This is a genomic window from Ureaplasma ceti, assembly GCF_040369755.1.
GTDB lineage: Bacteria > Bacillota_I > Bacilli_A > Mycoplasmatales > Mycoplasmoidaceae > Ureaplasma > Ureaplasma ceti.
In genome coordinates this window covers 57,672-109,548 of sequence record NZ_BAABQM010000004.1, presented here as the reverse complement: position 1 = coordinate 109,548, position 51,877 = coordinate 57,672, and the positions used below count along the sequence as shown (strand labels likewise).

At 32.8% G+C, this 51,877-nt stretch carries 31 protein-coding genes (1 of these 31 running past the window's edge); 21 read left to right on the top strand and 10 right to left on the bottom strand.

Annotation, left to right across the window (positions count from 1 at the left end; genetic code table 4):
* Positions 1-148: 148 nt before the first annotated feature.
* The 7 genes from ABWU82_RS03305 to dnaN form a co-directional block, all read right to left on the bottom strand.
* On the bottom strand, positions 149-2,404 hold the full coding sequence (locus tag ABWU82_RS03305) for a heavy metal translocating P-type ATPase (RefSeq protein ID WP_353290082.1): 2,256 nt from the start codon (positions 2,402-2,404) through the stop codon (positions 149-151).
* A gap of 49 nt (positions 2,405-2,453) precedes the next feature.
* Positions 2,454-2,669 carry a heavy-metal-associated domain-containing protein gene (locus tag ABWU82_RS03300; RefSeq protein WP_353290081.1) on the bottom strand — a complete coding sequence of 72 codons (216 nt, stop codon included), beginning with the start codon at positions 2,667-2,669 and terminating at the stop codon, positions 2,454-2,456.
* A 183-nt stretch (positions 2,670-2,852) separates the two neighbouring features.
* A complete protein-coding gene (locus ABWU82_RS03295; protein WP_353290080.1) occupies positions 2,853-3,344 on the bottom strand; it encodes a hypothetical protein in 492 nt (163 codons plus the stop codon).
* Between the two features lie 16 nt (positions 3,345-3,360).
* Positions 3,361-5,931 (bottom strand): DNA topoisomerase (ATP-hydrolyzing) subunit A, encoded by a 2,571-nt coding sequence (gene gyrA / locus ABWU82_RS03290; protein ID WP_353290079.1) that lies wholly within the window; start codon positions 5,929-5,931, stop codon positions 3,361-3,363.
* A 17-nt stretch (positions 5,932-5,948) separates the two neighbouring features.
* Positions 5,949-7,916, bottom strand: coding sequence for a DNA topoisomerase (ATP-hydrolyzing) subunit B (gene gyrB / locus ABWU82_RS03285; RefSeq protein ID WP_353290078.1), 1,968 nt, complete (start codon positions 7,914-7,916; stop codon positions 5,949-5,951).
* Between the two features lie 4 nt (positions 7,917-7,920).
* Positions 7,921-8,145, bottom strand: a complete 225-nt coding sequence (locus ABWU82_RS03280) for an RNA-binding S4 domain-containing protein (protein ID WP_353290077.1) — start codon at positions 8,143-8,145, stop codon at positions 7,921-7,923.
* Between the two features lie 159 nt (positions 8,146-8,304).
* A complete protein-coding gene (dnaN, locus tag ABWU82_RS03275) occupies positions 8,305-9,459 on the bottom strand; it encodes a DNA polymerase III subunit beta (RefSeq protein ID WP_353290076.1) in 1,155 nt (384 codons plus the stop codon).
* 165 nt (positions 9,460-9,624) lie between these two features.
* Here dnaN and pth point away from each other — a divergent pair, with 165 nt between their 5' ends.
* The 6 genes from pth to whiA all read left to right on the top strand — a co-directional run bounded on the left by pth (position 9,625) and on the right by whiA (position 15,644).
* Positions 9,625-10,203: an aminoacyl-tRNA hydrolase gene (pth, locus tag ABWU82_RS03270; RefSeq protein WP_353290075.1), complete on the top strand. Its 579-nt coding sequence runs from the start codon at positions 9,625-9,627 to the stop codon at positions 10,201-10,203.
* A 10-nt stretch (positions 10,204-10,213) separates the two neighbouring features.
* Positions 10,214-11,137, top strand: coding sequence for a tRNA lysidine(34) synthetase TilS (tilS, locus tag ABWU82_RS03265; RefSeq protein ID WP_353290074.1), 924 nt, complete (start codon positions 10,214-10,216; stop codon positions 11,135-11,137).
* A complete protein-coding gene (gene hprK, locus ABWU82_RS03260; RefSeq protein ID WP_353290073.1) occupies positions 11,121-12,065 on the top strand; it encodes an HPr(Ser) kinase/phosphatase in 945 nt (314 codons plus the stop codon). Before tilS ends, hprK begins: the two co-directional genes overlap by 17 nt.
* 6 nt (positions 12,066-12,071) lie before the next feature.
* On the top strand, positions 12,072-13,265 hold the full coding sequence (gene lgt / locus ABWU82_RS03255) for a prolipoprotein diacylglyceryl transferase (protein WP_353290072.1): 1,194 nt from the start codon (positions 12,072-12,074) through the stop codon (positions 13,263-13,265).
* Between the two features lie 460 nt (positions 13,266-13,725).
* The gene (locus ABWU82_RS03250) at positions 13,726-14,664 is read left to right on the top strand and encodes an NAD(P)/FAD-dependent oxidoreductase (protein ID WP_353290071.1); all 939 of its coding nucleotides are present in this window, start codon (positions 13,726-13,728) and stop codon (positions 14,662-14,664) included.
* Complete coding sequence (whiA, locus tag ABWU82_RS03245; RefSeq protein WP_353290070.1) at positions 14,655-15,644, top strand: DNA-binding protein WhiA; 990 nt, start codon at positions 14,655-14,657, stop codon at positions 15,642-15,644. Before ABWU82_RS03250 ends, whiA begins: the two co-directional genes overlap by 10 nt.
* Here the strand turns inward: whiA and ABWU82_RS03240 are convergent.
* Both ABWU82_RS03240 and ABWU82_RS03235 read right to left on the bottom strand, forming a co-directional pair.
* The gene (locus tag ABWU82_RS03240) at positions 15,641-16,612 is read right to left on the bottom strand and encodes an RluA family pseudouridine synthase (protein ID WP_353290069.1); all 972 of its coding nucleotides are present in this window, start codon (positions 16,610-16,612) and stop codon (positions 15,641-15,643) included. The genes whiA and ABWU82_RS03240 overlap by 4 nt on opposite strands.
* The gene (locus ABWU82_RS03235) at positions 16,594-17,733 is read right to left on the bottom strand and encodes a 3'-5' exonuclease (protein WP_353290068.1); all 1,140 of its coding nucleotides are present in this window, start codon (positions 17,731-17,733) and stop codon (positions 16,594-16,596) included. Before ABWU82_RS03235 ends, ABWU82_RS03240 begins: the two co-directional genes overlap by 19 nt.
* A gap of 244 nt (positions 17,734-17,977) precedes the next feature.
* Between ABWU82_RS03235 and rplK the strand changes: the two genes are divergently transcribed.
* From rplK to ABWU82_RS03165, 14 genes are all read left to right on the top strand, one after another.
* Positions 17,978-18,442, top strand: coding sequence for a 50S ribosomal protein L11 (rplK, locus tag ABWU82_RS03230; RefSeq protein ID WP_353290067.1), 465 nt, complete (start codon positions 17,978-17,980; stop codon positions 18,440-18,442).
* Positions 18,442-19,131, top strand: a complete 690-nt coding sequence (gene rplA / locus ABWU82_RS03225) for a 50S ribosomal protein L1 (RefSeq protein WP_353290066.1) — start codon at positions 18,442-18,444, stop codon at positions 19,129-19,131. Before rplK ends, rplA begins: the two co-directional genes overlap by 1 nt.
* 136 nt (positions 19,132-19,267) lie before the next feature.
* On the top strand, positions 19,268-23,695 hold the full coding sequence (locus ABWU82_RS03220) for an ABC transporter permease (RefSeq protein WP_353290065.1): 4,428 nt from the start codon (positions 19,268-19,270) through the stop codon (positions 23,693-23,695).
* Positions 23,696-23,712: 17 nt separating this feature from the next.
* A complete protein-coding gene (locus ABWU82_RS03215; protein WP_353290064.1) occupies positions 23,713-24,849 on the top strand; it encodes a hypothetical protein in 1,137 nt (378 codons plus the stop codon).
* A 34-nt stretch (positions 24,850-24,883) separates the two neighbouring features.
* Positions 24,884-28,339: a hypothetical protein gene (locus tag ABWU82_RS03210; protein WP_353290063.1), complete on the top strand. Its 3,456-nt coding sequence runs from the start codon at positions 24,884-24,886 to the stop codon at positions 28,337-28,339.
* Between the two features lie 93 nt (positions 28,340-28,432).
* On the top strand, positions 28,433-28,783 hold the full coding sequence (locus tag ABWU82_RS03205; protein ID WP_353290062.1) for a hypothetical protein: 351 nt from the start codon (positions 28,433-28,435) through the stop codon (positions 28,781-28,783).
* Complete coding sequence (locus tag ABWU82_RS03200) at positions 28,770-29,084, top strand: hypothetical protein (protein ID WP_353290061.1); 315 nt, start codon at positions 28,770-28,772, stop codon at positions 29,082-29,084. The genes ABWU82_RS03205 and ABWU82_RS03200 overlap by 14 nt, the downstream gene beginning before the upstream one ends.
* A complete protein-coding gene (uvrA, locus tag ABWU82_RS03195) occupies positions 29,068-31,920 on the top strand; it encodes an excinuclease ABC subunit UvrA (RefSeq protein ID WP_420017879.1) in 2,853 nt (950 codons plus the stop codon). Before ABWU82_RS03200 ends, uvrA begins: the two co-directional genes overlap by 17 nt.
* 2 nt (positions 31,921-31,922) lie before the next feature.
* Positions 31,923-32,261 (top strand): hypothetical protein, encoded by a 339-nt coding sequence (locus tag ABWU82_RS03190; protein WP_353290059.1) that lies wholly within the window; start codon positions 31,923-31,925, stop codon positions 32,259-32,261.
* Positions 32,249-32,719 (top strand): 2-C-methyl-D-erythritol 2,4-cyclodiphosphate synthase, encoded by a 471-nt coding sequence (gene ispF, locus ABWU82_RS03185; RefSeq protein ID WP_353290058.1) that lies wholly within the window; start codon positions 32,249-32,251, stop codon positions 32,717-32,719. Before ABWU82_RS03190 ends, ispF begins: the two co-directional genes overlap by 13 nt.
* A gap of 59 nt (positions 32,720-32,778) precedes the next feature.
* Positions 32,779-33,360 (top strand): hypoxanthine phosphoribosyltransferase, encoded by a 582-nt coding sequence (gene hpt / locus ABWU82_RS03180; RefSeq protein ID WP_353290057.1) that lies wholly within the window; start codon positions 32,779-32,781, stop codon positions 33,358-33,360.
* 12 nt (positions 33,361-33,372) lie between these two features.
* Positions 33,373-35,772: an ATP-dependent zinc metalloprotease FtsH gene (gene ftsH / locus ABWU82_RS03175; RefSeq protein WP_353290056.1), complete on the top strand. Its 2,400-nt coding sequence runs from the start codon at positions 33,373-33,375 to the stop codon at positions 35,770-35,772.
* A 222-nt stretch (positions 35,773-35,994) separates the two neighbouring features.
* A complete protein-coding gene (locus tag ABWU82_RS03170; RefSeq protein WP_353290055.1) occupies positions 35,995-42,660 on the top strand; it encodes a coiled-coil domain-containing protein in 6,666 nt (2,221 codons plus the stop codon).
* A gap of 22 nt (positions 42,661-42,682) precedes the next feature.
* A complete protein-coding gene (locus ABWU82_RS03165) occupies positions 42,683-49,294 on the top strand; it encodes a coiled-coil domain-containing protein (RefSeq protein WP_353290054.1) in 6,612 nt (2,203 codons plus the stop codon).
* A 123-nt stretch (positions 49,295-49,417) separates the two neighbouring features.
* Here ABWU82_RS03165 and ABWU82_RS03160 read toward each other — a convergent pair whose 3' ends face one another.
* Positions 49,418-50,881 (bottom strand): MFS transporter, encoded by a 1,464-nt coding sequence (locus ABWU82_RS03160; protein WP_353290053.1) that lies wholly within the window; start codon positions 50,879-50,881, stop codon positions 49,418-49,420.
* A gap of 315 nt (positions 50,882-51,196) precedes the next feature.
* Between ABWU82_RS03160 and serS the strand changes: the two genes are divergently transcribed.
* Positions 51,197-51,877, top strand: partial view of a serine--tRNA ligase gene (gene serS, locus ABWU82_RS03155; protein ID WP_353290052.1) — the 5' portion only. The gene runs 600 nt beyond the window's last position; the window shows 681 of its 1,281 coding nt (coding positions 1-681); it begins with the start codon at positions 51,197-51,199; its stop codon lies off the right edge, out of view.

Genomic DNA, 51,877 nt, shown 5'->3' with positions numbered 1-51,877 from the left:
AAATTTTTTAGTATTAGTTTCAAATAATTGAAAATAATAAAGTCATTCACTTCATTTTAGGTGTCTAGACATATAAAAAGACACTCCTTTCTTTTTAAGGAGTGTCCCATTTTTATTTCCCTCTGTAGAACTCCGAGGGTTATTTTTTTTATAGATATGGGTCGATGTTAGTGTGTAACTCTAATTCTTTCATTTCTTTTTTAGAAATGAATCTGTATTTTCTTAATTTGAAGAATAAAGTGTTAGATAACACTGAAATATCACTCGCCGCCATAATAAAGACAGCAATGAAAGCAGGAATAAAACCTACAATCGTTAATGGTAAAGTGATTAAGTTGTAAACAAAAGTTCAAATTAAGTTAAATAGAATCATCTTTCTAGTGATTTTGGTTAACGTTACCGTTTTTAGAATACTCATAACTTCTTTATTCAAGATTAACACGTCAGAGACCGCATTAGCGATACTGTTTTCTTTGTTAATCGCAATTGATAAATCAGATTGTTTTAGAGCTTCTAAATCGTTGATTCCATCACCAACATAGGCTACACTTTTACCCTTTTGTTGGATAGATTCGATAATACCTTGTTTTTCTGATGGTTTTACATCGTAATAATAGTGTTCAATACCTAATTGGTCTGCCACGTATTTTACAGCGATTTCGTTGTCACCACTAATCATATAAACATCGATGTTTCTATGTTTTAAGATTTTAATAACATCAAAGGCCTCTGGTCTAATTTGGTCTTCAAAAACAATAAGATTAACTACTTTTTTGTTGATTGAGAAGCAAGTAATACTTTGCATAACATTAATTTCTTTTTGTTTATTAAAGTTATCAATGTATTCTTGGATTTCTGGTTCCATTTCATATCCTTCACTTAAAACAAATTTTAAGGAAGTCATTTGGTAAAGTGTTTCTGTTCCGCTTTCTTCTGTTTTTACCTCTAAACCAACGCCAGGAATTTCTGTTACGTTAGTTAATTCTGGTAAAAGCATATCTGGATATTTTTCGTCAATATGGTCATTAAAAGCTTTGGCTAAGGGGTGAATTGATAACTTTTCTAATGATTGCATCATTGATAAGTTTTCAAGATCACCTAAAATGTTTGATACTGTGAATTTACCTTCAGTTAAAGTACCAGTTTTATCAAATGCAATAGCATCAATTTTTTTCACTTTTTCGTAAGCTTCAGCTCTGTTAATAATAATTCCGTTTCTAGCGGCTTTAGATGCTCCCACTAAGGTTGCTAATGGCACAGCTAAACCTAAAGCACAAGGACAAGCTACACAAAGTACACTCACGCCATAGAAGACAGCAAGTGATCAGTGTTTTGCTGAATGTAATTGTTCAGCTTTAGTCATTTCGTGACCAGCACCTGGTAAAGAACTATTATTTAATCATTCAGTAAATGAATGGTGGACGTTATCCATTACGCCAGGAATGGCTCATAAAATAAACGCTAAGATCGCAAGAGCAATAACAAACGGTACCAATCATAAAGCGACTGTATCGGCAATTTTTTGGTAACGCGGTTTTTGACCCGCAATTTTTTTCACATTATTTACAATGGTATTTAATACGGTATTTCTACCTACCACTGTAGCTTTAATAATTACGGTGTTAGTTAAGTTGTTAGTTGAACCAATAACACCGTCGTTTTCTCTTTTTTCGATTGGTTTTGATTCGCCGGTTAGCATTGATTCATCAGCTTCAGTACTACCACTCACAATAATACCGTCTACTGGGAATCTGCCACCTTTTTTCACCATTAAAAGATCTCCGACTTTAATTTCTTTTGTACTTACTTCAAAAGTTTTTTTAGAAACTTCATCATATCTTAAAGCTTCTTCTACTTGTAAGCTAGAAATAGCTTCCAAGTCGTCGTTAGTTCTCATTTTCATGTTTTCAGTGATTGTGTCACCGAATTTAATGATAGTTACAATCATTCCGGCTGACGCAAAGAATGAAATGGTATGAATGTCTAGGTTTGCACCTGGATGGTTTTGGTTTCAAGCGAAATTAACTGTATTTAAAATTAAAGGATAGAAACTGTACAAGTAAGCAATTAGTGAAGAAACCATCACTAAAGTAGCCATACCTGGACGGTGTCACTTGAAGATTTCTTTAATTCCTCTTTTATAGTAACTTAAACCACAAGTTCAAATTACTACTGAAATTAAACACATCATAAATCATTGGAATCAAATTGGGTCACCAATCGCGTGACCGTTATGCGTTTTTGCGAACATTAACACAATGTGCGCAATTAATAATGGAATCACAATCAGCAAAGAAAAGATCAAAATGTTTAAGTTGATAAACGATGATCTTTCCTTTTTAGTTAATGTTTTAAAGTTTTTGAAATTAGATCAATAGCTAGTTTTTTTATGTTGCCTAGTCATCTAATTTCCTATTATTTTTTTAATTATTTATAAAAATTGTTAATTTAAATTAGTCTTCTAAAACTTCGAAGCCGAAGCCTGCAGCTTTTAAAGCTTTTTCAATGTCGGCTACTGATGAAGTAGTTTCATCGAAGCCAACTGTAACTGTTTTTTCAACGATATCAACGTTAGCGTTGTTAAAACCTCTTTTAGAAAGTTCTTTTAACACTGTGTTAGCACATGAAGTGCATTCTAATTCGTCAACTGAAAATACAACTGTTTTCATATAAATAATCTCCTTATAGATTTCCTTATTATTGTAGCACCTTTACAAAATAAATGTTGTGATTTACAGTTTTTATTATTTTTAAATTATTTATGTGGATAAGTGTGTTTTGTTTTTTATTATTTGAAAGAAAAAACAGTCGTTGAATTTTAATTCAACGACTGTACGTAATTTTTTATTTTGTTAATGATTTTTTGAATTAGCTTTCATATCTGAAATCACTTTTTTAAGTGTAGGGATTAAAGTGTCTGGGTAACAACACAATACCCGTGATTTTCAGCTGTTAACTTGGTCTGCAGCAATTTCGTTAGCCACAAACAAAAAGATTGCTTGTTTATCTTTTTGTACGACTCTAAAGGCGTGTTTCGCATCTACGTCATAATTCATCAAACCATTTTTCTTTTCTACTAATAAAGCTTTTTTTCTCGCGTTTAGTTCATATTTAAATTGGTTCACTTTAAAGTTAATAAAAATGTGGTAAACCTTATCGTCAATATTTACAAACAGACACAATTCGCATTTTACGTTAAGAGGTTGACCTTCGTAATGAATTGTGGCATTATCGCCATCAATTCAGTTTCTATAAAGCACTAAACCCTTAGTTTTGGATTTATCCAACCATTCGTTGATTAAGCCGAGACAAGTATTTTGAACATCTTTTTTAAGAAGGGCCATAAGAGGATGTTACGCTTTAATTTTCTTCTTCTAATCCGTGTGAAGGTTCAGAATTTGAAGTAGCTGTGTTAGATTCACTGTCATCTACTTCTTCTTCATCGGATGACTTAAATGTTGCGGCAAATTGAACTTTTTCTTCAGTGTCTAAATCCATTAATTTAACACCAGAAGTAGTTCTGCCGATAATTGAAATACTTGAAGCTTTTAGTCTAATGATGTTGCCGGTATTAGCAATTAATAAAATTTGGTCGTCTAATTCGACTAATTTTACGCTAGCTAATTGGCCAGTTTTATCATTAATTTTTAATGTAGAAATACCTTTGGCTCCACGTTTAGTAAGTCTGTATTCGTCTTTATGAGTTAACTTACCAACCCCATTTTCGCCAATAGATAATACGTAGTTTCCTTCAGAAGAAACGCCAGTACCAATTACGTATTCTGCATCAGTTAAGTTAATACCCTTAACCCCTCTTGCAGATCTTCCTAACGGTCTGATAGTATCTTCGTGGAATCTTACTAAGTTTGCGTTGTTTGATGAAATAAAGATTTCATCGTTACCATCAGTAATATGTGTTGCAAACAATTTATCATCATCATTTAGAGTAATAGCAATTTTACCATTAGCTCTAATTGATTCAAATTCAGAAAGAGCAACTCTCTTAACAATACCTTTTACAGTAACAAAGAATAAGTATTTGTTTTTGTAATCTTCTGGATTGTTAATTGTGATTAAGTTGAAAATTCTTTCATCTTTTTCAATGTTTAAGAAGTTGTTTGCTGGAACACCTTTAGATTGTCTTGATCCCATAGGGATTTTGTAACCTCTAATTCTGTGTACTCTACCATCTGTTGCAAAGAACAAGATGTCAGCGTGAGTGTTTGAGATAACAATTTTTTGAATACTGTCATCTTCGTGAGTTTTAGCGGCTAAGATTCCAGTACCGCCACGGTGTTGCACTCTATAAGTGTCAATTGGCATTCTCTTGAATCAGCCGTTTTTAGACATTGTAATCACGATGTCTTCTACTGGAATTAAGTCTTCGTCATCAATATTAGCAGAAGCACCTTCTAAGATTTCAGTTCTTCTATCATCACCGAAGTGTTCAGAGAAGTATTGTAATTTTTCAATAATAATTTCGTTACGCTTATCTGCTGAGTGAATAATTACTTTCAATTCTTCAATTAAAGCCACTAATTTGTCTAATTCGTCTTTTAATTTTTGGTATTCTAAACCACTTAAGACTCTTAGACGCATTTCTAAAATGGCTTTGGCTTGAATTTCGTCAATACCAAATCTAGCGATTAATTTTTGACTTGCATCTTCTACATCACGAGATTCTTTGATGATTTTAATTGTTTCGTCAATATCACTAATAGCGATGATTAAACCACGTAAAATGTGAGCTCTGTCTTCAGCTTTTTTCAATTCAAATTGAGCTTTTCTTGCAATTACTTCGTGTTGGTGTTCTAAGTAAAGGTCAATCATTTCTCTTAAATTTAAGATTCTTGGTTTGCCTTTTACTAGCGCTAAGTTATTAACTGAGAAGTTAACTTGTAATTGCGTAGATTTACATAATCTGTTGAAGATGATTTCTGGAATTACATCACGTTTTAATTCGATAACAATTCTGATACCTTCACGGTTAGATTCATCTCTTAAGTCAGTGATGTCTTTGATTTCGTCTTGTTTAACTAAGTCTACAATTCTTTCGATTAAACTTGTTTTGTTTACATTGTAAGGAATTTCAGTTACGACTAAGTTGGTTTTTCCGTTAGCTAATTCTTCAATATGGAATTTAGAACGGATTGTTACACTACCCTTACCAGTGTTAAAGTAATCTCTAATACCTGAGATACCCATAATTTGTGCACTGGTTGGGAAGTCAGGACCCTTAATGTGTTCTTCCATTAATTCATCAATTGTGATGTTTGGGTTTTCAATTACTGCTTGAATAGCGCTGCAAATTTCACGTAAGTTGTGAGTTGGCATACTTGTAGCCATCCCTACAGCAATCCCGTTAGTACCGTTTGCTAATAAGTTAGGGAATGCAGATGGCAATACAGCAGGTTCTTTTTCTGAACCATCATAGTTATCTACAAAGTCAACTGTATCTTTATCAATTGAATCTAAAATACCGTCTGAAATTTTTGATAATCTGGCTTCAGTATAACGCATTGCGGCAGCTGAGTCACCATCAATAGAACCAAAGTTACCATGACCATCAATTAGTAAATAACGCATACTAAAATCTTGTGCCATTCTAACCATAGCTTCATATACTGATAAGTCACCATGTGGGTGGTACTTACCAATAACTTCACCGACTAATCTGGCTGATTTTTTATATGGTTTATCAGAGAACATACCTAAACCGTAAGCAGCGTATAAAATCCGTCTGTGAACGGGTTTAAAACCGTCTCTAACATCAGGTAAGGCTCTAGATACGATTACGGACATAGCATAGTCCATAAAAGATTTTTCTAATTCTTTAGTAATTTGTAAATTAACGACTTTAGATTTCGCTAATTGTTCGTGAATTTGTTCGCTAGTCAAACGACCTTTTGAACTTTTCTTTAAACTAGACATATTCTTATTTCGCCTCCTTATGCATCGATGTTTTTAACGCTTTCAGCGTGTTCTTCGATAAATTGTTTACGAGGTGCAACTTCATCACCCATAAATAACGTGAACGCTTGGTCAGCAGCGATTGCATCATCAATTGTTACTTTTAAAAGAATCCGGTTAGTTGGGTCCATTGTTGTTTCTCATAATTGTTCAGGGTTCATTTCCCCAAGACCTTTATATCTTTGAATGTTAAATCTACCACTTGGTACTTCTAATTTGAATTGTTCTAATTCTTCATCAGAGTAAGCATATCTTACAGATTTACCAGCTGTGAATTTGTATAAAGGTGGTTGTGCGATGTACACATGGCCATCAGCAATTAAGTTCTTCATGTATCTGAAGAAGAATGTTAATAACAAGATTCTAATGTGAGCCCCGTCGACATCGGCATCGGTCATAATGATAATCTTGCTGTATCTTAATTTTTCGCTATTGTAATCGTTTAATGTACCAGTTCCAATTGCAGTAATCATGTAAGCGATTTCATCACTACTAAAGACTCTAGTAGAGTTAGCTTTTTCTACGTTTAAAATCTTACCTTTTAACGGTAAAATTGCTTGGAATTCTCTTTCTCTACCAGTTTTAGCAGAACCGCCGGCTGAATCCCCTTCGACTAGGTATAATTCAGTAACACTAGCGTCTCTTGAAGAACAGTCTGCTAATTTTCCTGGTAATGAGTTAGATTCGAACGGAGATTTTCTTCTCGTTGCTTCTCTTGCTTCTTGAGAACGTTTTCTCGCTTCAGCGGCTGAGAAGGTTTTTAACACTATTGTTTTAGCAATGTCTGGGTTTTCTAATAAGAATTTTTCAAACATTTCTGTTACAACAGCGTTAACATACTTTCTCACTTCGCTGTTACCCAATTTTTTCTTTGTTTGACCTTCATATTGAGGGTTTGGGTGTTTAATAGAAATGATGGCAGTTAAACCTTCTAAAATGTCATCTTTTGCCACTTTTTCTTTGTTTGGATCTTTGATTAATTTTTTATCAGCAGCGTAGTTGTTGATAATTCTAACTAACGCTTGTACAAAACCTTCTTCGTGAGTACCACCTTCTGAAGTATTAATGTTGTTACAGAATGTGTGTAATGAAGAGTTGTATGATTTGTTGTATTGGAATGCAAATTCACAACGGATTAAGTATTCTACTTTTTCTGCACCGTGTTTTGCAGAACCGCCGACAGCTGAAACCATTTCAGTTTTGTCACCATAAATAACTTCTTCAAATAATGGTTCTTTGTTAGAGTTTAAATCTCTTGCGTATTCTCTTAAACCACCTTCAAAGTGTCATTCTAATTTGCGGTTAGTTAATTCTGATGCAAAACGAATTTTAATACCCTTGTTTAGGTATGCTAATTCTTTTAATCTAGATGTAATTTTTTCTTCATCTCATGGTGATTCTTCCATAATTGAAAAATCAGGGTAGAACTGAATTTTAGTTCCGTTTTTCTTGTCTGATTTACCAATAATTTTTAAATCTTCTAACGGAATTCCACCATCTCTGAATTCAATGTAGTATTCTTGGTGTTCTTTAGACACTCAAACTTTGAATCATTCACTTAAGGCGTTTACAACTGAGGCCCCAACCCCGTGTAACCCACCAGAAACTTTATACGATTCGTTATCAAATTTACCACCGGCGTGTAAAACAGTTAAAACAGTTTCTACAGTCGATTTACCGGTCTCACTGTGGATGTCTACCGGAATCCCTCTTCCGTCGTCTTCCACTAAAATTGAACCGTCTTTTTTAATTGTTAAAGATACCCCAGTAGCGTAGCCAGCCATAGCTTCATCAATCGAGTTATCTACAATTTCTCAAATCATGTGGTGTAAACCATCAGGTCCTGTTGAACCAATGTACATACCAGGACGTGTTCTTACGGGTTCTAACCCCTTAAGAACTTTAATGCTGTTACTGTCATATTCGTGTTGTTTGTTTTCAGACATGGTTTTATTCTCCTTTGTCTTGTTCTATAACATAGTCGCCCACACCTTGGATGGTAATGGTCATTGTAGGATAAAGTTTTCTACCCCGACGATTATCTTCTACTCCGTCCACTAAAACGGTGCTATTTTCTAAAAACATTTTAGCCTCGCAACCATTAGTGATAATTCCGGCAAATTTTAACATTTGTCCTAAAGTGATGTATTTAGTTGTAATAAAAATTTTTTGCATTTTAATGGACCTTTTGAATCTCTAACTATTTATATATATATTAATATATTATAAACATCAATAAAACGTTTTAAACACCACAAACACGAAAGAAAGCACAAATTAAGGGGATTTCTCCTTAATTTGTGCTTTTGTTTCTAAAAATGGGGTTAATTCGCTTTAATTTGTTCTTAAAGGTAAAACTAGTTCTTTAAATTGTTGATCTGTTTCGGCATAAACGATTACTGGTTTGGTGTTAGATTCAAACTCTAACACTACTTCCTCTGCCTCAATCGTTTTTAATAAATTGATTAAAAAAACAGTGTTTAAAGAAATTTTTAAACCGCTTCCTTCAAAATGATTTACCTTTACGTTTTCTTGAGAGGCACCTAGTTCGTATGAAACAAAGTCTACGGCAATGCCGTTTTCATGAATATTTAAAGTTACCATCGGGTTTTTTTCGTTAGACACAAAGAATTGACCACGTTCTAAACTAGAAATAAATTCATTTCTGTCAACCTTAACCACAGTGTTTTTAGCAATATTAAAGGCGTTATATACACTGGTTGGGTAAGCACCTTCAATTGTTTTATTTTGCAATAACATATTATCAATTTTGATGATAATGTTGCTGCAATGACTTTGTTTATCTAAATATAAAGTCATGTGATCAGCTTCGCTATCCGACTTCATCAAGTCAATTAAGATTTTGATGATATTTGTGTCTAGTACAAACTTAAACATACTTGAAATGTTCACTGGTTCACATAAATATGACAATTTATAAGAGTCGGTTGCTACTGTAGATAAAAATCCAGGTTTAGTTTCTGTATCAAATAGAACACCATTTAAAATTTTGGCTTGTTCACCTGAGTTTAAAGCTGCTCAAGCAACTTTTTGACTAATTTTATGAATTGTGGCGTAAGAAATTTGGAATTCTTCAAAATTTTTGTAATCAAAATTAGTGTTAGGGAAAGAATTTTCGTCAACAGTATTAATTTGTGCGTTAAACGATTCAGTTTTAATGTTTAAAGCTGATTCTTCGAATTTATTAAGAATAATAGTTTTTTCTTTTAGCTTACTAATAATATTCAAAAGCAATTTGGGTCTAATTAAAATGTCGCCTTCTTCTTCAATCTCGATTTTAGAGTTATCTAAGTTGTATAACCCTGAAGCTAAATAGTTAGAACAAATCGCAATTGAACCGGATTTACGGATTTTTAAATAAAGAAAACTCAAAATGGGATTGAAAGAACTTCCTTTGTTTTCACTAGTAATACGATCTCCAAATTTTAATAATTTAAAAAGTTCATTTTTTTCTATTTTAAATTTCATAATATTTCCTTTATTTTTGTTTTATATTTTTATTATTATTATAAGAACACGTAAATGTTAATAATAACAACGATATTTAATGTATTAATTATACAAGTATAATTAAAAAAAACAAATAATCTCGAATTTCGTGTGGATATTTAAAAAAAAGGTGTGGATTAAAATATGGATAAATTTTTAATTGTTGGATTAGGCAATCCAGAAAAGAAATACGACAATACAAAACATCAAATGGGCTTCATGACAATAGACGTCATATTGAAAAATTTAGGTTTAGAACTAGATCAAAACAAATTTAATGGGGCTTTTACAAGCTTTAAGGACGGAAATAGTACCGTTTTTGTGGCAAAACCACTAACTTACATGAATTTATCAGGAGAATTTATCGCTCCATTCATGAAATATAACAATATTCCTTTAGAAAATCTATTAGTCATCTACGATGACATGGATACAAAGGTTGGATCACTAAAAATTAAACCAAAAGGATCATCTGGTGGGCAAAATGGGATGAAAAATATCATTAATTTACTAAAAAGTGAAAATGTTCGCAGAATTAAGATCGGAATTGGTCGCCCAGGCGTGGATAAACCTGCAGAAGACAAGAAAGATTTCGTACTTTCTAAACTTTCTCCAAGAGATGCAGAGCTAATTTATCCAGTTATCAACAAAGCTGCACAATTAGCATTAAGTTTCCCACGTGTAGAATTTGAAAAGTTGATGAATTTAGCAAATACTAAGTAGGAAAGTGGAAATGTCTATTTTTAATAAGAAAAAATACATTGCTGCGATCAGTGGAGGGCCAGATTCAATGGCACTTCTCCACATGTACAGAAGACATATTAAGGCGGTTTGTACTGTAAAGTACAATAAACGCCCTGATTGTCAACATGATGTGGATATTGTGGAAAACTTTTGCAAGAAACATAAAATTAAGTTTGAATTGCTAAATGTGACCGAAGAAATGTATGAAAATGTGGATAACAATAACTTTGAAGCTAAGGCAAGAGTGATTAGATATAACTTTTTTTTGGAAATTTGTGCAAAATATAACGCTAAAGAGTTATTAGTGGCACATCATTTGGATGATTTTATGGAAACGGCCTATGCACAAAAGAAAAAAGGCTCATTAGCCTTGTTTTATGGGATTCAAGAAAGATCAGAATACAAAGGAATCACCGTTTATCGTCCACTTATCAACATGTACAGAAAAGCAACCTTACAAAGATACTGCGACGACTACAATTTAGAATACGCAATTGATTCAACCAACAATAGTGATTTATATGAAAGAAATCGGATTAGAAAAATTATTCAACTCTGAGATAGAGAAAAAATTCACGATTTCTTAAAAGAAATAGATTCATATAATAAAAACAATAGAAAAATTTATAAGCAAAAACAAGAAACCTTCAAAATGTGAGAAGTTTCTGAGTTTGAAGTAAAACTGTTTAAAACTTTTGACAGTCGCATGCAATATTATTTGATTTATGACTGACTGATGCAAAACAGTTTATACAGACCAACTCATAACAAGATCCACGGTATTATTGAATTTATCTTAGGAATGAACGGAAAAGTCTTTAGATTAACCGATAATTTGGGGTTATTAAAGAAAAATGGTCATCTTGTTTTAGAAGAAAACAACAAGGAAAACACACATGGCAGTCTTCAATAAACTATATGCAAAACAAATTGTAGAAAAATTTGATCTAGAAGTTTTAGCTAACGGCGACCAATTGTGCAAAAGGGAAATTAAATTTCCCGACATTGGTCGGGCTGGGTTTGAACTAACTGGTGAAAAGGTGTTCGACGACTTCTGAAATATTATTTATTTAGGCGTTAAAGAGTTGAGATATTTAAGAAAATTTTCTCAATCTATCGTGCGGGAAAAAATTGAAAAAATTTTAAAAATGAAACCCCCAATGATTATCTTGGGAAAGGGTTTTAAGTACGATAAATTGGTGACAGAACTTGCCCAAAAAACACAAGTTCCTGTAGCTAAATCTGTAATGTCTTTACAAGAATTAAACTTTACAATTTCAACGTGAATGACAGAACAATTAGCTCCTCACTCAATGTATCATGGATGTTTGCTAAACGTCTTTGGGGTCGGCACTTTAATCATCGGAGCGTCCGGAATTGGTAAATCAGAAATTACAGTTGAACTTGTTAAAAGGGGTCACATTTTTATCGCCGATGACGCGGTAATGATTACTCGTGTTGGGCCAAAAATTTTCGGCAGAGCCGAAGATAGTGTTAAAGACTTTATTGAAATTCGTGGGCTAGGAATTTTATCTTTCTCAAGAACCTTTGGAATCGAAAAAATTATTAACTCAACGAGAATTAGAGTAGTCTGTGAATTGATTGATGCTAACAATCCAGAAAACAAAAATATTATGTTTGAAAGATTGGGCCAAGAAGCTAAATTTATGGACATTGAAGGGGTAAAAATCCCATACTACAAGATTCCTGTTCTACAAGGTAGAAACACCTCTGATTTAGTGGAAACTGCCATCACAGATTGAAAGTTAAAAAAACAAGGTTATAATTCTGCTAATGAATTTATTCGTCAATTACAAACTTTGAAAGAGAAAGAGGATTAAAAATTGTTGGGACAATGATATCCAGATTTAGTTGGTAGCAACGATTCCTTTTCAATTGCTTTTAGAGTAGCTGGCTTAGATATTAGATGGTATGCCATCTTATCAATGTTAGGTTACTTAACAGCGATTGCGGTTTACATGCTGTCAATTTGAAAACGGTACAAAATCAGCGTAGACGTTGGTTTTTACTACATTTTTGTAGCTATTCCTGTTATTTTATTTGGTGCTCGGTTCTGATCGGGCTGTATTGGTGACTTACAATGGCCAGATTTCTTTAAATTTGGCACTGGAGGGCTCGCCATCCAAGGAGGGGTTGTCTTTGGAATTATTGGGGCGTTAATTTATTTCCCTATTATTCTTCACTTCCCTAAATTCCACAAACGTGTTGTAGAAAACGGTCACGTTTACATCCAAAGACCGTCTATGTGATTGTATGCGGATGCGATTGTTCCCACTATTCTATTGGGACAAGCAATTGGTCGTTGAGGAAACTTCTTCAATGGAGAACTATTTGGACACCCTGTGTCTGCTAGTGAATTATCTTGACTAAAAGCAATCATGCCAGGTGTCTTTGAACACATGTTCTCAAGAAATGGTGCAACTATTCCGCTAGACCATGAATACTGACATACAGCTTTCGATTCAGGTTTAACTGCTGTTAACCCTAAAACTGGTGTTGTAGAACATATTGCCGTAGTAGGTACTTTCTATCAACCGTTATTCTTGTATGAATCATTCATGAATATTATGGCCTTCGTCTTAATTTACGGCCTGGTAGCTGAAATTAAGAGCGCTAGAGCTGGAGTACCGACCGGTCTATACTTTATTTTCTACGGAATTATTAGATATATTACCGAATCACAAAGAAACCAAGACTTCACATTCTTGGGCACTTATATCCTAAATGGTATCTTGCTATCCGTTGGTATTATAATCTTCTGCTTCGTTCAATTTGTGTCATTCAGATTACGTAAGTACTACGTAATGTTCTACATTAAAGCTCACTTCAATTACTGATTTAAATTAAAATCAGCTAAACGTAGATTGGCTTACGTAAAGAAGAATAATCCAAAAATGTCACAAGCTAAAATTAACCAATGAATTGAAGATAACATGCCAACAAAAGAAAACTTAGGTTATGTTCAACCACCTAAAATGGTGAGAGAACCAGGTGACATGAACTACTTCGCTGGTAGATAATTTAGCGTTATTAACTTGAAAAAACATAAGATTCTTTTATAATAATAGTACCCTTGTTTTGGGTACTATTTTTTGTCACTCTACACTAAAGTTAGAGTGACAAAAAATAGTTATTCTTGTTTTTATTACTTGCTCGAGCCAGGCCCAATTCTGGCTCGAGCTTTTGTTTTCATAACTAAAACTCAAAAATAAAAAAACAAAAAAAGCAAAAACTTACGTTTTTGCTTTTCTTTGTACGCAATATTCTGGTTGATTTTTAACTTTCGGTGTTATTTATTAATTGTTTTTGGAAAAAACGAGAAAAGAAAGTTATTACAACCTATAAAAAATTATAACTGAATTAAATTAATTAATTAATTTAATATATAAAGAAACGTAGGAACCGCTTTTGCGGCGGTTAATATTTATATTTTCAATATAAAATATACTTAATATCAAAACAAAAATATAGGAGAAGATTATGGATTTTTTAAAATATGATCTTGCAATTGTTGGAGCAGGTCCCGCAGGATTAACTGCAGCCATTTATGCAAGAAGAGCGAATGCGTCTGTAGTGTTCGTGGATAAGGCAGCTCCGGGCGGTAAAGTGGTAACTACTGCTGTAGTAGAAAACTATCCTGGTTTTGAATCAATTTCAGGTCCGGATTTAGCTTTAAAATTCTTTGAACAAGCTCAAAAATTAAAAGCTAAATTTATCTTTAGTGAAGTAGTGGAAATTGATAGTAACACTGATGAATATAAATATGTTTATTTAGCAAACGGCAAGGTAATTCAAGCGAAGGCTGTTATCATTGCAACCGGCATGGTAAATAGAAAAATTGGTGCTGCCAATGAAGATAGATTATTCGACCATGGTATCAGTTACTGTGCAATTTGTGATGGAGCTTTATTTAGAGATAAACCAGTAGCGGTAATTGGTAGCGGCCGTAGTGCTGTAGAAGAATCAATTTACTTAAGCGATATCGCTTCTCATGTTACAGTTATTTCTAACAAAAAAGAATTCAAAGCTGACCAACCGCAAATTGAATTGATGATGTCTAAGGCTAACATTGATGTCATTATGGACTCAGACACATTGTCATTTAATGGTCAAGATAAACTAGAAAGCATTACCTTAAAAAATAAAACTACTGGTGAAGAATCCAACTTAAATGTGGATGGAGCTTTTATTTTTATTGGCTTCTTACCTATTTCTCCAAGCGTAAACAAAGAATCATTCTTAGACCCAGAATTAAAGTTTTTAAAAGTGGATTCAGCAATGAAAACTAATATCAAAGGAATCTTTGCTGCAGGTGATATTACTTCTAAAAATATTAGACAAATTTCTACAGCAATTAACGACGGTACAATTGCGGCGTTATCTGCATGTGAATACATTACTCATAATAAATGAAACTAGATGAACAAAATTTAATCACATTTAGCGAAACAGTTAAAAACGAAATTAGTAAAAGTGAAGATATTACCGAAGTAGAAAAGGAATATCTCACTTTTTCCATGTTAAGAAATACTGGCGACTATTTATTGTTTGAAGATATTTATGAATTAAGAACTCGGTACGTATCTGTTATCAAGTTATTAAAAAGTGTTTTAACGAACGAAAAATATAATTGCAAGATAACCCTCTTTAAAAGCAACAAAAAGACTTTAAAAGATAATAAAACCGACTATATCTTAAGAATTGAACCGAAAGATATTAACCAATTTAACGAATTGTTAGATTTTAATGAATTATTAACAGAGTTAAATGATTTTGAACAACAAAAAACCAACTCTCACGAGTTGGAATTAGAGTTAGATTCAGAAAAAATGAAAGGCTTTTTAATGGGGGCCTTCTTATCTAGCGGTAGTATTAACAACCCACAAAAGGGACAATATCACTTTGAAATTCGTACCAGCTCAGAAGCTTACAAAAATTTATTGTGCCGGATCTTCAATGTTTATAATTTGGAACCGAAAACATTATTTAGAAGAAACCGTTACATTGTTTATTTCAAAAAATCTGCTCAAATCTCCGATATTTTAAAAATTTTAAAATCACAAAACGCTATGTTCCACTTTGAAGATGTTATTATTGGCCATGATTTCACAAATAATATGCAAAGATTGGTTAATTTGGATGTGTGCAATATGAACAAATCAAGTAAAGCGGGTGCACAACAATCCACAATGTGTAAAGTGATTCTTACAAGTTTCCACTTTTCCACATTGAAAGAACGTGAAAAGTTATATTGTAAACTAAGAGCTCAAAACCCCAACCTTTCTATGGTGGAAATGTGTGAAGAAATGAATAAAAGACTTCCCGAAGGTGAAGAAATCACCAAGGGAAGCTTATCGCATATTGTCAAAAAGATTAAAGATATTTATGCCAAGATTTAGTTTAAACTATTGATTTTCTTAATAAATCAAATATTAGACTTCTTTAATTCGAAAGTTTTACTGTTTAAGTAAGCTAAACAGTCATTTTTATCTTTAATATTAAATTTTAATTTATAAGACACTAAACATTGGTATTTGAAACGGTAGTCTCTATCGCTTGATTTACTAATGTATTTTTTTTCACCTACAAGTGGGAATCCTAATCATTGGAAAGAGGCTCTAATTTGGTGTTTACGACCAGTAATTAAGTTAATATCCACTAAACTATACTTATTTTTAACGATACCTACAGTTTTAAACTTAGTGATTGATTCTTTATATTCTGGTAATTTAGAATCGGAAACTTTTACAATCCCAGTTTCATCATCTTTGATATAAAGTTTTAGAGTTTGCGATCCACCTTCTTCTAAAACGCCGTGTACGAGTCCTAAATAATTCTTAGAAACTTCTTGGTTTTTAAAGCAATTTTGTAAAGATTGTAAGGCTTCGAAATTTTTTGCTGAAACAATCAAACCAGAAGTGTTTCTGTCTAAGCGGTGACCTAAAGCGGGCGCAAAGGAATTTTCGTGGTTAGGGTTTCATTCGCCCTTATTCATTAAGTATTTCTTAATTCTGTTAATTAGTGTATCGGCGTTTTGTTTATCGTTATCTTCGTGAACCACTAAACCTAAAGGTTTATTCACTACGATGACGTTGGCATCTTCATAAACAATGTCTAATTCATCCTTAGAATTATTGAAGTCAGTATTAACCACTTTTTCTAAGAATTCATCGTTAATGTAAAGCTCTAAAACGTCTTTGGCCACCACTTTGTAAGCGATGTCAGTGATTCTTTTATTATTCACTTTTACACGTTTATTTCTAATAGCTTTATACAAAACGGCTTTCGTTAATTTCGGAAAGCTTTTCAGTAAAAAGTTGTCTAATCTTTGATTAGCATCGTTAGTATTTATGGTAATTTTTTTCATGTTCTAAATCCTGTAAATTTTGCTTGGATACGTGAGTCTTCTTGCATCAAATACTTGTTGTAAAAATCAATGCAACTTAAGCTTTCGTCATCAGTTCTTTTTTTCAACTTAATCACATAGTTTAATGTGATGTAAGTTAGGTGGTAATAAACACCGCAAGCATCGTAAATATTCTCTAATAAGTGGCTAATATTTTTTCTGCTTACATTATCAAAAAAGAATGCTCTGTTTTGACAATTAGTTACTAATTTATTTAAAAAACGTTCGGCTCTAGGTTGGTAGAAATCTTCATAAGTACTTTCAGATAAATCAAAACTTTGTGTGAATTTATACACATTAGTTTCTGACTGTCTTGGGTTTCAAATTTCGTATTCCATATTTTTAATATAAGAAGTACGCACAACCTCTTTAGTAATTCGGTTTTTTAAGTCAAAGTAGCCCAATTCTAGTTTCTTGATAATCACTGGATTAAACTGTTCGTTAGGGTGATTTTTGCAAGGGTTGTTCAATTCTTTAGAGGTAAAAATCTTATGTTTTGGGTATAAATCACGGGGTAATAAATTAGTGATTTTGCAGTACTTAGACACCTCTTCTTCTGGTAATTCTAAAACTTTGTAATATACGTCTCTTAACATCAATGCATCGTACAAAGCGTCGTGCTGACAGGTACTATCAGGATTTTGTACGGTTAAAGTGTATAAGTTTTTTAAAGAAATTTCAGTGCCAGAATACTCTTTTAAAAAGTGTTGTAAATCAAACCATTCGTTAGGTAATTCTCTGTTTAGACGTTCGAATTCTTTTTGCAATTGAATTTTGTCAAAAGAACCGAAACTAATTAAAACAGCTCCCTCTAAAAAGGGCATTAAGTCATCGACTTTGTCTTTGAATAAAGGCATGTGGCTTAATTCGTCATCGTCTAGTTTGAGTAGGTTAATAATTTCGTTAGTTAAGGGTTGTTGAGGATTAAATCTGACATTAAAAGTTGAAATAGTTTCTCTGTCTGCACTAATTCTGTAACCACTTAACTGGATGATTCTTTTATCATCAGGTAAATCAGTGGCTTCAATGTCTAAAAAGGTTAAATCTTGACCTTGTAATTTATCTAACTGTTCGCTTCTCATAATGCCTCTCTTTTAGTCAAACAAAGTGCTATTTATTGATTATAAAGTGTTTTAAAAAAGACTCGTAATGTATTTATTTTAAGAATCAATTTGATAATTTGTTATAATTTAGCACGTGTATAGTAAACTTATACTCTAAAAACTTTATTAGCATGTGGTAGAGAAGTTACTCTCGCGTTCAATAAAACAGATATAAGAACTTACCACGTAGTGAATACATTTCAAAGAAAGCAAGGTATTGCATGTGGCTCCTAAAGCAAAAACAAAAGAAATTACTAGAATTGCAAAGCTAAACCTTATCGGTGGCCAAGCTAAGCCAGGTCCAGCATTAGCATCTGTTGGTATCAACATGGCTGAATTTACAAAACAATTCAACGACGCAACTAAAGATAGAATGGGAAAAGTTATTCCAACTATCATTACTGCATTCAAAGACAAGAGTTTTACATACGTTACAAAAACAACTCCTGTAACAATTTTATTAAAAGAAGCAGCTAAGATTAAATCTGGCGCTAAAGACCAAACTAAACAAAAAGTAGCTAAAATTTCTCGTGAACAAGCATTAGAAATTGCTAGATACAAATTACCAGATACAAACGCTTACGATGAAGAAGCTGTTTTAAGAATGATCGCTGGTACTGCAAAACAAATGGGTATCGAAATCGAAGGCGTAAACCCATTATCACGTCAAAACAGAGGTAACAACTAATGGCTAAATTAACTAAAAAAATGACAACATCTAGTCAATTAGTTGACAAGAACAAACACTACGACTTAGCAGAAGCTGTAGAAATAGCTCAAAAAGCATCAATCTCTTCATTCGACGGTTCAATCGACGTTGCTATCAAATTAAACTTAGATACAACTAAAGTTGAACAACAATTACGTGGTTCTATTTCATTACCAAACGGTAACGGTAAAAAAGTTAGAATCTTAGCAATCGACGACAGCATTACAGCTGAACAAGCTAAAGAAGCTGGCGCTGACATCTTCGGTGGATCAGACATTATTCAAGACGTTGAAAAAATGATCGGTCAAATCGACTTAATCATTACAACTCCAAAAATGATGCCTCAATTAGCAAGATACGGTAAAGTATTAGGTCCTCGTGGTTTAATGCCTAACCCTAAAACTGGTACTGTAACAACTGATATGATCAAAACAATCTCAGAATTCAAAAAAGGTCGTACAGAATACAGAACTGACACATACGGAAACATCCACATGTGTGTAGGTAAAGTTTCAACTCCAGCTAACTTAATCGTTGAAAACATTGAAGCTTTATTACAATTAATCAAATCAAGAAGACCATCAACTGTTAAAGGTGCATACATCCAAAACATTAGTGTATCTCCAACAATGGGTGCTGGTGTAAAAGTTATCATTAGCAACAACTAATTAGAACTTTTCAACAACAATCAATAGTAAATGCGGTTTAAAAAGCGCTCTCTCCGAGCGATTTCTAGACCGCTTTTCTTCTCTAAAATTTTCTTTGTTATAATAAATATATTTATTTATAAATATAGTAATCAAAATGGAAAAATTTAACCAACTTAAACTTTTAATATTAAATGCCTTTAGAATCTTGTGAAAATCAAGAGTTTTATTGGTGCAGTTAATGTTGTTACTGCTTATTGCTGTAACTGTTTTGGTCACAATTGTTTTATCTAATGACTCTTTACAAGCCTCTAGAAGTAATATCTTGAACAAAGGTAATCTAGCAGACTTTACAGTGTCAATTCCAGCTAATGTGGTTACTAAAAGTATTAACGAAGCTAACTCTAAAGATAACAGTAGTAAAACTTATCTACCTGGAACTTCTCCAGCTGATATTCAGTTACAAAACGAGTTATCTAAATTAGGATTACAGTACTCTATTTCTAAAACTGTTAACTTATCTGACATGTTAACGAGAAAGTCATTCATTCTTTCAAACAATGAACAGCCTTCTTCAATTAACCCAACAGTAGTTAATAACTTGGTTTTACAAAATGGTAGTAGTGAAATACCAACTATGGTATATACGAATGCGAATATGCCAGTGATGATGAGTGGGTTCAAATACTTTGAATCAATTCAAATTAGTAATCCGAACGTATCCGGATATCAAAAAAACATTTTTAATTACAAAGTCTACATGGAACAACAACCATGAAACTTTGCCAAAGCAATTTTAAATGCGGTTTGAAATCTAGATACTGCATCTACTGAAAAATTCATTAAGACAATCGCACCTTTAGCCGAAGTGCCAAAGAATGAAACTGTCTTTAATGAAAACTACAATTTATGACAAGTGGATGCTGCAGGAAACCCAACAAATAAATTTAATACAAACTCATATTGATACAAGTGAAGAAGCTTAATGGGGATTAACGGCTTCACTTATAACGGTTATGGTTTTACTTTAGACTTAAAGGAAAACATTCCGCTACTAGGTGATAACGCTCAATTGCCATTTACAGCCGATGTATACGATCCTACATCATACTTCGCAATTGCTTCTTCAAACTTTATGAGAGCAAACGCTGGGACTAAAGATTTCATTCCTAAAGAAACTTTAGAACAAGCTTTGAAGTTACCATTTAAAACTTATTTAAATGTGGACTCTTCAACTAACCCAACGACAGCACACACGGTTTATAATCCTGTTACAAAAACTGAACAAGTTTATCCTGACTTCTTAACATGATTATCTGAATTACCAGATAAATACAAAATTAAAGTCAACTCACTAAATTACGTCTTGATTGGGGCTGGTATGGCACCAAACATTATGTATCCGGTACTAAATGCTAACCAATTATTGGTTAACAGTACTGATAGTGGAGTCTTGTTTGTTAATAACGCTGGTTTTGCTAGAGCAACTTTTGGGACATCAAATAAACCAGAATTGTATTACTCAGTGAGATATCCTCCTGATTTCAACGGTAAATATGGTTTATTCGAAACTAGACATAAATTGTTTGAAGCTGTTCAACAATTTACAATTAAGAACTATGGTGAAAATACTGCTTTCTTAATTAACGATCCAAAGCAACCAAACTACGTAATTTATTTAAGAGCCAACTTCTTAGATAACTTAAAAAATATCATTTTAATCATTACATTAGTAATTGCTTTAATCATTGCTTTATTATCACTATTCTTCATTTCAACTTTACTACGTTCTATTATTAAGCAAAGTAAAGTAACCTTCGGGGTAGGGTTAGCTAACGGTATTTCTAAAGCTGAATTAGCAACTTCATTCTTCCCGTTCGCTTTAGTGCCTGCTATTTTCTGTGGGGCATTAGGATACTTAATTGGTTACTTCTTAATGAAACCAATGAACAGTGTTTACTTAAACTACTGAACCGTATCCATTCCACACTTAGACATGCAATGGTGATTATTCTTTATCATTCCATTAATTGTCTTTGTCATTCTTTATGTATTAATTCTTTTAGTAATTTTCTGAACTTTAAGAAAGAATACGCAAGAAATTCTAAACTCATCATCTGAATTTAGAATGAACGCGTTAATTATTTACACTAAGAAATTAACTTCTAAGTTAAGTGCTTTAAGTTCATTTAGATGAACATTCATGATGGGTAACATCACGAGATTTATTGTTTTAACCGGAATTGTCTTTGCGTTCATTTCGTTATCAACAATTACCGTTGGTAGTTTATATGAATTCCAAAACTCTCTAAGTTACACAAACAGAAACAGACAATATACATTTGCATTTAACTTGTATTCACCAACAATTAATGATGGATACTACTCTGCAATGCCATTCACACAATTAGGTATTGCTCAAGAAGGTATGTACAACAACTATACAACCTTCAGTTCAACTGATGGTAACTATGATGCGCCAAACGCACCAGGTAACACCTTCAACTATAGTGGTCAAGCTTATGCTAATGCCTTGGCTTACCCATACGCAAAGAATAAATACTTTACAAGTTTATTCTTGCCATCAAATAAAGTAGCTACTGAATTAGACCATAACATTCAATTCTTCAACAATAAAGTATTTACTAAGTTAGACTTAGATGTTACTTTAGATGTTGCTGGTGCGATGATTAACCCTTGAAACGTAGCTCAACAAATTGCTCCACAATCAGTCATTTCGTTAGCTGATACTTACTTACAAAATCAAGTACAACAAAACTATGACTTCTACTACTGACTACAACAACAAAACGACCTTGCGTTAAGTGGTGGTCACAGTGAAAAGATTCCGGGAGTTAATAGTCCATTCAACGGACAAAAAATCTACTACTCAACATATTTACCAGGTGTTAACTCACAACCATTCACTTTAAACGGTTCACCAATTACTGCAGACTTCAACAATGCACCAAACCAATCTGAATGAATCTTCATCAGACAAAAGAACCCGTTAACAGAAAAAGAAGAATGAATTATCAACCAAAAACACGCAATCTTAGAAGCACCTTCATACCAAGCGACTCCTAAGGCTACTCGTTTATTTGTTGAAATGTTAACTAACGTGAATAACCCATTATTCCAATACTGATACAAATATGTCAATCCAAATAACCCATTAAGAGGTAAGGCTGATCAACCAATCAGAAACTACAGTTACTTAATGGTTCAAGGTGCGGTTCCGTTAGAACCAAATGATGAAACTTATACTTACATTAAAGCCACAGTGGATAAAAAGAATGGTGTGAAGATTCAACCATTTGCGGCCACAATTAACGGTATTAAGCCAGACTCTGACTTCTTAACTTTATACAACAGTAAGAACCAAGACTTGAAATACTTATTAAACTCAACTTTACCAGAAGAAAATGGTAAACCAGTTTATCCTTTAATCGTGAACGAAGTTGTGGAAAGAAAGTATAAATTATACGTTGGTAGCGAAATTCAAATCTTACCAAACAACACATACGATAGATTCAATTTAGAAAATATCGGCGAACCAGCTTACGCTGGTGCAGAAACTACTTTCAAAGTAGTTGGAATTACTGATTCTAAATCAGAAGAACAATTCTACACATCTCAAAGTATTGCAAACAAAGTGTTAGGATACCAAAACTTCAGTACTGATGCAACACCAGTTCAATGAAGAGGTCCAAAACACCCAGGTAGAGGTTATGTACCGTTTAATGGTATCTTTACAAAACAAGAAATCCCTGAATTTGCAATGAACTTCGGTGGGGTTTATGCTCCTAGTGGTATGAGCACTGCAAAAGGTGCTTGAAACACAAATATTGGTACTAAACCTGGCCAAGTAAACGGTGGGGAACAAGCTTACTTAGTTTGAAACAACTTAAAAGAAATGAACACAATCACTTCAATTAACGAAATGGTTGATCGTCAAGATGGCAACAAACTGGTACCAATCCCTGCAAATAAACAAAATCCATTCTACGTAGATAATGCTGAATCTAACGCGCTATATAAAGCAATGTCACCAGACTTAATTGGTAATGCCGTTAGACACATTGTTAAAGTATTTGGTAATACTTCACCAATCGTAACGCAATTACAAAGTGTTGATACACCATTAATTAGCAACACGATCGGTCCAACAATTGATAATACTTTAGCGAATATTGAAAAAGTTATTACAGCTTGTTTAATCCCAACATTAATCATTATTATTGCTTTATTAGCTTCAATGATTGTTGTGGAAGCTAAGAGATTGATTTCATTGATGAAAGTTCTAGGTTACTCAGACTTAAAGAACACCTTCTCATTCTTATTCGTATATCTAATTGTTTTATTCTTAGGAACTGCATTAGCAATTCCATTTACATACGGTATGTTAGCGGCCGTGACTGCAATTGCCTTCTCAGCCTTTAACATCATCATTGCTCCAGTAGCGCCAGTATGAATTTACTTTGCTGCATTCGGAGCAGTTGCTTCAATCTTTGTTGGTTTATTCATTTATGTTTGAAACCAATTGAAGAAAATTAATTTATCTCAAGAAATTTCAGTGAGATAAGTCAAAGGAGAATTATCTTGAAAAAGAAGTTTTGAAAGTATGTTATTCCATTAGGATTCTTGGCAGCTGTCACTGTGGTGGCAGCTCCTTTGACTTTAACTTCTTGTAGTTCACCTTTTAAACATTATGCACAAAACGTAATTGCTCAGAACGCAAAAGTTTATAATGTGAGTCTAAAAGAACCGTTAATAGTTTTCGGACAGCAAACCTTTGCAGAATGGCAAGCGATTAAAGAGAGTGACCCTGCTTTAATCATTAATACCATTAAAGCTTATAAAATCCCAGCCGTGTTAAAAACTGGTTTCCAAATTAATGATCACACTAGAATTACTAATTTAGAATCTGAATTCATGGCAAACACTGCGATTTTTGTAAACATGGTTGTAACTTTAACTAACTCTAATAAAGACAGCATGGAACAATTAAAATTAACGATCCCTCAAGTTCCAGTGGCTAATTTATCTGGGAATTTAATCAACCCTCCTGAATTAGGCACTCCAGTGACTGTAAATAAGAAAAAAGCTTTAGAAATTAACTTAGATCAAGTAAATATGCCTACGATTATGAATTCATTACCCCAAGATATTAGTAACGTAGAATGAACTACCGCAATTAACTTGGCAACCCCTCAAACAGTTAATAATAAACCGAACACAGTGCCATATATCCCAGCCTTTTTATATAAAGTGGTAAATGTAACTTTACCGCCGAAAGGTTCGGATATCATCACTATTACTTACTCACCTAACGAACAATACAAGAGTAGCATTGAACAACAAGTGGGTAATGTTTGAAATAAATATTGTGACATCATTGTCAAAATTAAAGAGTCGCCATATTTAAACAAAACTTTAAAAACTGATTTCACATTAACGAAAGCAGAAACTGATAAAGTGTTTGGTGCAATCTCACCAATTCAATTAAAAGCTATGAATCCGGTAGCAGTTTACAACAAACTAAAAGCCTATGTAGCTGAACAAGATGATGTACAACCATTGAGAAATTGTCTTGATAGTAAGACAAACACAATTTACAACTATTGATCTAACATCAATGTTATTCAAAATGGGGTCAGAATTACTTTTACAAGCAATCCTGACGATAGCCAATCGGCTATTTATAACTATGTATTTAATGTTGAATTTAATAAATAATTTAAAACACGGATTAAAGAGGTAAGACACAATTATGAAGAAGAAAAAGTGAATTAAACCATTTGCGATTGGAGCAAGTTTACTTGCGGTTACTGGAGCGGTTGCTCCTTTAGCTGTTATGTTATCTTCTTGTTCTTCAACCGCAACGGTTCAAGATTATTCTTACCAGCCTGAAACTAAAGTTTTATCTTTAAACTCTACATTGTTATTCCCTGATGAAAACGTGTTTTATGGTTATCAACAAATTAAATTTGATACAAAAGCACAATTTACAAACGGCAAAACGCCTTTTAATTTAATTACCGCTATTAATAAAGCCTTACCAGATAATAAGTTTTTCAATGCTTATTCAGTTCCTGAATATGACAAAGTAAACTTCCCTAACGGTAATACTCTAACTATTCCTGTAGTAACGAGCGATGCTACTAAAAACATCCCGGTGAACCAAATTGTGATTCACTTCCCTAAGGTAAAAAATGTTCAGTACGTACAACCTATTTTAGTACAAGCGTCGAAGTTCTTCCAAGGCATTTCTATGTCTGAAGTAAGTACTTATTCTGCTCAACAAATTATTGCATCTTTAGGTCAAAGTATTATTCCGGTGGGAACAGTAATTGACGAAAACGATAAGCAAATTATTAACAACAGTAAAAATCAAGAATTAGTGTATAAAATCTTTATTCCTAATTCAGGAATTTCTTACTTGATCTTAAATTTCAACCCAATTATTGTTCCTGAAGTAGAACCTCAATTTAACATTGCCAACTTAAAAATTCAAAATGATTGAAAGAAGATTATTAACTGATCACCAGAGTTACCTTCAATGATTTCATATAAAACCATTGATAATTCAACTAACTCAGTGAATATGCTGCTAAAACCAGTTTTAGCAACTTACAACGACGCTATTCACGGTGAAAACGTTATTAATAAGTTCAACCAAGTATACTTTGGTAATGGCACTACTTACAATAAACATTTAAATTTAGATAACTTAAATCTAGATGTGGATTATTTCTTGAAGACTTACACATCGAGTGTAGTAACTTCTTGAGCTGGTCAAAACATCTTAAATTCTCAAGTATACACTGGTAGCAACTTAACGGTTAACGACCAAAACCAAATTAACGGTAATATAGTTTGACAATTACAAAACTTATCAGGCAGTACACAAACTTTTACGTTGCCTAATAACTTAGCTTCATTAACTATCCAACCTAAACAAACGGTATCGTTAGTGATTGGGTTCCATAACTCAGAAGTATCGCCTTATTTAGTACAAAATAAAAACGCTAATAATCAAGCTTACTTGACTACAGCTTTTAGTAATTTAAGTATTAATGTTATGGTGAATGATATTACGCAATACGCAAATAATTGAGTACAACCATTAAACTTATTTGAATATTCATACGCGTTAAAAACATTGGTTAATAATGTTGTGGCGGGTACAACTTATTTACAAGCCGCTCCAATCTTAAATAATGCAATGAATAATTTAACGGCAACAAATTTAAATCAAATCGTTGCTGATTCTTTACAAGTTAAGTTGGATAAGATGAACATCTTTACAAGAGGGGTTCAAGGAATTGCCACTTCTTGAGCAAATAATCCAACTATTGCAGATTGATTACAATCATTAAGTCCATATTTATATGATATTTTGATTGTGTTAACTGATAATAAACCGCTATCAGCGTTAATTTCTAATATTTTCTCACCAAGACCGGTTTCTAACTTTATCTTCTTTAACTGAAAAAATTTAGTAGATTTATTAAACGAAATTCATGTTCCTGGATTTGAAAAACAAATTGAATCCTTTAGTAAATTAATTCAACAAATCGGCGAATCTAATAAAACTTTACCAGAAATGGAAAAATGAGTAAAAAACGTTGGGGCATTGTATTCAACATTAGAAAAATTATTCTCAACAAACGAAAGTTTGGCATGAGTAATTCCGATGTTAAAACACGCAATGTTTACTTTACAAACTAACCCTTCAATCATTGATTTTGTGTTTGAAAACTTACCAGTTATCTTACAAACGTTTAGTAAACCAGAATTTGGTAATAAGCAAGTAAGAGATATCTTCATCGCTATTGGTAAATGAGTTACAGAATTAATTAAATACGCCGATAAAGTGAATGGTACTGATTCTAAACCAACTCCTGAGCCTCCAACACCGCCAGGTGAAGTTTCTTCACAAATGGGACTAAATAAAGTGTTTATGAACATTAGAACGTTAGATCCAGCGTTGGATGCTAACCAATCTAATTATGTATCTTTATTCACTTATTTATCTCAAGCCATACCTGGCAAGGCTAGTCAAATTTTAAAAATGATTGGTAGTGTATTTGATGCTATTAGTTACAGTGGTTTATCTGCTGCTAGTATCAAACAATTAGTGGACTCTTTCTTTAATGTGGAAGTAGGTACTCAAAAAACTACTTTAGCCGATATGTTAACTGATAACATTATTGCAACCGTTAATAAAGATAACTTCACTTATAACAAAGGTAATAAGTCAGTTACATTAGACCAATCTTGAAGATTAGCTTTCAAACAAACAGTTAGTTGAAACTTTATGCCTTTAGTAAACTTCTTAAACAGTATTAGAATTGCTACAGATAAAATCATCGGTTTCAACGGCAAGCCATTAGATTTAAATAATTTAGTTGGTCCCAACGGTAAGAAAATTAACTTATCCCCAGAAGTTCAATCAATTATTAAAGTGGCTTTAAAAACCATTAATCAAGGTGGGTTGGGTAATGTGTTAGCTCCAGCCAAATTAGTCGTGAGCCCTTTCAACTCAGTAAACTTAACTTATACGGCAAATAATTCACAAGTTTATCCGTATGTTAACGCTAACGGACAAGTTCAATATAGATATTTAGTTAATAAATTCATGTCTGTAGATTCAAGCCACATCTTAAAAGATTCAGTTGGTAACAACGTCTTTGTCTTAGGTGACTTATGGAAGAACATGATTAAAGTGATTATGGCTAACATTTCAACAAGTAATAACTTTAATTACAGTGAATGAATTTATTCTCAGCCAATCGCGACAACAATTAAAAACTTTGTTTCAAATGGATCATTATGAAACGTCACAATTGAAGAAAATAGCATGAAAAAGAAGTTTAAAACTTATTTAGAAGCAATGATTAAAAGCAATGTGACTTGAACAGCTAAGGGTCCAAATGGCGAAAAAACTATGACTTACACTCAACCGAAAGACTTAGACCACGAAATTAACCAATATTTCAAATTTGGTTCAGCCTTCCACAACTCTAACTATCCGTTCATCAACTACTCAACCGATTTATCATCGGTGTTGTTAACAATTAGAGGCACAGACGTGTACTTATACAAATTTAGTATTAATTTCTCAGTACCAACACTATACACAAATAGTTGAGGTATTTGTAAATTAACTAATAACTTAAGCTGAATTATTCCGGTACCAACCGGTAAAATCAGTTTTAAATAATTGAAAAAGTATGTCCCCCATTTTTTGGAGGGCATACTTTTCTTTTTGGTTCAGTTTATAAAGTAAAATAAACAGTATTAAGGAGATTAAAATATGCCGACTTGACTTATTGGACTAATCGCAACCGTTTGTGTTCTAGCGATTATTGCATTCTTATACATGATTATTGCGTTTAGAAAAATCAACATTGTGTCTAAAAAATTAGATTACTTAGTAGAAGACTTAACGTATAAATCAGAAAAACTAAACTCAATGGTAGAAGCTATTGTAAAAATTTCCAGTTACGTAGACGTAGCTGAAACGCTTCTGAAAAAGAATTCAGAGGCTATTTCGTCATTTATTAAACGTAATAAAAAAGATGTAGATATCTACAAAAACCAATTAAATAAAAGTTTAGAAAATTATATGGAAGAAAAAGATAGCAAACGTCATGAAAACAGTTAACCGTTTATGGGTGGCCTTGGGTTTAGGCTATATTGTTTTGCACAGTCTGTCGACAGAAGATTTTAATCAATTTGAGAAAATTATCTTAACGAAAATTTATCAATTAAGTCCTAACCTATTTAATGTTTTGGACCGGGTAAATGAACTGCTAAATGCAGATTTTAACGACTCGCAAAAAAACAAAAACGAACTTATTCAGAACAAAATTGATAAAGTTCAAGAAGAAATTAATAATTTTAAAACAAACGAACTAGCAGAAATCTTTTTAGAAGAATTAAAGAAAGGTGAAAAACATGGCTAAGTTTGATAACGAAATTGTAATTAAAGGTGCACGGGAAAATAACTTAAAAGGCATCGATATTAATATTCCTAAAAATAAATTAGTAGTAATTACTGGATTATCTGGTTCTGGAAAGTCTTCATTAGCTTTTGATACGATTTACGCTGAAGGTCAAAGAAGATACTTAGAATCTTTATCTAGTTATGCAAGACAATTCTTAGGTGGTAACGAAAAACCAGATGTGGATTCCATTGAAGGGCTATCACCAAGTATTGCCATTGACCAAAAATCTACTTCTAACAATCCCAGATCAACAGTGGGAACTATTACAGAAATCTATGACTATTTAAGAGTCTTATATGCAAGAATTGGGACGCCTTACTGTATTCATGGACACGGGGTGATTAAAACTCAAACCATTAAACAAATCGTTGACTTTATTGTGGGATTAGAAGATGGCACTAAACTTATCTTATTGGCCCCTGTGGTTGAAAACGAAAAAGGTACTCACGCTGATTTATTAGAAAAGTTGAAAAAAGAGGGTTTCTTAAGAGTCAGAATCGATGATGAAGTTTATAGTTTAGATGATGAAATCGAACTTGAAAAAAATAAACGTCACAACATCGATGTGATGATTGACAGAATTGTATTAAGACCAGACCAACAAACTAGATCAAGATTAAACGATTCTGTAGAAACTGCTTTAAAACGTAGCGGCGGACGGATTATTGTTCACTACAACGATGAAGACCATTTATTTAACGAAAACTATTCATGTGATATTTGCGGCTTTAGTTTACCAGAACTAGAACCAAGATTATTCTCATTTAACAGCCCGTTAGGCGCTTGTGGACATTGTAAGGGTTTAGGATTTACTTATGAACCTGATGAAAACAAAATGGTACCAAACAAGAATTTATCAATTAATGATGGAGCCATTGACTTCTTTAAGAATACAGTGAATACCACTAATTTAGATTGACAAAGATTTGAATCTTTAATCTTGCATTACAAGATTCCTACTGATGTACCGTTCAAAGATTTATCTGAAGAACATAGAGATATCTTAATGCACGGTAGTCATACTCCAATCGAAGTTGTAATGGTTTCTGCTAACGGTAGAAAATATGAACAATACGAAATGGTAGAAGGGGTTTTAGATTTAGTTAAAAGACGTCACGAAGAAACCACTAGTGACATGGCGAGAGAATATTACTCTAAATACATGTCAGAAAAGAAATGTAAACATTGTCGTGGTCAAAGATTAAATGAAACCGCTTTATCGGTAAAATTGGGCGACAAGAGCATTATTGATTTAACCGAAATGGATATTCAAGATGCCATCGATTATTTATTAATGTTGGAATTAACTGAAGAACAAAAGGTTATTTCAAAGTTAATTATGAAAGAAATTGTAGACCGTTTACAATTCTTGGTTAATGTTGGGTTAGATTACTTAACTTTATCAAGAAGTGCAATGACATTATCTGGTGGAGAAGCTCAACGGATTAGATTAGCAACCCAAATTGGTTCACACTTAACTGGAGTGTTATACGTTTTAGATGAACCTTCAATCGGTTTGCACCAAAGAGATAACGAAAAACTTATCAAAACTTTAAAAGAAATTCGTGATTTAGGTAACTCTTTAATCGTTGTAGAGCATGATGAAGACACAATGGCAGAATCCGATTGACTTGTAGATATCGGACCTGGAGCAGGTGTTTATGGTGGTAATGTAATTGCTGAAGGAACGCCAGAACAAGTGAAAAATGATCCTAATTCGTTAACGGGACAATATTTATCAGGCAAGATGCGGATTGATATTCCTAAAACTCGTCGTGGTGGTAACGGTAAAAAAATTATTTTAAAAGGTGCTTCAGGAAATAATTTAAAAAATGTGAATGTTGAATTCCCATTAGGCAAAATGATTGCAGTTACTGGGGTTTCAGGATCTGGTAAATCTACTTTAGTTTTAGATACTTTATCAAAAGGAATCACTAACTTAAACTTTAACCAGTTCCAAGAACATGCACCTTACAAGAATTTGGTAGGAGCTAACCATATTGATAAATTGGTAGAAGTATCTCAAGATCCAATTGGTCGAACACCAAGAAGTAATCCGGCTACTTATGTAGGTGTCTTTGATGATATTAGAGACGTCTTTGCGAATGTGCCAGAAGCAAAAGAAAAAGGTTACCAAAAAGGTAGATTCTCATTTAACGTGAAAGGCGGTAGATGTGAAAAGTGTCAAGGTGACGGTACTATCAAAATTGATATGCAGTTCTTGCCAAGTGTTTACATTAAATGTGAAGAATGTGGTGGCCGTAGATATAACGAAGAAACTTTAGCTGTGAAGTTTAAAGGTAAATCAATTTACGACGTGTTATCAATGTCGATTGAAGAAGCAACAGAATTCTTTAAAAATGTTCCAGCTATTCATAGAAAACTAAGTTTATTAATGGAAGTGGGCTTAGGCTACTTATCATTAGGAACACCATCAAACGTCTTATCCGGTGGTGAAGCGCAAAGAATTAAACTAGCTAAATTCTTACAAAGAAGACCAACAGGTAAAGCTTTATATATTTTAGATGAACCAACAACAGGTTTACACGTACATGACGTAGCGAAATTAATTGAAGTATTAAACAAAATCGTCAATAACGGAGACACTGTTATTGTTATTGAACATAACTTAGACTTAATTAAAGTGTGTGACCACATTATTGATTTAGGTCCTGAAGGTGGTAATAGAGGTGGTACCATTTTAGTCACTGGTACTCCTGAACAAGTCGCTATGTCTAAGAAGTTCTCGTACACAGGACAATATTTAGCGAAATTATTTAAAAGAGGATATTAAAAATGAAAGTAATTCAAGGTGAACATTACATTAATTTATATACTGGTGCTTGACAAGTATTAAAAAAAATTATTCCTGATGCTAAATATTTAGTGGTTGGTACAAACTGTTTAAGTTTAACAGCAGGCATCGCTTTCAACTGTTTAAGAGAAGAAAAAATGAATATTAAAATCGTGTACTACGATGAATACGGCATTACTAACCAGTGAGAAGATAACACAATTTATTTAGTGGTTACACAAAGTGTCAATAATCTTAAAGAAGAATGGTTAAAGAATGATATGGTACTATTCTTTGAATATTCTGGACAAGAAAGTAACATCTTAACATGTTCAAAATAGGTAACTCAATTGATAACCATAATCTAGTGCCAGAAACTACGCAACAAAAGTTAGGTGGTATTATTTTTGAAACCCAATATAAAGTGGTAGCTCACTCTGACGGAGATGTAATTTTACACGCTGTAGCCGAAAGCATTTTAGGCGCTTTAGGTCTAGGAGATTTAGGTGAACATTTTAGTGATACAGATGTAAAAAATAAGAATTTAGATTCTGAAATTATTCTAGAGAAAGCACTTTCACTAATGGATGAGCGTGGTTATATGGTGAGTAATTTAGACTTAACTGTAGTTTGTGATTTGATTATGTTTAAAGACAAAAAGAGTTTAATCAAAGCCTATTTACAAACCAAATTACAAACCGAAAACATTAACGTTAAAGCTACTCGGTTTGAAGATAAAACTCTATTGAAGATTACATGCTTTTGTGGGGTCTTACTTAACAAAAAGACGATATATTAATATAATTAATAAACTATATATACAAAAAAATGCAGATTTAAAAGGAAGAAGGAGCTAATATGGCTAACGTAATTGATCCAAGAATTAAAGAAGTGTTATTCACTGAAGAACAACTTGAAGAAGGAATCCAAAAAGCAGCGGATTACTTAAATAAAGAATACGCAGGTAAAACACCTGTTGTAGTTGGGATTTTAAAAGGATGTATTCCATTCATCGGAAAAATCTTAACTAAGTTAACATTCGACTTAGAAATCGATTTCATGGCAGCAAGTTCATTCAAAGGTGGAACAAAATCTACTGGTATTATTGAACTAGCTTTAGACTTAAGAACTGACATTGAAGGTAGAGATGTTTTAATCTTAGAAGATATCATTGATACTGCAAAAACATTAAAAATGATTGTAGAAATGTTAAAAGCAAGAAACCCTAAATCAATTAAGATTGTGACATTATTAGACAAAAAAGAAGGTCGTCAAGTGGATTTAGAAGCTGACTACTACTGTTTTGAAATTCCAATGTGTTTCATCGTTGGTTTCGGTTTTGACTACAAAGAAATTTTAAGAAACTTACCATACATCGGAATTCTTGACGAAAAAGTGTATATGGGAGATTCTAACGACCCTAAAGAAAGAAAAAAATAGGAGATTATAAATTTGAAAAGATTTACATTTAGATCATGAATCTATAACCTCTTTGATAAACATGATTCTAGAAAGAAAAGTGATGAATTAGCCCAACCAAAAGGAGAAGTTAACACTTCAGCTAATGCGTCTAGTAAAAAAGATGACAGCAAAAAGAAAACGCTGTGAAAAAAACTGGGAATTTGAGCGTTAATCGTTTCGATTCTTGGTGCTATCATTGCAATTATTGCTGTTTATGCAACTAGAAAAACCGAAATTAAACTAACTGATCCGACAGTCTCATATACCCTAGATAGCAAGGCAAAAACTGCACCTGGCCAACTACCACTGGTTTCAGCTGGTAATATAACTACTAAACCGATCACAATTAGTTCTGGTGTATTAGATTTTACAGACAGAGTAACTGGGGAACAATATAGTGTTGATTTGAGTGCCACAAACCCTAATGGGGCTTTATTAGCAGCTTACTATAGAGGCACAAGCAACCAAATTAGCTTAAAATTACAACCTAAAGCTGGTTTACCGATTGTGGTAAACGTTGACAGAACAGTGTTACCGTCTGACAATAGTTTAATGGTGTACCACATTGGTCAAAGCAGAATCATTGTTCAAATGACTGACAAAGGTCCAATCATTACATCTACAAACATTGAAAATGCTAGTGTATCAGCTCTAAACGAACAATTATCTCCACTTATCCACATTTTAACTTCTGCATATAACAATGCAACTTATGCGCCTGCTGGATTTAATTGATGAGCATTATTCTCAACATTAGTGCCAATTATTATCTTGATCTTAATTTTCTGAATGTCTAACAGCATGATGAAAAAACAAATGGGTGGTCAAGATTCAATCTTTGGTATGGGTAAAACCAACTTAAAACCAACTAAGACTAAAGTGAGATTCTCAGACGTAGCCGGAATTGATGAAGTAGAAACTGAATTAAGAGAAATCGTAGACTACGTTAAAAATCCTAAAAAATATGCCGCTATGGGGGCGAGAGCGCCTAAGGGTATTATGTTGTACGGTCCTCCCGGAACTGGTAAAACATTAATTTCTAAAGCTGTAGCTGGTGAAGCGAACTGTTCATTCTATGCTATTTCTGGTTCAGCTTTTGAAGATATGTTAGTCGGGGTTGGGGCAAAGAGAGTAAAAGATTTATTCAGCAAAGCTAGAAAAGATGCCCCATCAATTATCTTTATTGATGAAATTGACTCGGTAGCTTCAAAGCGTGGTAAAAATGACATTATTGGTGGCGGTGGCGGCGTAGCTGACCAAACTATTAACCAATTATTGACTGAAATGGATGGATTTAGCACTGACTCTGGTGTTGTGGTTATTGCTGCAACAAACAGATTAGAAGCTTTAGACGAAGCCATTTTAAGACCGGGTCGTTTTGATAGACAAATTCAAGTAACTTTACCAGATATTAAAGGCCGTGAAGCTATTCTAAAGATTCACGCAAGAAACAAAAACTTATCAAGTAAAGTTAATTTAAGAGATATCGCTAGAAGAACTGCTGGTTTCAGTGGGGCGCAATTAGAAAACGTTATGAACGAAGCTGCTTTATTAGCAGTTAGAAACAACCAAACAGTGATTACAACTAACGATTTAGACGAAGGTATTGATAGAACTATTGGTGGACCAGCGAGAAAAGGAAGAGCAATTAACGAAGAAGAACGTAGACAAATTGCTTACCATGAAGCTGGACACGCCTTGGTTGGCTTACACTCTAAGAATACAGACGTAGTTCAAAAGATTACTATCATTCCTAGAGGTAATGCAGCAGGTTATACAATGCAAACGCCAGCTAACCAAGAAATGAGTATTCAAAGAAAAGTTGATTTATTAAACCAAGTTAGAATGACTTTAGGTGGCCGTGCTGCTGAAGAAATCATCTTTGGTAAAGACGCGATTACTACCGGCGCTTCAAACGACTTATACAAGGTAAGTCAAATTGTAAGAGCGATGGTATTACAATTAGGTATGACTTCAAAAATGGGTCTAACACAATATGTTCCTTCTGAAGGTCAACAACCTTACCAAAAACTTTACAGTGAACAAACTGCTCGTGAAGCTGATGAAACAATCGAAGCAATCATTCAAAAAGAATACCAAAACGCTAAAGATATTATCTTAACGAACAGAAAAGAATTAGATTTAATTGTCGAAACTTTATTAGTGTTAGAAACGATTGTAAAAGAACAAATTGATTACATTCACGAAAACTTAAAATTACCACCAGAAGTTTTAAATAGTAACACAAGTAAATTAAATGATAAGTCTTCTGATGAAAACGATAAAGATAGCTCTGGAACGGATTCAAACGAATCTAATGATGAACAATCACCAAAAAACGATGACAATAATAATGGTCCAAATAATAATCCAGTAGATTCAAATTTATAATAAAAAATACACAAGAAAAACGTGTTGAGATTATCTCACACGTTTTTTTGTGTATCTAATTTTTTCTGACATTTTGGCGTGTTTTTTCTTGATTTTTTCGGCCTTAAATCAAGTAGAATATTTAAAATTTGAAATTTTATATATAAAAGACAAAATGTCTTTTAACAAGTAATTTAATTAAGAACGATTGAACTTATATCTTAAAACGACCAAAGGGATTATATGAAGAAAAAAATATTGAAGAATCTTGCGATTACCGCATCTGTGGCTATGATAGCTACTGGAATCGTGACTCCTGCTGTATGATTTGCTTTCCAAGGCCATAAGAGCGAAAAAACAATCCATACGGAAAACAACCAAAATAATTTAATTAAGGTTTTACGTAGCGACATTAAAGTCCTATCTGGACAACAACTAGGCTTGACTAACCAAAACAAAAGTTTAGAACAAGAACAACAAAACAACGAAAAAAGAATTACTCAATTAACAAAATCTGAAAATGCAATTAAAAGTGTAGACCAAAGTTTACAAAACACTTTTAACCAAAAGAAAAATAAAATCAGCGATTTAAACAAACAAATCGCCGCCTTAGAACACCAAATTCAAACAGTAAAAGCTGATACAAAAGCGAAGTTAGATACTTTAAATAATTCAGTGCAAAAAACTGACAGTGCTATTGCTGATCAACAAAAAGCGTTAGCACGTGAAGAAGCGTCTACAAAGCAAAAGGTAACAGCTCTAACCCACCAATTAGATCAATTAAAATCTGATTTAAATAATGCACAAAACGCTTACCACAAAAGCCAAGCTCAACAAGCAACTAACAATGCTCGTTTAATACAAGCAGCGATTGATAATGTTCAAGCGGTGGATAATGAATTACCAACTCAAACAGCTGTCAATAACGCTCAATTAGCTAACTCTAAAGCTGTCGCTCCCACTTACGCTGCAATGAAAAAGAATTTAGAAACCATTCTAAATAACCCGAAAACTCCGAATAATGTCAAGACACAAATTCAAAAGACATTAACAGCCTTAAATAATTTAGTCAATTCAAGAACTAAATTAAATAACCAACTAGAACAACAAAATAAAGATTTAAACGTTTTAAATAACGCTAATGGTAAGACACCAAACACAGGTTTAGCACAACAATTATTAAATGATTTAACTGGTTTAAAAAATCTTTATACTAAAAAAGCTAGTTTAGAAAACCAATGATTAAAAGCTAGTCCAACTGACAAAGCTAGCGTGAATAAAGAATTATCTGCTAACCAAACTGCAATTAACAACCAAGTACAAACTGTTAAAACAAGCAATGACAATTATGTTAATGCGGTAAACAAAGTAAAAGCTGGTGTTAATTCATTAGTTCCAATTGAAGCTGATGTAAATAAAAATAGAGCCATTTTAAACGACAACATCAACACTTTACAAGGTTTACAACAAGCTAATTACAATAAGGCAGAAGTACCAACAGTAACTCCTCAACAAATTGGTTTAGATAAAGAAAGCCAAAAATTAGCTATTGCTAATGCTGTTGTGGCTAACACTAACGCTACTAGCGCAACAAATAACGCAAATAGCAACCAAACTGCTGCTGCTCAAAACCAAACAACAATTACAAACGCTAACAGCATTATCAAGAAAACTACAGCTTCTAATAAATCTGAAAAAGATAAAAATATTGCTGCTGATCAAAAAGCAGTAATTAAAGTAGCACAAGAAGTGCAAGCAGATGCAACTAAAGCTCAAGCATTGCACAACCAATTAGCTAAAAGTTTTAAACAATTAGCTGCTGATAACGACACTTTAAATTCACAAAATAAAGCATTAGCTAAATTATTAGGACAAAAAATAGCTCAAGAAGAAATTATTAACAATCCTAAAGCTTCTCTTGCAGCAAAACAAGCTGCTCAAAAGGAATTAGATAATTTAGATAAAAAAGCGAATAAAGCTAACGCTGATATTCAAGCAACAGATAAAGTGATTGATGATTTACAAAACCAAATCGTTAACGATCAAACTAAATTAAACGCTAACCAAAAAGCTTTAAACCAAGCTAAAGAAGCATTAATTCAAGCTCAAGCTAAATTAACTAATGATGTTAATACAGCTAAAATTAATGCTTTAAATAAAGCTATTGCTAACAAAAAACAAGAATTAGCTCAAACTCAAGCCGCTGCTGCCGCTGCTAATAAAAAAGCTCAAGCTGAAATTCAACAAGATGAAAAGAAATTGGCTGATGCTAAAACCGCTTTAAAGAATTACGACAAACAAGCTACTCAAAAAGTAGACAGTTTAACTCAACAAAAAAATCAATTAGCTAAAGCATTAAATGATACTGAACAAAAAATGCATCAAGAAGCATCAGCTGCTGATACAGCTAACGCTCAAAATGCACAAGCTGCTGCACAAAATGCACAACAATTAGCTAAAACAGCCGCTGACCAAGCTAAAGCAGTAACGGCTACAAAAACTTTCCAAACTCCTGCTTTAAACAACGCTAAAAATTTATTGTCTCAAGCTAATGCAGTAACTAATCCAACTAAGAACAGTAAAGTATCTGAAGCTAAGAAAGCGTTAATTAATGCAGCTAACGATATTACAAAAGCTGCAAATGCCGTGAACGATAAAATTGCTACTCAAGCCAAAGATTTACAACAATTAAGCAAAGATAGCAATGCTTTAAGTCAAAAAGAACAAGCTTTAGCTAATGCATTAAAAGCTAAAGCTCAAGCTGAACAAGCGTTAACTAATCCAAAAACAAACATTGCTGCTGAACAAAAAGCCATTGCTGCTGCTAACAACCAAATTAAATCATTAATACCAGAAGTTAAAACTTTAAACACTAAAGTTATTAATGATGAAGCTAAATTACACAATGATCAAGCAGATGTTCAATCTGCTAAAGCAGCTTTACAAAAAGCTAACAACGCAATTCCAGCTTTACAACAAGCATTAAATAATGATGTAAGTAACGCTCAACATTTACCAAAAGTTGCGCCATTAAAAGCAGATGCTGGTGTAGCAGAATCTAACTCACAAATGAGTGCAAGTAATGCTAAAGTAAACCAATTAGCAGCTGATTCAATCAACAGCAACCAATTACCAAAAATCGCAAATGCTAAAAACAATGCAACTCAAGTCGCAGCTAAAACAGCGCAAGCATTAAAAACTGACACTAATAACCAATTATTAAAAGCTGTTAACCAAGCTGCTAACAATGTAGAACAAAAAGCGGATGCAGCTAAAACAGCTAACCAAAATTTAGCCAAAGCTTTAAATAAGTTACAACAAGCTAATAACGATTTATCACAAGCACAACACCAATTAGGTCAAGATTTAGCTAAAAAAGCTCAAGAAGAAGGAATTATTGCAAATCCAACTTCAACTCCAGTACAAATTGCTGCTGCTAAAAAAGCTATTCAAGACACAATTGATCCAGCAATCAAACAAGACCAAGCTAATGTGATTCAAAAAGCTACTGCTGTAAATAATTTAGAAAACGAAATTAATGGTAACCCTAAAGCTCATCCTGCTACAGTTGGTTTAAAAACGTTGGCTAACCAAGCAAATAAAGCATTAGACGATGCTCAAAACCAATTACAAGCAGCTCAAGACAAAAATCAAGCTGCTCAACAAGCGAATGACCAAAAGAAAATTGCTGACTTGAAAAATGACTTACAAAACGTTGAACAAAAATTAGCTGCTGCTAAAAAAGCTAACGGAGAAATTCAAACTAAAGGCAATGCCGATGTTAAACAATTACAAGCGAAATTAGCAACTGCTAAGAAAAAATTAGCAAGCTATGAAGCTCAAGCTAAAAAAGAATTAGCAGCAAAAGAACAAGCATTAAAAACTGCAGAAAATGCTTTAAAAACCTCAGAAAACAACTCTAAATTTGATGCTAATACAATCACATCAACTGCTAACTTATACAGTGATTGAGCTAAACAATTACAAGCTGTTGTAACTCACGAAACTGCAAAAATGGTTTCATTAAAACTAGACTTAGCTAAAGAAACCAACTTAGATAATTACTTAACAACATTATTAACTTCTTTAAACGCTGATATCAAGAACACTACTTTACCTTCTAATGTAGTATCAGCATATAAAAAAGTAATTAGCACCGTTCAAGCTTACCAACCAAAAGTAAAAGCTTTAGTTTCTGAATACCAATCTGCAATTAAAGATTTAACAACTTTAACTAATGCAAATAAAACTTTAGAAACACAAGCCAATGCAATTGCTCAAGGTTATAAAGCTTTAAATTCGTTAGTAAATAAAATTAATGCTTTAAGCCCAAGCTCAAGCACATACGACAATGATTTCCAAAGCGAATACTCTACTTACTCTAAAAAAGTAACCGCTTTAAATGCTGAAATCAATAAGTTTAATGCAATGTTTAAAAATACAACTACTGCAGAAAACAATTTTAATACAGACCAATCGAACATCCAACAACGTGAAAATTTAAATATCAATGGTAAGTTAGGTTTAGTTGATGATTTAAATAATTTAAGTAAAGCTTTACAAGCAGCAAACGCACCAACTATCCCATTCGATACTGCTGTAACGCAAAACAGCATTGACTTAACTAACAACGCTATTAAACACAACGAAGCAAGACAAACTCAAATGAGTAAAGAAGCTAAGAATGCTGCTGCTCAAGCCAAACAAGAAGGCGGTCCAACAATCGCGTGAGCTAAATCTGTTGTACAAAACATGTCTAAAGCTTTAGGTCCAACTTCTCAATTAACACCAGCACAAACTAAAGCAATTGATAGTATTAAACAAGCCGCTGCAGGAGTAGCTCCATTAGCGCAAAAAGCCGCTGCTGCAAACGAAAAATTAAGTTCAGCTATGAAGAACTTAGCGCAACAAGAAGTTGCTTTAGCTAATGGTCCTCAAAAAGACTTAGTTACAGCTTACGAAAATGTAGCTAAAGCTCAAAAAGCTTATGAAGCCGCTAAAGGCAATGTGGCAGCGCAAGCTGCTGCTTTAAAACAATTGAATCAAGCTAATGCTGCTGCTAAAGCCGCTTTAGGAAAAGTTCAAACCGCAGAAAAAAATATTGGTAATTTACAAGACCAATTAAAAGCGTTAAAAACTGCTGCCGGTCAAGCTGACGTAGCTTTACAAGCACAAAAAGATAAAGTTTTAAAAGCTGTTATTGGTTTAAATAATGCTGATCAACAAGTAATTCAAAACTTGCAAAAAGAAAAAGCTGATAAACAAAACGCTTTAAATAGTGCAAACAAAACTTTACAAACAACTACAGCACAAAACAAAAAACAATTGGCTCAATTAACTGATGAAAAGAATAAATTAGAACAAGAAATTTCTCAATTGAAACCGAAAGTTCAAGAAGCAGAAAATTCACAAACTAAAATAAAATCTTTAAAAGCAGAAACCAAGAAATTAGAATCTGAAAACCAAACAATTCAAGCTGCTAATAAAGCTAACTCTCAAATTGTGGCAGATAAAGATTCACAAATTAAAAAGTTAAAAACTGATAACGAAACAATTCAAACACAAATCAATTCAAATAAAGTTATTGAAAAGAATTTACAAAAACAAATTGATCAAGCCAATAGTACAAACCAAAGCATTTTCTTTATCTTGAAAGACGAAGACGCAATTATTAAACACGTAGAAGCATTCTCTGAGTTTACATACAACCAAATGAATAATTACTTCAATAGTGGCAATCCAACTCAAGCAAACATTGCTGCTACTGGATTCGATTTATTCATGCCTCTTGCAACTCAATTAACTCCAACTTCTTACTTAAACTACAGTTCATTAACTTCTGATGATAATGATATGAGTAATGGTTATTTAGCTACTTATTTAGCTCAACAAGGTGTAGCATCTCAAAACTTAAACTTAAATTCAGCGTTCAGCAACTTCTTATCAAGTTATATGCAATATACATGAGCTAAGGCTGGCTTATACAATATTCCTAATACTTATATGAACCCATTGAAGTTCTTCTTGAAGTACTTCTCATTATTAAGCGATAACAATGTTAACTCTAATTATGGACCGGTAATTAATTACCAAGGTAACACCAAAGATAAAACTGATATTGGTATGACTTATACAGATCCTAGATTAGGTTCTTCATGATTAACTTACTGACTAGAACAATGATTGTCATTCTATAAATTACCAAATCCAAGTAAACCAAGTGAAATGATGAAACCATTGACACCTCAACAATTAGAATTCTTTAATGATTGAGCTAGATATAATTTCATCGCTTCAACAAACACTGAAGGAAATATGAGATACGACCTTAGAATGATATATCCTCAAGGCTCAAGTTCTGGTTTCCAAGAACAATATTTCTACAACTCTCAAGATGCGATTATTGATTTAACATTTAACCCAGTCATTGTATGGGGTGGTAAAAAATATGTCATTAAACCACAATCATTATTAACCGGAGCTTTTGTAAAAAACGATATTGGTGCAGGTACTTTAGCTGTATCAGACGGCAATGGACAATATGATCACTTTGTACTAAATAGTTCAATTACCAATAAAATGTTAAGTTTTGAAAATACAGATAACAAAGGTATCATTTTTGACGTTAACTTCAATGGCTATGCAAAAAGTAATGGAAATTACAACAACAATAGTGGCTATACACCTGACTTATGAGCTACGGCTAATGACTTAACTCAAGGCACTTACAGCTATTCAAATTACTCTAATTTATTTAATGATCCAAATTGATCTACTTCAATCTTGTCAAGATCATTATCGTGAGCAACACTATGAAATGTTCCTGGAACTTCTACATTCACAAATACTAATAACTCATCAAACTCAGCATTAGACTTCGATTACATCGTGACAAACTCAACAAAATAATTAATAAGGAATAACTGAATTTATGAAACAATCCACAAAAAAAGCGCTTTTAGGCACGGCTGTTGGTTTAGTTACTGCTGGAGCTGTGGGTCCCATAGTTTACTTTACAGTTTTGGCTTCTAACCAAAACAAAGTAATCCATACAGAATCAGAACAAAACAGTACGATTGAGCAATTAGATAACAGAATTAAATTGTTAAAAAATAATATTGATGGTTTAAACGGTACAAAAAATAACGTTCAACAACAATTGGTGAACAGTCAAAACAGAATTAATAAATTGTTGAACAATACTAAACAATTAGAACAATTAAAAAAACAATTAGCTTCTGGAATTGAAAAACAAAACATAAACATTCAAAAGTTAAATAATGAAATTCAAAAATTAGAAAAAGACTTAGCTGACACAAAGACTAAATCTGCACAAGAAATTCATGATTTAACTAATAAATTAAATAATTTAAAACAAAAATTAGCTAACGTTACAAATAAATATAACGAAACTAAAAAGGCTGATGCAGCTAAAATTGAAGGTTTAAACAACCAAATTGCTGCGCAAAAAGCCAAAATCCACCAAATTAAAACTAACCAAATTGATACACAAATTGCTCAAGCACAAAATGCTAACAATTTAGCAACTGCTGCTGCTAAAAATGCAACGGCTATCGCTCAAGAAAGTGCACAATTTAACAACGCTTATTCTGGAGCTAATGTTCAACAATGAACTAAAACTAAAGCTTCATACGAAAAATTAATTCAAAAGTTAACTAATGAATTAGGTCCTAAGTTAAAAAACGATAACGCTAATCATAGCGGAGCTAAAGCTTTAGCTGCTTTAAAAAATATCGTAGCTAAGATTAATAAAGTGTTATCTACATACCAAGGTTTAGCTAAAGATTACAAAACTGCACAAACAGCGAGTGCAAGTTTATCTGACAAAAATACAACTTTAGCTAAAGATTACGACCAAAAAGCTCAATTATTAAAAGAACTAAAAGCAAATTTAGGCACAGATAAAGAAGCTGGCATTCAAAGTCAATTAAAAACTTTAAATGCAAAAATTACTAAATTATCAGAACCAATTCAAATACAAAACCAAGTAGCAATTAATGCACAAAAAGCTATCGCTAGTGCTAATAAATTGTTGGCAAAACAAATGAGTATCATTGGTGACAACCAAAACAGTTTGATGAAAAACGTTAATGAATTAATTAACGATCAAAACAATAAAAACCAAAAGTTATATACACAAAACAGAGTAGACTTAGCTAATTCTGAAAAGAGCTTAGACAACTCCGCTGCTCAAACAGCATTAAATAATGCAACTGTATCAAGCAAAAATGCTGATACAGCCAACAATGAAGGTTCTTACGCTACTGCACAAGCAAAACATTCAACTGATGTGGTTAATAATGCTAATAAAATAGCTGCAGCAGCTTCATCAGCAGCTAAAGCACAAAATGTTACTCCAACAGTTCAAAAATTACAATCTAACATTGCTACAGCGGCACAAAACGTTGCAAAAGCAGCTCAAACCTTAAGTGAAAATCAAACTAAAAAAGCTCAAGCTCTTAGCAGCTTAGCTAATGCTGACAAAATTTTAAGTGCATCACAAACTAAATTAGCTAATGCTTACAAAGAAGCAATTGTTCAACAAAATGTTTTAGTTAATCCAAATGCTACTAAGAAACAAATTGATGAAGCACGCAACGAATTAAAAACTATTAATGCACAAATTGAAAAAGCTCAAGCTCAAGTGGTAAAAAACGACGCAAAAGTGAAAGCTGCTTCTGCTGATCTGAGCAATATTCAAAAAACCATCGCTCAAGATAAGGTGAATTTAAGTAAGGCTCAACAAAAATTAGCTGCCGCTCAACAAGCGTTAACCAACGAAGAAACAACTAACTTACAAAACTCATTAGCTGATACTAAGAAAAAATTAGCGTCAGCTCAGGCTGAAGCTAAAGCTCAAGCTGTTAAAAATGCTCAACAAATTAAGTCACTAAACCAAAATATTGATAATACTCAAAAACAATTAGCGGCTAATAAAACTAAGTATCAAACTGAAGAACAAAAATTAAATAACACTATTAGTAATACTAAAAAAGCATTAGCCAATGCCAACCAAACTAAGGCTAATACGTTATCAAATATTGCTAACAATCAAGCTAATATTGCTCAAGATGTGGCTAATAATGCACAAGCAGTAGCTTCAGCAGCTCAAAAAGCTGTTCCAGCAGCTACAACTCAAGCTCAAACTTACAACAATTTATTAAACCAATACAAAAAAGAATTAGCTCAGTATTCAGATGCTAAAAACTATAACCCAACCAAAGTTAAAGCAATTAAAGATGCTTTAAACCAATTAGTAAACGGCTCTTCAGTTGATGGAAAAGCAACTCCAAGTCCATTGGCACAATTAAATAATTTAGAATCTGAAAAAGCACAAAAACTTAATGATTTAAATAAAGACAGTACAGCCTTACATGATTTAGAAAATAAATTAGCTAAAGCTTACGTGGCAAAAGCTGCTGCTGAAAAAGCGTTAGCGAATGCGAAAACTCCTGAAGCTAAAGCTCAAGCTGAAGCACAAATTTCAGCTCAAAATAAATTAATTAAAGCTGATGAAGCTCAAGTAAAACCAACTAACGATAAAGTGGTCCAAGATCAAAAGGTTTTAGATAATTTAGCTAACCAAATTACAAAACAAATAGGTAAATTATCAACTTTACAAAATGATTTAAATCAAGCAACTAATTCTTATAATTCTGACCAAGCTAAAAATAACAAAGAAACAGCTGGTGCTAAAGATGATAATGCACAAGCTCAAACAGCAATTAATAATGCTAAAATCGCCAAAATTAATAGCGAAGTTGCTGCTGGCAATGGCGCCTTAGCAAACGGTGAAGCTCAAACAGTAGTTCAAAATGTAGCACAAAATACAACTGCACAAACAACAGCTCAAGCTTTAAGTAAACAAATGAAAGCTGATGTAGCTCAAAATCCACAAGATAAAACTTTAAACCCATTAAGACAAACTGTGGCTAAAGATGCAGATGCAGTAGCTACTCAAGCTGCTAATGTAAATAAATTACAAGCCGCTAAAAAAGCTTTATTAAATAAAATTGCTACAGTTAACCAAGGTTTATCTACTGATCAAGCAGATTTATCTAACGCAGAACAAGCTAAAGCGGACGCCTTAAAACAAGCTGCTCAAGAAGAAGATAAAAATGGTTCAATTTCTAAAGTTACTCAAGCAGCATTAACTAAAGCTAATCAACAAATTATTGCAGACCAAAACAAAGTGAAAGCAGCGAATAAAACAATTGAAGCTTTAAATAAAGAATTAACTAATGGTGAAGCCACAATCAACAAAGCAAAAAATGGTTTATTAAACGCAGAAAATCAATTAAATAAAGATCATGATGCTTTAAACAATGCAATTGACACAAAAAACCAAACTGCAATTAATAAGTTAAATGGTGAAATTGCTAAGAATACTGCAGCATTAAAAAACCAAAACGCTGCTAACGCTCAATTACAAAAGCAGTACAGTACTAAAGAACAAACTTTAAATAATCAAATTCAAGCTGATAAAACTGCTTTACAAAACTTAACAAATAAAACTCAAAAACAATTACAAGATTTAAACAAAAAAATTGCTCAATTAACTCAAGAAGCTAAGGCAAGAAATGCTGAAGTTAATAAACAAAAACAAGCGGATAATCTGACTGCAGCTAATTCTTGTGAACAAATCATTAATTATTTAAACAATGTTTTAAAACCATACTTAACTAAAAAAGCATCTATTGCTAACGCACAAGTTAATACATACAAAACAATGGCAACTAATGCCGCAAACCAAGCTAAAAAACTATTAAATTCAGATAAGACTAAGTCTGCTGAATTTAACAAATTAGCTAAAAAAGTTTTAGAAGATTTAAATAGTTTAACTTACACCGCAAGCAATATCGAAAAAGCTTATCAACAACAAGCTGCTGATTGCAGTAATAATGTACAAACAGCTATTCCTAATTTAGTAAAACAATTGACTAAGTTGGCCACTTTATATAAGAACAATAGTACATTAGACCAAACATTAGTAAAAGGCGAAAATCCAAAAACTGAAGCTCAATTAACTGCTAACAAAACAGAAATTGCAAATATTTTAAAAGATTTAGGTATTGCTGGTGTTACTAAAACAGCAAACAATCCATTCCAACCAATTATTAGTAGTATTGCTGATGAAAACGCTAATGCATTAAAATCGTTAGATATCAATGTTCCTTTATTTATTACATGTGAACAAGAATTAATTGATGCTGAAAGTAAAGTCGTTCATTTATTAAAAACTGAAGTTGTAGCTAACCAACAACAATCTCAAGAATTAAAGAATGATGTTGCAAGTATTAGAAAAGCTCAAGCAGCTACTGAAACTGCTGGAGCTAACAGACTAGCACAAAGTATTGCTTCAAATAATGCCACAATTAAAGCATTGCAAAACCAAATTAAAGCTAATACAACCACTGGTGATATCGTAGATAGTTTAATTAATCAAGCTAAAAAAGAATTAGCCAACCCTAACTTAGAACCTAAAGCTGAATGACAGGCTTGACTGCATTCATTAGAAGGTTTAAAAAATGGACCAGCAGGCAAAAATGCCAGTTTAGCTGACGTTAATAAACAATTAACAAAAGTTATTAACGATTTAACAACAGAAAATAAACAACAAGCAGCATTACAACAAGCAAAACAAAATTTAGCAAAAGCTTTGGACTCTAATGCAAGCAATGCTGACATTATTAAATTACAAGACGCTGTAAAAACTGCACAAAACAATTTAACAACAGCTCAAACAACATTGCATACTGACACGACCGCTTTAGATACTGTTAAAGATGTAAGAATGCAAGCGGGTGATACTTCTGAAAAAACTTTCAGTGATAACCCAATGGCGGCTAACAATAAATTGATTAACGCTCAGAGAGTGGTTATCAACAAATTAACTTCTGATGTTAACAATATTAACAACGAGTTAAATAATGCAAACGCTCAACAAAAAGCTAACGCCGGAAAACAAGCTCAAACTGTTAAAGAGTTAAATCAAGAAATCAAAAAATTACAAGAGCAATTAAAGAATTCTCAAGCTACTTCTCAAACAGTGAAATCATTACAAAATCAAGTTAATACTTTAACTCCACAAAGAGATGAAGCTCAAAAGACAAATGATAACTTGAAGAAAACTCAAGCAGCTATCGACAAACAATTAGCTGCTAACAAAAAAGAAGTGGACCAATTGACAAAAACTAACCAACAATTACAAACACAAAATAATAATTTAACAAAACAAATTACTAAGAATAAAACTGCTTTAATTCCTTTAAAGAAAGCTCAAGAGGAAGTTGTGAAGGATTCAGCGGAAGCAAACTACTTCTCAGAAGTATTAGCTAAATTGATGGACTTCTCATTTGTTGGTTCAAATCCGTACATTCAATATACATCGATTATTATGAATGGTAATATTACTGGTGTGGATTTATTAACACCATTATTGGTGGGACTAAATAATGGTCAAAAAGTAAGTAATAGTTTTGGTAGCTTTGATAAAGCTGGTATGATTCACAGAGCTTTAGAAGCCTTTACTTTCCAAGGTCACCGTTTAACTGCGAATAACACACCAGTTAAAGTCAAAAATGCAATCACTGGAAAAGTAAGTATGCAGGTGCCGCAATTGGCGTTTAACAACGGAACTTCAATTCCTTCGTTAGCTCAATTTATTCAAGCAAAAGATCCTAACGAACCAAGTTATGATTTAACAACTGATGCACTTTTATATACAACATACGGTAGAAGAGTATCTCCAATCGATTACTTCTTAAAGATGTTTAACGTTTTAGCCAACCAAAAAGGATTTGATGAAGAAAATAACTTTGGTGGTTCATGATTATCATGATGATTACTATACTATCTAGCTTATAGTGGTGTACCATTCACTCTTGATGAAGCTAAATTCTTTGCGCAATATGCTAACTATAAGTTAATTTATAGTCAACAAACTGAGACTAAAAATAGTTGTTTAGTACAACAACAAAACTGAATCAATTATTGAAACTATAATCCTATGACTTATTATGCTTATACTCAGTCATCTGCTGTATTATCTTTATCATTTACTAAAAAAGTAACTTATGAATATGAAGGACAAAAGAATATCATTAAGTTACAACCAGATATTGGTAATACTAAGAGAATTGACCCCGAATTAACGTCTAATGACACAGTTGGTAAATCTCAATATACAGTTAAATCAATTATCTTTAAAGGGTTGTCAAATAACGCTCAACAAGAATTGTTTAATACATATTTAGGCACTTGCGTGTTTGATGTAAACTTTAACGGTATTTTAAGTCAATACAACAGTAATCCTGAGAATACAACAGAACCGCTTCCTAGTGTAATTGATCCAATTACAGCCTCTTTAAATACAGCATTTAATAAATTGGATACTAATACTCATCAAACGTTAATTCAAGTTAACCCGGCTTGAGGTAACTTTGTACCATATACAAGCACATGATGAAACCCACCTCAAGACTCTACTTTAGTATGAAGATTTGGTATCATGAGATGATAGTTTCTCTAAACGATATTTAATCTATAAATTAGTTCATTCCGCAAGGGATGAACTTTTTTATTGCGTATTTTAAGTTTATAGGTACAAAAAAACACTCCCGTAAAAGGAGTGTTTGGTTAGAAATTATTTTTCAATAGCTTTACTTAAAACGACTGATTCGTTTAAAGCTTGAGTTCTATCGATGTATGGTTTTACTACTTCTGGTTTATGTAATTTATTAAATTCATAACCAACGATGAAGAAGATAATCATTGCAGCGCCGATACATCCTAACATAATTCAGTTTTCAATCATGTATGCACCCATGTATGAGTTGAATGACATATCATGGTTCATGATTTGACCTTTAACTCAAGGAGCAAATCAGCATGCTAATGAAATTCCGACAGCTAAGAATGTTTGGTAAATACCCATTGTGTTCATTACAGCTTTTCTTGAAGCTAGTTTTAACACTAAAGCTAAAACTAAGTTGAATAATAAGCCGTAAGCAAATCCGTTTAAGATTTGGATGAATAAGTAACCAATTGGGTTTCTAATGAATGCTGCAGCGACTTCGTAGCCCATTCAGATTACTGATGCTAAGAAGAAGATACCGATTAAGTTTCATCTTCTAATTAAAACTTGAATGACTAAGACTCCAGCGATTAATTGGAATAAACTGAAGATGGCAGGCATTCATCCTTCGTAAGCTCAGCTTTCGATACCTGTGTAGTGAGCAAGCGCTTGAATATGCAACATTGCCACTGCACCAGAGTTAGTGAATTTCACGAAGACTATCAACATACCAGCTACTGCTAGCAAGAAGAATAAGAATGCTTCTTTAGAGTGTCTGATATAGAATGGTTTTAGATGTGTGTAGTATTTTCTATTCACTAATGTTGTAGTGATTCTCTTATCTTCTCTTAAGAAAATCAACATTAAGAATACTAGACAAATAATAGCTAAGGCTAAGGCTCATAAAACTAATAAAGTATGTGTGTTAATTTTATTACCTTCAGATACCACAGTTGCTGCACTTCTCACAACTGACATTAATGGTGCAGAAATGAAGTTGGCAACTAATGGTGGAATTGTTAATAAAGAAATAGTTAAGAACGATCTGTCTTTACTGTATTGTTCTTTAAACAACAATTCGTAACTTCCAATACAACTTGCTCCGATACCGATCGCAAGTGCTTGTAAAATACTTGCAGTTGTAGTTACTTCACATAAAATTGGTGCTAATAAACAAATTTGCACAATAATACTGAAGAATAAGAACGCTTTACGGTATTTAAATACGTAACTAATGACGTTCGCTAATAGTCTCACTACCACCGAAGAGAATCCGTAACCGGCGACAACAATTCATAATAAATCTGTATCACCGATTGAAAGTTGTAATGTACCTCGGTAAGAGCGGATTAACATAACTGGAATTCAGTAAAGGGTATAGACTATGAAAAAATATCTAGTTGTGTTATTTTCGAATTTCATCAAGCTAATGGCTAAAATAGCTGCGATTAGAATCAAGAAGAAAAACACCAAATTAACAGCAATGGATACAACCTGCGAGTGCGTATGAATTAAATTAATGTAATGATCCATAATTACCCGTTCAAATTAATTAAATATTTTTTTCTTAAATAAAAATAAATTAAATTTACAAACCTTTCAAAGAAGTGTTCCCAATTAATGTATACATTAATTAGTTTAATCTTATCTATTTAATCTTTATAATTTTACTTTATTATTTTGATTTTAAAAATGGAATAGACTTTTCCACATATTCAACAAAAATGATTCATATTAAGCATAATAAATTCGATTTTGTCTTTTTATTTTCCGAATTAACTTTTATTGTGATTAATATAAATTAATCATTCTATAATAATAGATATTACTTTTAAACGAGGATTGAAAATGTTTAGTATAGATTTAATTAGAAATAAACCAGAATACGTAAAAGAAAAATTAGGCCACAGACATTTTGATACTAAGGCCATCGACGAAATCATCAAGTTAGATGAACAAAATAGATTGATTAAAACTGATTTACAACAAATCAACGCAAAAAGAAACCAAATGTCTAAAGAAATTGGTTTATTAATGGGTCAAGGCAAAAAAGAAGAAGCCTTAAAAATCCAAGCTGAAGTTGCTGAATTAAAAACTCAAATCAGTGACTTAACTACTAGCCAATCATCCTTAGAAAAAGATTTAATGTACAAATTAGCTTGTGTTCCAAATATTTGTGACGATAGCGTTCCAGTAGGAAAAGATGAAAATGATAACGTGCCACAACACTACTTCAGTGAACCAACTAAATTTGGTTTTGAACCTTTAGCTCACTGAGACCTTGCTGTAAATAACAAGTTAATCGACTTTGATAGAGCGACTAAGATTTCAGGAGCAAGATTCATTGTTTATAGAAATCTTGGAGCAAGATTAATGAGAGCCTTACAACAATTCACATTAGACCACAACGTGAAGTACGGTTTCACAGAAATCTTACCACCAACAATTATTAACGCTAACTCTTTATACGGTTCAGGACAATTACCTAAATTTAAAGAAGATGTTTACGTTTTAGAAAACGACGGCGAA